54 protein-coding genes (1 of these 54 running past the window's edge) are annotated in these 57,671 nt (G+C 33.2%); 21 read left to right on the top strand and 33 right to left on the bottom strand.

What is annotated here, in order from left to right; translation table 11 throughout:
• From ACFRAE_RS08845 to ACFRAE_RS08835, 3 genes are all read right to left on the bottom strand, one after another.
• A protein-coding gene (locus ACFRAE_RS08845; RefSeq protein ID WP_422796783.1) for a hypothetical protein crosses the window boundary here: on the bottom strand, window positions 1-620 show its 5' portion. The gene continues 337 nt to the left of window position 1, outside the view; the window shows 620 of its 957 coding nt (coding positions 1-620); the start codon lies at window positions 618-620; its stop codon lies off the left edge, out of view.
• A 32-nt stretch (window positions 621-652) separates the two neighbouring features.
• Complete coding sequence (locus ACFRAE_RS08840) at window positions 653-1,870, bottom strand: OmpA family protein (protein ID WP_422796782.1); 1,218 nt, start codon at window positions 1,868-1,870, stop codon at window positions 653-655.
• Between the two features lie 158 nt (window positions 1,871-2,028).
• Window positions 2,029-2,871, bottom strand: a complete 843-nt coding sequence (locus ACFRAE_RS08835) for a helix-turn-helix domain-containing protein (protein ID WP_422796781.1) — start codon at window positions 2,869-2,871, stop codon at window positions 2,029-2,031.
• A gap of 536 nt (window positions 2,872-3,407) precedes the next feature.
• On the opposite strand from ACFRAE_RS08835, the gene ACFRAE_RS08830 reads away from it, so the two are divergent.
• The 3 genes from ACFRAE_RS08830 to mobC all read left to right on the top strand — a co-directional run bounded on the left by ACFRAE_RS08830 (window position 3,408) and on the right by mobC (window position 7,146).
• Window positions 3,408-3,797: a plasmid mobilization protein gene (locus tag ACFRAE_RS08830; protein ID WP_422796780.1), complete on the top strand. Its 390-nt coding sequence runs from the start codon at window positions 3,408-3,410 to the stop codon at window positions 3,795-3,797.
• Window positions 3,785-5,074, top strand: a complete 1,290-nt coding sequence (locus ACFRAE_RS08825; protein WP_422796779.1) for a relaxase/mobilization nuclease domain-containing protein — start codon at window positions 3,785-3,787, stop codon at window positions 5,072-5,074. The genes ACFRAE_RS08830 and ACFRAE_RS08825 overlap by 13 nt, the downstream gene beginning before the upstream one ends.
• A 68-nt stretch (window positions 5,075-5,142) precedes the next feature.
• Window positions 5,143-7,146 carry a conjugal transfer protein MobC gene (mobC, locus tag ACFRAE_RS08820; protein ID WP_422796778.1) on the top strand — a complete coding sequence of 668 codons (2,004 nt, stop codon included), beginning with the start codon at window positions 5,143-5,145 and terminating at the stop codon, window positions 7,144-7,146.
• Between the two features lie 464 nt (window positions 7,147-7,610).
• On the opposite strand, the gene ACFRAE_RS08815 is transcribed toward mobC, so the two are convergent.
• Entirely contained in the window at window positions 7,611-8,060 is a 450-nt protein-coding gene (locus ACFRAE_RS08815) for a hypothetical protein (protein WP_422796777.1), read from the bottom strand.
• A 794-nt stretch (window positions 8,061-8,854) separates the two neighbouring features.
• Here ACFRAE_RS08815 and ACFRAE_RS08810 point away from each other — a divergent pair.
• Window positions 8,855-9,745: an SDR family oxidoreductase gene (locus ACFRAE_RS08810; protein ID WP_422796776.1), complete on the top strand. Its 891-nt coding sequence runs from the start codon at window positions 8,855-8,857 to the stop codon at window positions 9,743-9,745.
• 195 nt (window positions 9,746-9,940) lie between these two features.
• Complete coding sequence (locus ACFRAE_RS08805; protein WP_422796775.1) at window positions 9,941-10,696, top strand: Ku protein; 756 nt, start codon at window positions 9,941-9,943, stop codon at window positions 10,694-10,696.
• On the opposite strand, the gene ligD is transcribed toward ACFRAE_RS08805, so the two are convergent.
• Window positions 10,693-13,167, bottom strand: coding sequence for a DNA ligase D (gene ligD / locus ACFRAE_RS08800; protein ID WP_422796774.1), 2,475 nt, complete (start codon window positions 13,165-13,167; stop codon window positions 10,693-10,695). The genes ACFRAE_RS08805 and ligD overlap by 4 nt on opposite strands.
• A 1,007-nt stretch (window positions 13,168-14,174) precedes the next feature.
• On the opposite strand from ligD, the gene ACFRAE_RS08795 reads away from it, so the two are divergent.
• The 4 genes from ACFRAE_RS08795 to ACFRAE_RS08780 all read left to right on the top strand — a co-directional run bounded on the left by ACFRAE_RS08795 (window position 14,175) and on the right by ACFRAE_RS08780 (window position 21,371).
• The gene (locus ACFRAE_RS08795) at window positions 14,175-16,388 is read left to right on the top strand and encodes a bifunctional alpha,alpha-trehalose-phosphate synthase (UDP-forming)/trehalose-phosphatase (RefSeq protein WP_422796773.1); all 2,214 of its coding nucleotides are present in this window, start codon (window positions 14,175-14,177) and stop codon (window positions 16,386-16,388) included.
• A gap of 14 nt (window positions 16,389-16,402) precedes the next feature.
• Window positions 16,403-18,244: a glycoside hydrolase family 15 protein gene (locus ACFRAE_RS08790; RefSeq protein WP_422796772.1), complete on the top strand. Its 1,842-nt coding sequence runs from the start codon at window positions 16,403-16,405 to the stop codon at window positions 18,242-18,244.
• 189 nt (window positions 18,245-18,433) lie between these two features.
• On the top strand, window positions 18,434-20,635 hold the full coding sequence (locus ACFRAE_RS08785; protein WP_422796771.1) for a hypothetical protein: 2,202 nt from the start codon (window positions 18,434-18,436) through the stop codon (window positions 20,633-20,635).
• A gap of 7 nt (window positions 20,636-20,642) precedes the next feature.
• Window positions 20,643-21,371 (top strand): SDR family oxidoreductase, encoded by a 729-nt coding sequence (locus tag ACFRAE_RS08780; protein ID WP_422796770.1) that lies wholly within the window; start codon window positions 20,643-20,645, stop codon window positions 21,369-21,371.
• A gap of 601 nt (window positions 21,372-21,972) precedes the next feature.
• Here the strand turns inward: ACFRAE_RS08780 and ACFRAE_RS08775 are convergent.
• Genes ACFRAE_RS08775 through ACFRAE_RS08765 form a run of 3 tightly spaced genes read right to left on the bottom strand, consistent with a single transcriptional unit; the run spans window position 21,973 to window position 23,892 of the window.
• Window positions 21,973-22,224 (bottom strand): hypothetical protein, encoded by a 252-nt coding sequence (locus ACFRAE_RS08775; RefSeq protein WP_422796769.1) that lies wholly within the window; start codon window positions 22,222-22,224, stop codon window positions 21,973-21,975.
• Between the two features lie 27 nt (window positions 22,225-22,251).
• A complete protein-coding gene (locus ACFRAE_RS08770; RefSeq protein WP_422796768.1) occupies window positions 22,252-22,734 on the bottom strand; it encodes a hypothetical protein in 483 nt (160 codons plus the stop codon).
• 18 nt (window positions 22,735-22,752) lie between these two features.
• The gene (locus ACFRAE_RS08765) at window positions 22,753-23,892 is read right to left on the bottom strand and encodes a zinc-dependent alcohol dehydrogenase (RefSeq protein WP_422796767.1); all 1,140 of its coding nucleotides are present in this window, start codon (window positions 23,890-23,892) and stop codon (window positions 22,753-22,755) included.
• 203 nt (window positions 23,893-24,095) lie between these two features.
• Here ACFRAE_RS08765 and ACFRAE_RS08760 point away from each other — a divergent pair, with 203 nt between their 5' ends.
• Window positions 24,096-24,689, top strand: coding sequence for a hypothetical protein (locus ACFRAE_RS08760; RefSeq protein ID WP_422796766.1), 594 nt, complete (start codon window positions 24,096-24,098; stop codon window positions 24,687-24,689).
• A 155-nt stretch (window positions 24,690-24,844) separates the two neighbouring features.
• Here the strand turns inward: ACFRAE_RS08760 and ACFRAE_RS08755 are convergent, their stop codons facing one another.
• Together ACFRAE_RS08755 and ACFRAE_RS08750 are read right to left on the bottom strand one after the other, a co-directional pair.
• Window positions 24,845-25,804, bottom strand: coding sequence for a manganese catalase family protein (locus ACFRAE_RS08755; RefSeq protein WP_422796765.1), 960 nt, complete (start codon window positions 25,802-25,804; stop codon window positions 24,845-24,847).
• An 879-nt stretch (window positions 25,805-26,683) separates the two neighbouring features.
• Entirely contained in the window at window positions 26,684-27,340 is a 657-nt protein-coding gene (locus tag ACFRAE_RS08750) for a response regulator (RefSeq protein WP_422796764.1), read from the bottom strand.
• A 500-nt stretch (window positions 27,341-27,840) separates the two neighbouring features.
• Between ACFRAE_RS08750 and ACFRAE_RS08745 the strand changes: the two genes are divergently transcribed.
• Window positions 27,841-29,982 (top strand): ATP-binding protein, encoded by a 2,142-nt coding sequence (locus tag ACFRAE_RS08745; RefSeq protein ID WP_422796763.1) that lies wholly within the window; start codon window positions 27,841-27,843, stop codon window positions 29,980-29,982.
• Here the strand turns inward: ACFRAE_RS08745 and ACFRAE_RS08740 are convergent.
• On the bottom strand, window positions 29,965-30,489 hold the full coding sequence (locus ACFRAE_RS08740) for a hypothetical protein (protein ID WP_422796762.1): 525 nt from the start codon (window positions 30,487-30,489) through the stop codon (window positions 29,965-29,967). The two genes, ACFRAE_RS08745 and ACFRAE_RS08740, sit on opposite strands and share 18 nt — an antisense overlap.
• A 273-nt stretch (window positions 30,490-30,762) precedes the next feature.
• On the opposite strand from ACFRAE_RS08740, the gene ACFRAE_RS08735 reads away from it, so the two are divergent.
• Complete coding sequence (locus ACFRAE_RS08735; RefSeq protein ID WP_422796761.1) at window positions 30,763-31,275, top strand: RNA polymerase sigma factor; 513 nt, start codon at window positions 30,763-30,765, stop codon at window positions 31,273-31,275.
• Window positions 31,276-31,368: 93 nt separating this feature from the next.
• Here the strand turns inward: ACFRAE_RS08735 and ACFRAE_RS08730 are convergent, their stop codons facing one another.
• On the bottom strand, window positions 31,369-31,956 hold the full coding sequence (locus tag ACFRAE_RS08730) for an IS3 family transposase (protein WP_422796885.1): 588 nt from the start codon (window positions 31,954-31,956) through the stop codon (window positions 31,369-31,371).
• A gap of 395 nt (window positions 31,957-32,351) precedes the next feature.
• Entirely contained in the window at window positions 32,352-32,681 is a 330-nt protein-coding gene (locus tag ACFRAE_RS08725) for a transposase (protein ID WP_422796760.1), read from the bottom strand.
• A 606-nt stretch (window positions 32,682-33,287) separates the two neighbouring features.
• On the opposite strand from ACFRAE_RS08725, the gene ACFRAE_RS08720 reads away from it, so the two are divergent.
• On the top strand, window positions 33,288-33,509 hold the full coding sequence (locus ACFRAE_RS08720; RefSeq protein WP_422796759.1) for a hypothetical protein: 222 nt from the start codon (window positions 33,288-33,290) through the stop codon (window positions 33,507-33,509).
• Window positions 33,510-34,044: 535 nt separating this feature from the next.
• On the opposite strand, the gene ACFRAE_RS08715 is transcribed toward ACFRAE_RS08720, so the two are convergent.
• Window positions 34,045-34,173, bottom strand: a complete 129-nt coding sequence (locus tag ACFRAE_RS08715) for a hypothetical protein (RefSeq protein WP_422796758.1) — start codon at window positions 34,171-34,173, stop codon at window positions 34,045-34,047.
• A 182-nt stretch (window positions 34,174-34,355) separates the two neighbouring features.
• Here ACFRAE_RS08715 and ACFRAE_RS08710 point away from each other — a divergent pair, with 182 nt between their 5' ends.
• Complete coding sequence (locus ACFRAE_RS08710; RefSeq protein ID WP_422796757.1) at window positions 34,356-34,790, top strand: hypothetical protein; 435 nt, start codon at window positions 34,356-34,358, stop codon at window positions 34,788-34,790.
• A gap of 182 nt (window positions 34,791-34,972) precedes the next feature.
• Here the strand turns inward: ACFRAE_RS08710 and ACFRAE_RS08705 are convergent, their stop codons facing one another.
• A complete protein-coding gene (locus tag ACFRAE_RS08705) occupies window positions 34,973-35,503 on the bottom strand; it encodes a ferritin-like domain-containing protein (RefSeq protein WP_422796756.1) in 531 nt (176 codons plus the stop codon).
• A gap of 151 nt (window positions 35,504-35,654) precedes the next feature.
• Here ACFRAE_RS08705 and ACFRAE_RS08700 point away from each other — a divergent pair, with 151 nt between their 5' ends.
• Together ACFRAE_RS08700 and ACFRAE_RS08695 are read left to right on the top strand one after the other, a co-directional pair.
• A complete protein-coding gene (locus tag ACFRAE_RS08700; protein ID WP_422796755.1) occupies window positions 35,655-35,849 on the top strand; it encodes a CsbD family protein in 195 nt (64 codons plus the stop codon).
• Between the two features lie 943 nt (window positions 35,850-36,792).
• A complete protein-coding gene (locus ACFRAE_RS08695) occupies window positions 36,793-37,701 on the top strand; it encodes a hypothetical protein (protein WP_422796754.1) in 909 nt (302 codons plus the stop codon).
• Window positions 37,702-37,730: 29 nt separating this feature from the next.
• On the opposite strand, the gene ACFRAE_RS08690 is transcribed toward ACFRAE_RS08695, so the two are convergent.
• From ACFRAE_RS08690 to ACFRAE_RS08660, 7 genes are all read right to left on the bottom strand, one after another.
• Window positions 37,731-38,051, bottom strand: a complete 321-nt coding sequence (locus tag ACFRAE_RS08690; RefSeq protein WP_422796753.1) for a hypothetical protein — start codon at window positions 38,049-38,051, stop codon at window positions 37,731-37,733.
• Between the two features lie 244 nt (window positions 38,052-38,295).
• Window positions 38,296-38,487, bottom strand: a complete 192-nt coding sequence (locus ACFRAE_RS08685; RefSeq protein WP_422796752.1) for a cold-shock protein — start codon at window positions 38,485-38,487, stop codon at window positions 38,296-38,298.
• A 275-nt stretch (window positions 38,488-38,762) separates the two neighbouring features.
• Window positions 38,763-39,824, bottom strand: coding sequence for a fatty acid desaturase family protein (locus ACFRAE_RS08680; RefSeq protein WP_422796751.1), 1,062 nt, complete (start codon window positions 39,822-39,824; stop codon window positions 38,763-38,765).
• A gap of 273 nt (window positions 39,825-40,097) precedes the next feature.
• Entirely contained in the window at window positions 40,098-40,334 is a 237-nt protein-coding gene (locus ACFRAE_RS08675; protein WP_422796750.1) for a hypothetical protein, read from the bottom strand.
• A gap of 770 nt (window positions 40,335-41,104) precedes the next feature.
• Window positions 41,105-41,905, bottom strand: coding sequence for an ImmA/IrrE family metallo-endopeptidase (locus ACFRAE_RS08670; RefSeq protein WP_422796749.1), 801 nt, complete (start codon window positions 41,903-41,905; stop codon window positions 41,105-41,107).
• On the bottom strand, window positions 41,877-42,221 hold the full coding sequence (locus ACFRAE_RS08665) for a hypothetical protein (protein WP_422796748.1): 345 nt from the start codon (window positions 42,219-42,221) through the stop codon (window positions 41,877-41,879). The genes ACFRAE_RS08670 and ACFRAE_RS08665 overlap by 29 nt, the downstream gene beginning before the upstream one ends.
• Complete coding sequence (locus ACFRAE_RS08660; protein ID WP_422796747.1) at window positions 42,205-42,867, bottom strand: hypothetical protein; 663 nt, start codon at window positions 42,865-42,867, stop codon at window positions 42,205-42,207. The genes ACFRAE_RS08665 and ACFRAE_RS08660 overlap by 17 nt, the downstream gene beginning before the upstream one ends.
• 113 nt (window positions 42,868-42,980) lie before the next feature.
• Here ACFRAE_RS08660 and ACFRAE_RS08655 point away from each other — a divergent pair, with 113 nt between their 5' ends.
• Genes ACFRAE_RS08655 through ACFRAE_RS08645 form a run of 3 tightly spaced genes read left to right on the top strand, consistent with a single transcriptional unit; the run spans window position 42,981 to window position 45,580 of the window.
• The gene (locus tag ACFRAE_RS08655; protein WP_422796746.1) at window positions 42,981-44,006 is read left to right on the top strand and encodes a CBASS cGAMP-activated phospholipase; all 1,026 of its coding nucleotides are present in this window, start codon (window positions 42,981-42,983) and stop codon (window positions 44,004-44,006) included.
• A 4-nt stretch (window positions 44,007-44,010) separates the two neighbouring features.
• The gene (locus ACFRAE_RS08650; protein ID WP_422796745.1) at window positions 44,011-44,952 is read left to right on the top strand and encodes a cyclic GMP-AMP synthase DncV-like nucleotidyltransferase; all 942 of its coding nucleotides are present in this window, start codon (window positions 44,011-44,013) and stop codon (window positions 44,950-44,952) included.
• Entirely contained in the window at window positions 44,945-45,580 is a 636-nt protein-coding gene (locus tag ACFRAE_RS08645) for an SEC-C metal-binding domain-containing protein (protein WP_422796744.1), read from the top strand. The genes ACFRAE_RS08650 and ACFRAE_RS08645 overlap by 8 nt, the downstream gene beginning before the upstream one ends.
• 13 nt (window positions 45,581-45,593) lie before the next feature.
• Here ACFRAE_RS08645 and ACFRAE_RS08640 read toward each other — a convergent pair whose 3' ends face one another.
• Complete coding sequence (locus ACFRAE_RS08640) at window positions 45,594-45,824, bottom strand: helix-turn-helix domain-containing protein (RefSeq protein WP_422796743.1); 231 nt, start codon at window positions 45,822-45,824, stop codon at window positions 45,594-45,596.
• Window positions 45,825-45,896: 72 nt separating this feature from the next.
• Between ACFRAE_RS08640 and ACFRAE_RS08635 the strand changes: the two genes are divergently transcribed.
• Entirely contained in the window at window positions 45,897-46,118 is a 222-nt protein-coding gene (locus ACFRAE_RS08635; protein WP_422796742.1) for a hypothetical protein, read from the top strand.
• Between the two features lie 11 nt (window positions 46,119-46,129).
• On the top strand, window positions 46,130-46,666 hold the full coding sequence (locus ACFRAE_RS08630) for a beta-barrel fold lipoprotein (protein ID WP_422796741.1): 537 nt from the start codon (window positions 46,130-46,132) through the stop codon (window positions 46,664-46,666).
• A 15-nt stretch (window positions 46,667-46,681) separates the two neighbouring features.
• On the opposite strand, the gene ACFRAE_RS08625 is transcribed toward ACFRAE_RS08630, so the two are convergent.
• From ACFRAE_RS08625 to ACFRAE_RS08580, 10 genes are all read right to left on the bottom strand, one after another.
• The gene (locus tag ACFRAE_RS08625; RefSeq protein WP_422796740.1) at window positions 46,682-47,140 is read right to left on the bottom strand and encodes a JAB domain-containing protein; all 459 of its coding nucleotides are present in this window, start codon (window positions 47,138-47,140) and stop codon (window positions 46,682-46,684) included.
• A gap of 280 nt (window positions 47,141-47,420) precedes the next feature.
• Window positions 47,421-48,086 carry a hypothetical protein gene (locus ACFRAE_RS08620; RefSeq protein ID WP_422796739.1) on the bottom strand — a complete coding sequence of 222 codons (666 nt, stop codon included), beginning with the start codon at window positions 48,084-48,086 and terminating at the stop codon, window positions 47,421-47,423.
• On the bottom strand, window positions 48,086-49,000 hold the full coding sequence (locus tag ACFRAE_RS08615) for a relaxase/mobilization nuclease domain-containing protein (RefSeq protein ID WP_422796738.1): 915 nt from the start codon (window positions 48,998-49,000) through the stop codon (window positions 48,086-48,088). Before ACFRAE_RS08615 ends, ACFRAE_RS08620 begins: the two co-directional genes overlap by 1 nt.
• Window positions 48,990-49,313: a plasmid mobilization protein gene (locus tag ACFRAE_RS08610; RefSeq protein WP_422796737.1), complete on the bottom strand. Its 324-nt coding sequence runs from the start codon at window positions 49,311-49,313 to the stop codon at window positions 48,990-48,992. The genes ACFRAE_RS08615 and ACFRAE_RS08610 overlap by 11 nt, the downstream gene beginning before the upstream one ends.
• Window positions 49,314-49,404: 91 nt before the next feature.
• Complete coding sequence (locus ACFRAE_RS08605; protein WP_422796736.1) at window positions 49,405-50,244, bottom strand: toprim domain-containing protein; 840 nt, start codon at window positions 50,242-50,244, stop codon at window positions 49,405-49,407.
• A gap of 93 nt (window positions 50,245-50,337) precedes the next feature.
• Window positions 50,338-51,249 (bottom strand): AAA family ATPase, encoded by a 912-nt coding sequence (locus ACFRAE_RS08600; RefSeq protein WP_422796735.1) that lies wholly within the window; start codon window positions 51,247-51,249, stop codon window positions 50,338-50,340.
• Window positions 51,250-51,263: 14 nt separating this feature from the next.
• Window positions 51,264-51,572, bottom strand: coding sequence for a DUF3853 family protein (locus ACFRAE_RS08595; protein WP_422796734.1), 309 nt, complete (start codon window positions 51,570-51,572; stop codon window positions 51,264-51,266).
• A 297-nt stretch (window positions 51,573-51,869) separates the two neighbouring features.
• Complete coding sequence (locus ACFRAE_RS08590) at window positions 51,870-52,571, bottom strand: M48 family metallopeptidase (protein WP_422796733.1); 702 nt, start codon at window positions 52,569-52,571, stop codon at window positions 51,870-51,872.
• Window positions 52,571-55,621 (bottom strand): type I restriction endonuclease subunit R, encoded by a 3,051-nt coding sequence (locus ACFRAE_RS08585; RefSeq protein WP_422796732.1) that lies wholly within the window; start codon window positions 55,619-55,621, stop codon window positions 52,571-52,573. Before ACFRAE_RS08585 ends, ACFRAE_RS08590 begins: the two co-directional genes overlap by 1 nt.
• Window positions 55,618-57,573, bottom strand: coding sequence for a hypothetical protein (locus tag ACFRAE_RS08580; RefSeq protein WP_422796731.1), 1,956 nt, complete (start codon window positions 57,571-57,573; stop codon window positions 55,618-55,620). The genes ACFRAE_RS08585 and ACFRAE_RS08580 overlap by 4 nt, the downstream gene beginning before the upstream one ends.
• Window positions 57,574-57,671: the final 98 nt, after the last annotated feature.

Here is a 57,671-nt window from a genome sequence, read left to right as displayed (position 1 = left end):
AACAACTGTAAATTAGCATATCCCACAGCATTTAATATGGGTGTAGGTATGCTATGAGCCATGATTTTACGCGTTTCTGAGTTCGTATTATTCCAATTATAATCAACCCAGGTACTGGCAATTACATTGGCTGCACCTTTCAGGTTAATTGCTGATCCCCATACCAAAGCTATTTTAGGGCCAAAGAAATCTCCTGACATGCGGTTTAGGTAATAATCTCCTGGTGAACCTACACTTATTTCGGGATTTGTATTTCCGCTTAAGATTTTAGATCCAGCTGCACCAGTGGGTCCAGTGGATCCAGTAGGTCCTGTTGAACCTGCTGTTCCTGCTGCTCCAGTTGATCCAGTTGATCCTTTCAAAACCAATGGTATGCCCCAACCAATATTGGTTTTAGGACCATAGAGACTAGCTGCTGTTTTATCCAGGTACATATCCCCTAAATTTCCCAAAGTCCCTGCAGGAGCACCATTGCCACTACGTATTAACGTACCGTCTTTTCCTGGGATTCCGGGATCTCCCGTGTTACCTTTGGGCCCTTCATTTCCATCTTTACTGCAACTGGTTACCAGTGCTAGTATTACAAGAATTGCTTTTATTGTATAGGTTAACGATTTCATTTTTTAAGTTTTAAATTAGCCTTCAAATGTTTTTACTGCTTAATAAATTCTACCCTACGATTACTGGCCTTTCCTTCCAAGGTATGGTTTTGAGATACCGGTTCAGAAGCACCTTTCCCTTCGATAATAAGCCGCTTAGCATCTATATTATATACTTTTTCCAAGATCGTTTTGACCGCTGCAGCCCGTTTTCTGGACAGCTCCACATTCAGCTCTTGGTTACCATCAGTATCGGTATGTCCTATGATTTTAAGTTGAAGGTCTGATTGATCAAGCAGGATATCTGCCATTTCCTTAAGGATGCCAAAAGACTGAGGTTTGATGCTTGCAGATCCAACTTCGAAAAATATACCTGTTGTGCTGTATTTTCCAGTATTGATCAATTGACTTCGTGCATCTACCCCTGCTTCTGCGATCCGCAGGTTGCTCACGTAAAATCCATCTTTGGCTTCAGGGATAATGGGAGCTGCTCGAAAATGAAAATTATTCCTTAGCCTATTGGAATCAAAGGCTTTCGGAAGATCAAAAATTTTATTTTCATCCATGTAGAGCCGTATACGGGTATTTTGTACTGCTATACTCACATGGACAATCCTTCCTGCCATTTTATTTGCTGGCCACGATTGGGTAATTTCCCGTCCGGAATAAAGACTTGTAGAATAGCCAATGTTGTTTTTGATTGTTGCAGGAATATGAAAGTAAAAGAGCTTCTTATGTTGTATACTCGACTTAGCGGGGTTAGCCAGTTCCGTAAATCCAAACGTAATGGGAGGTCTAGTTGTCCCTTGCGGATAGTATAAGTCGAATTCTATGGTAAAATTTTCTGGTAAAGCAGTCTTTAACTCAGGAAAACTAATGCTATTATCGGGTATCTTTAACCAATTCCCTATTAGATGTTGGATTGTAACTAGCTCCCCTGAGCCGTTTGTATTCCATCGTGCAAGAAAATCGCCCTTTGCCTCCTGTTCAAAAGCATCCAAAAACAAAACGTGATCCCCAGGAATAAAATCAAATATGCTGGACTTACTCCTCATGGTCGATGAGCTATCTTGATCCAGAGAAGTTCCATCGATTCCTCTTTCTACTTTGTTAAGGACATTCTCAATGACGTTATCAGTTTTCTTTTCTATGCGGTGATTAACTTTCTGCTGGATTTTTTTTTCGATTCTTTTTAAGATTTGTGCGTAGCTTTTCGGTAGGCAAATAAGCAAACACAAAAGTAGAAGTAGCGTAGTTAAATAATTTTTCATGGTTTAGAATCCTCCAAATTTTCTGTTTAAATTCCAAATTCCAGTTAGCCTTATTCCTTAGTGCTATACAGGATATTGGTAAAATTAACTGGAAGTGAAGGTTCTGGATTGTAAAAAAGCCCAAATATTGATTTTGGAATTTTTTACAATAAATAATGCTAAACAGATGGTCTGCCTGTACTGCCTGCCAAGCTCGTCACATGCCCAGAAAGATTCTCTAAACTCCTATGGACTTGAGAGGGAGTATATCCATAAAAATGCTTGAATTCATGGATAAAGTGTGCTTGGTCAAAATAACCGTAACGATAGATAATTTCTTGCCAATCGGAACTTGCTGAATCCTTAAGGTATTTATTTACTAAATTAAAGCGGATTACCCTACTGAATGTTTTGGGAGATAAACCTACTTGCTCTTTAAAATGCTGTTCCAGGGAACTTTTAGACATATTGGAAAGGCTATACAAGTTCATAATGGGTAGATTCCCTTGGTGTTTAACGATTTCGTGGCAAGCATGGGCAATTTTATCCGTATTCAGGCTTGCATTGATTCTTAGTTGATCAATAAGCCAGTGTTCAAGTAGTGTTAATACCGTATCCGGATGGAGTGCATGATCTTCCATTTTCCTGCATAGGGCATGAATGTGATTGCCCAACAAATCCGAAATCAAGGTGCATTCGTTTAGCAGTAAGTTTTGAGGAATACCCAATAATTTAAATGCTCCAAAAGGCTTGAAAAGCACATAGATCATGGAAGCCGATGAGGTAGTGAGATGATGGTGACAATCCAATTGCCCAGTAAAATTAAAACGTACATTATAATATTTTTTACGTTCAGAATTATATAAAAAATGGTCCTCATCAAGAATAAAAGTAAGAACACCATAGCCTACTGGAAACAAATCCAATTCCATCTCCTGCCGTTGGTTTCCGACATTGGAATGCATATACACTTGAATATAGGGTTGCAGCAGAGGATGAGGTAGATAGACAATTGTATTCATAACGTAAATATACTTATTAATATTCAGGTCTATGATTGAAGTGTCCAGTCGTTGGATTGCTCTTTTTTTGGAAATTTGAAGTATTAATCCCTGCTTAAATGGTGATATAAAATCAAATAATAGAGTTGTCTTCCTTAAAACAGTGAATAATTACGATCCCTTATGGATTCTTCGGTAGGAAAATCCAAAATTACGAATCAATAAAAAAGGGAACGCTCTAAAAAATATAGGTTTATTATATCAGATAAAATTATGACCATCCTCATTTTAAAAACATTGCATTGCTTAACTACCAATAAATTTTCAAGACGTGTTTTTCAAGTTGCAAATTTTTCTTTTGATTCCTACCTGATTAAAATTCAATCGGGTAATACTTTTTATTTTTATCTACGTTAAATTTATTTAAATGGATTGCTGATTCTTGTGCAATCGGCAAGATGTCCGGTTGTTTAACAACCGAATTGGAAAACCTCACTCGGAACTCGTGGTTTTGATGGTTTAAGGTTTTTTTGTTGGTATAGTGAAGATGGAATGTGATGGAAAGGAAAAGTCAAAATAGAACCAGAATTGTTGGCATTCGGTTAACTGATGCGGAATTTAATACACTGGAACAGCGTTGGCGAGAGTCAACCAATAGGAAAATCAGCGATTATCTTCGTTCGGTTTTACTGAGTAAGCCAATCATCAAATCTTTCCGAAATAAGTCCATCGATGAGAGCATGATTATGCTCATTCAGCTGCGCAATGAGCTCAATGCCATTGGGGTCAACCTCAATCAGGCCGTTAAGAAACTTCATACCTTCCCTCCTCATGCAGATTTGAAGGCCTGGATGCTCAATCAACAGCTCCAAAACAAGATACTTTCCAATAAGTTAGTGGAGATTAAAACACTCATACAGAAAATGGGGGAAGCATGGTTGCTGTGATAAAAACCGGAAGTTCCATTCGCCGGATATTTCTTTACAATGAAAACAAAGTAGAGATCGGTGCAGCAACATGCCTGGCGGCCATAAACTACCCCATGGATGCTCATGAGATGACTTCTGCAATGCGCCTAAATAGGCTCATGCAGCAAGCGGCATTAAATAGCAAGGTAACTCGAAATAGCGTTCATATTTCCTTAAACTTCGACCCTACAGATAAAGATTTATCCGATGGCAGGTTAATTGAAATGGCTAAAGTATACATGCAAGGTATTGGGTTTTCCGATCAGCCATTTCTTATTTATAGGCACCTCGATGCCGCACATCCTCATATACATCTAGTGAGCACCAAGGTGCGCTCCGATGGGAGACGCATAGATATGCACAACATTGGGCGTAATGCCTCGGAAAAGGTAAGGTGTGTTATTGAGCAGCAATTTAATTTGGTTAATGCAAAAGACCATAGGCTGAAGATAGCGCATATGCCCAAGGCTGTAGAGGTGGCTAGAGTACAATATGGCCAGATAGAGACGCGGGGAGCCATTCAGAATGTGCTTGAAGAGGTATTGAATTCCTATAATTTTACCAGCCTTTCCCAGTTGAATGCCGTGCTCAGGCAGTTCAATGTAATGGCTGATCGAGGGAGTGAGCGTTCGAGGATTTTTAGGAATAATGGTTTGCTGTTTCGCATATTGAATGAGCATGGTCAAGCGGTTGGTGTGCCCATCAAGGCAAGTGCCTTTTACAATAGACCAACACTGGCTAAATTAAATCTTCTGTTTGCGCAAAATCAAGTAGATCGAAAACAGCTCAAAGCAAGAACCATACACGCCATTGATAAAGCCTTGCAAGGAAATGTTAAGGATATGGAAGAGCTTAAAATTAGGCTTCAGCAACAGGCGATTCACTTAGTTCTGCGAGAGAATTCAGATGGTTTGATTTACGGCTTGAGCTATGTAGATCATAAGAATCGGTGTGTTTTCAATGGTAGTGAGCTCGGAAAAATGTACAGCGCCAAAGGAATACTTGCGAAGTTTCATGTGCCAACAGTCAAAGTTCAGAACCTCTCGCTAAATCATAAAGCATACAAATTGATTAAAATAGATCGCATGACAACTAAGGGGTTTACCGTGGGTGATAAAATGATTAATCACTTCAGTGTTTTATCGCTTGCTAGAAACCCGCTTGAGATACTACAGCATACTCAGTCACCAGCAGATTATATTCCTTATGGTTTTAAAAAACGTAAGAAAAAACGGAAACAAAGGATTAGCAACTGACAGGTAGGGAATGCAAAAAAATAACGCTGTAATAGAACAGTCATCCATGTATAATTAATAAATCCACAATGGCGCTACAAACAGGAGAAAACGAACAGGCACTGCGAAAGATAGTCGACCTAACCCGATGGATAGCCATAGCACTACTCCTACTTCATTTCTATGCAATAGGATACAGTATTTTTAAGAGCTTGGGATGGTATCATCATTTTATTGATCGCATCATGCTGACTTTGCAGAGGACCGGAATATTCACTAACGAACTGACATGCAAGTTTTTGATACTTTTCTTTTTAGCGATATCCTTACTTGGGGCTAAAGGAAAAAAAGATGAAAAATTGAAGCTTCAAAAACCCATTCTTTACCTTTTTTTCGGACTAATTGGATATTTCATTAGCTATTGGGTTTGGTATATGCCTGCAAGCATAGAATTTCGACTGTATAGCTACATAGCGCTAACAAGCATAGTGTTTTTGTTATTCCTAACAGGCGGAACCTTGATCTCTAGAATTATTTACACCAAAATGGATAATCAAGATATATTTAATCAGCAGAATGAAACATTTCCCCAACAGGAAGAATGCTTGCAGAATGAATATTCCATCAACCTGCCCGCAACATACCAGCTGAAGAATAAATTTCGTAAAAGCTGGATCAATATCATCAACCCTTTCCGCGGAATATTGGTATTGGGAACACCTGGGTCTGGAAAAACATATTTCATCATTAGGCACATCATAACTCAGCATATTCAAAAAGGATTTTCCATGTTCATCTATGACTTCAAATTCGATGACCTAACCACCATTGCCTACAATCATTACCTCAAATACAATACCCTTCAGGGTGGACCCCTAAAATTTTACAGCATCAACTTCGACGATCTAAGCCGCTCAAACCGCTGCAACCCCCTAGATCCTAGCTCCATGTTCGATATAACAGATGCCGCCGAAAGTGCTCGAACCATTCTTTTAGGGTTAAATAGAGAGTGGATAAAACGCCAGGGTGATTTCTTCGTCGAGTCACCCATTAACTTTTTAACGGCCATCATTTGGTACCTGCGAAATTATCGTCAGGGAGAATATTGTACGCTTCCCCATGTGATAGAACTGCTGCAGTTAGACTACGATACCCTGTTCTCCATACTTCGCATAGAAAAGGAGATTGAAGTGCTCATTAATCCCTTCATAATGGCCTACTTGAATGATGCCATGGAACAACTGGAAGGACAGATCGCCTCAGCAAAGATTGCCCTGGCAAGACTCTCCTCACCGCAGCTTTATTACATCCTGTCGGGGAATGACTTTAAACTAGACATCAATAATCCCCATGAGCCCAAGATTGTGACCATGGGAAACAACCCCCAGAAAGTCCAAATCTACGGTGCCGTATTATCCTTATACATCAATAGACTCGTCAAACTAGTCAATCAAAAGGGTAAAATAAAGTCAAGCCTAATATTCGATGAGTTTCCAACCATTTATCTCAACAACATCGATAGCCTCATCGCTACAGCACGCGATAACCTCGTTTCAACAACCTTAGCCATTCAGGACCTTAGCCAGCTGCGCAAAGATTATGGGCGAGAGCAGTCCGATGTCATCATGAACATCTCTGGAAATGTAATCGCTGGACAGGTAAATGGAGATACCGCAAAACAACTTACTGAACGCTTCGGCAAGATTATGCAAGATAGGGAAAGCTATTCCCTGAGTAGCGCCGATACTTCCATCAGTCGTTCCAAGCAGCTTGAAAGTGCCATTCCTGCTTCCAAAATTTCGTCCCTGAGTTCTGGAGAATTTGTTGGAATGGTAGCCGATAACCCGAACAATAAGATAAACCTTAAAGCGTTCCATTGCTCCATAGTAAATGATCATCATAAATTAGAACATGAAATCCAGAACTATAAAAAGATGCCCATCATTCGCCAGATAACGCCTGACCAAGTAAACATAAATTACAATCAGATAAAGAAAGATATTCAAGAATTAGCTTTCCAGGAGATACAGCGAATTTTAAATACACCTACCCTAGCGCATATATTGATTAAGAAAAAGGATATTTCAAAATGATAAGAAAGAAATATTAAGAATAAAATGTCTTTTAATAGAAAAATTAGGGAACTTTCTATACCATAAGTCTAGAATAAGAATATATTTTAATAAAAGTAGTTACTATCCTTATATCAATGAAAGTAATCTAGCAAAGGAAGTTTATTTACCACCTAGTTTGAATATTTAATTTACATTGCATTATTTTAAGTAAATTTTAGCAGGAAACTCCAGCATACAAAACAGATTATAATATAATGCGGTTATACAAAAAGCCAAAGAGTCAAAGGTAAAAGTGAGAAGAAATAATATTCTAACAATCAAATACTTAGGTAGATAAATTATTTGACCTATAGCTCCTTTCCAATCTTGAAATTAAAATAAATTGAAAGATGATACCAACAATGTATCACAAGAAGTATCAATATCCATTTCTCATATTAATGAATTAGATTATTTTTAATATTGTAGGATTTAATTTTGGATTAGTTTTGAATCCTATACTTGTCAAGGATAAAGTTTAAAAACTTCTGGTATTTTATTTCGTTTGCTTTTTTTACAGGTATCCCAAATGAAAATCGGTTCTTTTTTCCATGATATTGAATGAGAATTTCAATAATAGAATTATCATTGGTCAAAGCTTCAGATGTGTGATTTAAAGTCATTAATTCTAATGCGTCGATGAAGGTTAGAATTTGATGGAATTCATCCGCTTCAAGGGATTTGTCAACTAAATAAAGATTATTGGTAATACATTTATTCAGACTTAAATCTCTTAATAAACTATCTTTTGTGAATTTAATTTTTGACCCCCCACAATTTGAAGTAATAAGATTCGTATCCATTATAAATTCACTATGGCTAACATTTTCTTTAGAACAGGAGATTATTCCTAAAATATTTAAAAGAGCGAAAATTAATAAAAATTTTATCATAATTTATTTACTTAAGTAATATGGTTACATATTAGTACGAGTATTTATTCAGGTTTGCTACATTTACGAATTGTATTAACCACCTTAAAATAGCTATTTTAACAATGCAGCTGCAAGCATGTTTTTATAAAGTGATGTGTACATATATCATCCAGAGATATGAGTTAGAAAATGTGATAATAATTAGTATCAACAAAAAATAAAGGGGTATTAAGTGAGTTAAGTAATCTGTTCGAAGTTAAAATACAGGGTGTTATAAAGGCTTTAGAAGAAAATCGTTTAATTGTTCACCAAAACGCCTTTTGAGCTAAAATTTAACTGCTGAAGTTATTGTATTGCCAGTTTACGTTTAAGGAGATATCCTTTGCAAAATAATAAAAAACTAAAACCTTGAATTGCCAACCATCCTGATAAGAATTCTCCGTGAATTGGGGTTTGTTTCTTGGAAGATTCAAATTTATTATTTCTTTTATGGGATTTAAAATCCTGCTTAAATTATCTAGCTCACCGATAAAATAAGTAATGATTTTATGAGGTTTCAAAATACGGCTAACGCAACTTCTCCCTTAAAAACTCTACCAAATGTTGATGTTTGATTCTAAATTTTTATAGGTTTCAACTGATAAAATACTTTATTTACAATTGAATTATTACCTAAATATTGAATACACAAAATTTAACAAGATTAATCAATACTGGAATCACAATACGACACCATTTTCCAAACCATTTAATTATTTTCTTGAACGATTGTTTGGGTAAATTGTTCTTATCATACATTAATTTCTTATTGTATGAAAACAACGAAAAAAAGCAACCATCAAAATCATTATCCTACTCCGCCATTTATAAAACAAAATCAATCTCCACCCGGGCAAACCAATAAAATGGATCCTCGTCCAGACCACGGGGAAGATACGTATCAAGGATCAAATTTATTACTCGGCAAAGTAGCCATCATCACCGGAGCCGACTCTGGAATAGGTAAAGCCGTAGCCATCGCGATGGCACGAGAAGGTGCTGATATAGTCATATGCTACAAGGATGATATCGAAGATGAAGATGCGCAGGATACGGAAAGTTATGTACTTCAAGCTGGGCGCCAAGCTATACTATTTAAAGGAGATATTAGAAAAGAGGAAATCTGTAAAAAAATTATACAATTAACGGTATCCAAATTTAAAAAAATTGATATTCTAGTCAATAATGCTGCATATCAAATGAGTCATAAAAACCTACAAGAGATTTCGGCTGAAGAGTGGAACATGACGTTTGAGGTAAATTTAAGTGCAATGTTTTATTTAATCAAACATGCACAACATTATATTCGCGAAGGTGGCAGCGTAATAAACACGACGTCAGTAAACGCCTATGCCCCAAACCCTACCCTAATTCCCTATGCCGCAAGCAAAGCTGCTATCCAAAATTTAACTTCTAATTTAGCTCAGAAGTTTCTGGAAGATGGAATTGGCATTCGCGTCAATGCGGTTGCTCCCGGTCCAGTTTGGACGCCCTTAATTCCGAGCACCATTTCGGATCATGAACATTTTGGAGAAAATACCCCATTGGGCAGACCCGCTCAGCCAGCTGAATTAGCACCAGTGTATGTGTTTTTAGCTTCCGAGGCAGCCTCTTATATTGCAGGTGCTACTATTCCTGTTACGGGAGGTCGCATAACAATTTAAAAGATATATTCGTAAAGACCGCGCTTCTAAAAAATTATTGTACCACGATAACAGGATTAAGCGCGGAGATGGCAGGGAAATCCAACATCGTACAGATCAATATTTGTCATTACCATCACGGATAGATAGCGCCAAAAGTGGAAAAAAGAATAGAACCTTCAAGACAATTAGTTGTTAATTTAAAAAAGGATTTTTATGAGAGCAATTTGGACGGGAGCTATTGGATTTGGATTAGTAAATATTCCAATTAAGATTTATAGCGCAACAAAATCGAGTAGTTTAGACCTCGATATGTTAGATCGAAAAGATCATTCCAATATCAAATTTAAACGGATAAATGAGAAAACAGGTAAAGAAGTTACTTGGGAAAATATCGTTAAAGGCTACTTTCTAAAAGATAAATACATTGTTTTAGAAGAGGCCGATTTCGAAGACGCCATGCCTGAGAAAAATAAGATGATCAATTTACAAACTTTCGTCAAATTTCAGGAAGTAGATAGCATTTATTTCGACACCCCATATTACCTTGAACCACAAAAAACCGGTGAGAAAGCATACAAACTATTGTTGAAAGCCTTGGAGAAATCAAAGACCGCTGGATTGGGTACCTTTGTCATGCGCAATGTCGAACACTTGATAATTATTAAACCTTACAAAAACATATTACTGCTCAACAAGTTACGCTTCAATGAAGAAATTCGAACTGTTACGGAAATAAAAAATAGTGATATGGTGCCTTTGACTAAGCAAGAAATGGATATGGCTTTGAAACTAATCAAAGCCAATAGTAAACCTTTTGAAATATCGTCTTATAAAAACGAATATAGCAAAGAGCTCTTAAAGATAATTAAGCAAAAGAGTAAAGGAAAGCGTGCAACCATTCGCCAAATCAATGTAGAAAATACCAAAGCATCTGATTTATTAGAAAAATTGAAAGCCAGTTTGGCTTAAAATTTCGTTAAGGCAAACTTAATATCAACTTTCAATTTAAAAATATCCATCCATGGGTCTGGTAGTGTTCTAATACGGTCAGGCAATGAATTGATATTGTAATCAGCGATGTGAATATCCTCATTTAGCTCTTCCCAGAAAATAGGTGTACTGACACTCGCCTTCGGCTTAGGACGAACCGAATATGGAGCTACTATTGTCTGACCTTGCCTATTTTGTAGATAGTCAAGATAAATGAGACCTTGGCGCTGTTTAACCCCACGGAATAAACTCGTTGTATCGGGATGTTGATCATGGACAAGCTGTGCGATGAATTGTATAAAATCTCTAACTACATTATAATCATATTGTTCATTGACATGCATAAATATATGAAAACCTGTAGATCCTGAAGTTTTTATAAATGCAGGAACATTTGCCTTATCCAATACTATTTTACAGGTTTTTGCAACAGCTTTAAGCTCATCAAAATCCATTCCGTTAGGATCTAAGTCCAAAACCCCAAATTTTGGCTTTTCTGGTGATTTATAACTAGATAACCAGGTATTAATTTCGATTGACCCCAAATTTGCGATGTAAAGGAGAGTTGCTAAATCGTTACATAAAAGATAATTCACACTCTCTTTACTTATTTTGGAAATAATGGGGACAGTTTTTATCCAGGAAGGTAACTGCTGCAATTCTACATTTTTCTGAAAGAAACTTGAGCCTTTTATTCCATTAGGGTATCGATGAAGTGAAACCGGCTTATTCTTAATATATGGTAATAGATACTTACCCATATGTTCATAATAGGCTAACATTTCACCTTTGCAAATTCCTTCCTTCGGCCAATATATCTTATTTTGATTGGTTATGGTTACTTTTTTTCTACCAATAGAAACAATTCGTTCCTTTTCTAAGAGCTTTGGAGAGATAAACTCTGTAGTCGATTCTTTACTCAATTTGTCCCTCCGTAATCCTTTATAAACGGGATGCCGTAATTGTCTATTATTTGTCCATTCAGAGTAATAAATTTCACAAACTAGTATTGGTTTTACCCAAGTTGCTTGGGACTCATTGGAAACCTTCACCCGCCTATCAAAAGGCTTTGACTCTATCTGGTGAAGCAATAATAATTGCTGTAGTTCCTTCAATTCAATTTCTGTAAATCCGCTACCACAATTTCCAATATAGCTCAGTTTTCCTTGTTCATAGGCTCCCAAAATTAGTGCACCAAAACCCGAACGTAAACCCTTCCCTTGTGTAAATCCACAAATGACGGCTGGCTGACTGTTTCTTATTTTATATTTCAACCAAGAGTTCGAACGCTGACCATCTACGTAGTTGCTATTGTTTCGTTTTGCAACAATCCCCTCCCATTGATTAGCTTCTGCAGTTGCCAAAATTACAGTACTTTTGGGGTCTAATGCTTCTACAAAAGAGAGGTGCTTTAACTTCGTTTTTTTCATCAGAAGTTGAAGTACTTCTTTTCGTTCTTTTAAAGGGTAAGATCGTAAGTTAATATCGTCTATTTCAAGAATATCAAAAATATAGTACCGCAAACTGAATGCTTTTGCTATAGGTTCCCCTTTTTGTAAACCTTGAAAATAGGCTTTCCCATTCGAATCCTCTAAAACAATTTCTCCGTCTAAAATACAATTTCTTAACAGTTTATTGAGCTCACGAATCAAAGTTGGAAACTTTTTATTTAAAAGATTTGCATTGCGGGAAAATAAATTTGTTCTACCAGATTTGCAAACTGCAAACGCCCGAAAACCGTCATATTTCTTTTCATAAATCCAATCATCAGTATCAGGAAGCTTAGCAACTAGCGTTGCTAACATTGGCCTTATTGCCTGATCTAAGACTCGCCAAGTGGTGTCAGATTTCCAACCCAGAGCTAGTTTTGAATTATGATCATACACTTTAAACTGCTTCGCTTGAGGAGCAAGATTCTCACCATTCAATTTTTCCAACTCATAAGGCTCATCGGTAGCATACTGATCTTGATGTTTTATTAACAACCAATTTTTACTCTCAGAGCTATTCATGCAAACCAAAACAAACTCGCCTTTTAACTGCTGACCATGCAGGCGAAATTTTATTGAACCCTTTTCTAGATGATCAAGAAAATCTTTCTCATTTTTATTCTCCACAAAATCATAATGACCCGTATCGAATATTTGTACGATACCTGCCCCGTAATTTCCTTTGGGTATAACCCCTTCGAATTGGGCATATTCAATTGGATGATCTTCGACTCGAACAGCTAACCGCTTATCATTTGGGTTTAAAGAAGGTCCTTTGGGAACTGCCCAGCTTTTTAACACACCATTTAACTCTAATCGAAAATCATAATGCAATCGACTAGCATGATGCCGCTGTACCACGAACTTCAAGACTTTTCCAGTACGCGCTCTCGAAATTCCTTTCGGCTCCTTTGTCTTTTTGAAATCACGTTTCTGATGATACGAATCAAGATTTGCCATAAGTTACTTTAAAACAATGCTGTGATTTAAATGTTTGTCACAAAAAACCAATACATTTAGGCAAACCAATAAGTCCCAAGATAATGTCATCCATGATTAATGGATCTTCACTTAACTAAGCTGACTTTAAAAACCCTACTGATAATTTAGTAACACAATAAGTACCTTGGATTCTCTTTAATAATAACTATCGACCACGAGTGAATTATTTTTCAAAATAATTAAAGTTTTGGGGATATTGAATTGCCTCTACCCCCAGGAACAATCCATGTATATAAAACAATAGATTAAATTTCAACCTAAAATGCCTGATGGTTAATTTCGAATTTTCCTACCAATTCATCAAGCCAACACGTTCAATTTGAGATGTTTTTTAAATTTTATTTTTTTTGATTAATTCAATAAACTCATCCTCTATAGAAGAAAATAAATTTTAAATTAAAATCTTCCTCGATTTCAATTAATCTTAAATATTTTCACTCATTTATCAACGAAGTAACTAATAAACTGTTCAAATGTTAGTTTAATCATTCATTTTAAGTTTATGTTTAGAGAAAGTTCACGAAAATGTATTTGCCAACTTGAAATTAAAAAATCGGTTAATAAATTCAACAAGGAACAAGTCATCTGCAAAATGGACTGTCAAAATCCCACTGAATTGCCTAATCATTTCAAGAAGCCTATAAGTAAATCAGTACCACTAATGCTATTTGCAAATTTTTAAAAATACTTGATCTACTATACGCTGTGAAGTTCGTAAGAAGGTTACAGAATTATTTGGGGTCTTTACATGCTTCGGATTATGTTTCCTTAATAAGGATGCAATTTTAATAGGATCCGCGTCAAAGGTTTAAGCATCAAATAATGAAAATTGCTAAAACAAAATAGCATGAATCAGAATTTGATAGAATACCTAGTTGAAAACATATAAAACCATTGGATCTTTAAATTGTTCCATATATAATCCCATGTAGTCCCCCAAGGTTAGCTTAACCGATCATTTTCACATGTTTTTTCATCCTATTATGCGTACAAAAAGAACTATTATAATATCAAATAGACTGCCCATTCGAATAGAAAGACAACATGGAAAATTAAATATTATTCCAAGCGAAGGTGGTTTAGCAACAGGTCTAAATTCTATATACCAAGAAGAAGGTAGTTTATGGATTGGCTGGCCAGGCTTTGTACCTCACAATGAAGAAGAAAAATTAGTAGTTACAACACAGCTCGCCTCTTTGAATCTAATTCCAGTATTTCTTACAGAAGGCGAGTTGGAAGGATACTATGAAGGTTTCTCGAATGAAGTATTGTGGCCTATTTTTCATTATCACCCATCCTATGCGGTTTATGAACAATTCTATTGGGAAACCTATAGTACAGTTAATGAAAAATTTGCGCAGAAAATATTTGAACAAAACTTATTGGATTCCGATAAGATATGGATTCATGATTATCAACTCATGTTATTGCCCCAATTAGTTAGAAAACATAATGCAAAATTAGCCATAGGCTATTTCCAACATATACCCTTTCCGCCCGACGAATTATTTCGAGGAATACCTTGGCGGGATGAATTACTTCAAGGACTTTTAGGAGCTGATTTAATTGCTTTTCATACTTTCAACGACACTCAACATTTTTTGAATGCCTGTACGCATATCATTGGCACACCTATTCAAAATAATTACTTACGAATTGGTGGGCGAAGTGTGTATGTTGAAGTATTTCCGATGGGGATTGATTACGAAAAGTTTCATGAGCTTGCTCAATCAGTGGCCATACAAGAACGTGCCTCCGAAATTCGTTCTTCCTATAAGAACCAGAAATTCATATTAAGTGTAGATAGACTTGACTACAGTAAAGGTATTCTTGAACGTTTAAAAGCTTATGAAAGTTTATTACAACATTATCCTTCATTAATTAATCAAGTTGTACTCTATATGTTAGTAGTTCCCTCGCGAGATACAGTTCCCAAATATAAAGAACTGCATGATGAAATTAATCGAATTGTAGGACATATCAATGCTGTTTATGGTACAAATGAGTGGACACCCATATCTTATTTTTACAACTCATACAATATTATGGAATTATCCGCTTTGTATGTCTCAGCAGATATTTGTCTTGTTACCTCACTTCGAGACGGTATGAACCTCGTTTGCAAAGAGTTTATTGCTAGCAAAGTAACCAATAATGGTGTTCTCATTCTGAGTGAAATGGCAGGAGCTAGCAAAGAACTAATCGGTCCGTTATTGGTAAATCCCAATTCAATCCATCAAATAAGAGAAGCTATCCGAACAGCCATCAATATGCCTTTAAATGAACAACGGACACGGCTAGACGACAGTTTAGAAGTCGTCAAAAAGTTCAATGTTAGACATTGGGTCAAAATATTTTTTAAACGATTAATAGAAATTAAATCTATACAGAAACAAGAAATAGCGCGACGTATTAGCCCCGAAATAATTAATAATATGCTCTCCCAATACAATTCTTCAAAACGAAACTTATTCTTTTTAGATTATGATGGTACCCTAATTAGTTTTAATAAAGATGCAGAAGCTGCAATACCAACACATCAACTAAACGAAACATTAGCACAATTACAAGCTAATCCAAATAATCAAGTAGTAATTATAAGCGGACGCCCTAAACAGACATTAGCTAATTGGTTTGCTCAAAAAAAATACTTCTTGGTAGCTGAACATGGGGCATGGAGCAATTATCCGGATTATCAATGGCACACTAAAAATCATATTTCGACACGATGGAAATACCCCATCAAACATATCATGTCCAAATTCGCAAATATAACTGCTGGTGCATTTGTAGAAGAAAAAAATTATTCCTTAGCCTGGCATTACCGTAAAGTGCAAAGCGGATTAGGAAATCTTCGTTCTTTAGAATTGGTAGACAATCTGCGCTATTTATTACCTCATCATGGATTGCAATTGCTCATGGGTAATAAGGTAATTGAGGTAAAAAACAGTGAGTTGAATAAAGGAAAGGCAGCTATGGAAATTGTGAATCATTTTCAACCTGATTTTATTTTTGCAATTGGTGATGATGCCACGGATGAAGATATGTTTTTAGAGTTACCCAAAGATACATTTACGGTAAATGTTGGTGGAAGAAAATCTGCAGCTAGATATTATATTGAATCCCAATTGGATGTATTAGATCTTATCAAAAAATTTACTAATCCAACTCACAAATAGATTAAGCCTACAATATGAAAAAAGCTAATAATATGACCAACTCAAAACATGTATACAAAAGTGGAATAATTGGCAACTGTTCTTATATTGCTCATGTCAATTTAAATTCTAATATCAGTTGGCTATGCTGGCCAACATTTCAAGATTCTTTTGTCTTTGGAGGCCTTCTAGATGATAAAATAGGAGGAGAATTTTCTATACGACCAATTAGTGCTGTAACATCCAGCCAACAAGAATATATTCAAAACACAAATATCCTGTGTACAACCATTCAAAGTCTGGAAGGTACATATAAAATTACAGATTTTGCGCCAAGGTTCGAACAGTATGAACGCTATTTTAAACCTTTGATATTGATCCGAAAAATTGAACCTATTGAAGGAAGGCCTATTTTACGAGTAACCTGTAACCCTGTACTTCAGTACGGTAAAGAAAGGTTTAATAAGCATCGAGGAAGCAACCATATTCAATATGAACATGGGGAAACTAAATTACGTTTAAGTACTAATATGCCTATCAACCATTTCTTTGATTACATACCGCATGTATTAAGTAAACCTATTTATTTATTACTAACTTTTGGCAGCCCTTTTGAAGCGCCGCTTGAGCGTACTTGTGAGGAGTTCTTAGGTAGGACGATAATGTATTGGCAACAATGGGTAAAGAATGCCTCTATACCTTCCTTTTATCAAAAAGAAGTAATTCGTTCTGCACTAGCTTTAAAGCTTCATCAATATGAAGACACCGGTGCAATTATTGCCGCGAGCACGACCAGTTTACCCGAATTCCCTGAATCCGGTCGCAATTGGGATTACCGCTATTGTTGGCTTCGGGATAGCTATTATGTGCTTACCGCATTAAGCCATATGGGTCATTTTGAAGAAATGGAAAAATACGCATCTTATATTGCCAATATTACACAAACCGATACCGGAAGACTTCAACCATTATACGGGATTCTAGGGGAAAAAAAAATTGAAGAATCGCATTTAGATCATCTTGAAGGATACCTTGGCAACAAACCTATTCGAATCGGCAACCAAGCTCATGAACACATTCAGAATGATGTTTACGGACAAGCGTTAATTGCTTTATTACCGTTATTTACCGATCAACGTTTTAAAAATCAAAATAAACTTGTGACCAAGGAATGGACAACTTATATTTTAGCGAAAATTGACGCCACAATAGATGAAAAAGATGCAGGGATTTGGGAATTTAGAAATTTTCAACAAAGACATTGTTATTCTAACTTATTTCAGTGGGCAGGAGCGACTGCTGCCTTAAAAATTGCAAAACAAAATGGCTTTTTAGAGATGGAACAAATAGCTCTAAATTTACAAAAAAAAGCTGCAACATATATCGAATCATGTTTTGATCAGGAAAGAGGTGTTTATACAAATTCCATAGAATCTTCCAATCTTGATGCCTCCACGTTACAACTTATCCTGATGGGGTACCTTGATCCAAATTCCGAGCGAGCTCGTCAGCATTTAATACAACTTGAAAATGAACTAAAAGGTAATATGGGCCTTTTCTATCGCTATCTCCACAAAGATGATTTTGGAAAACCTAAATCTACCTTTTTAGTTTGTGCTTTTTGGTATGTTGAAGCGTTAGCTTGCGTGGGTAGATTAGACGAAGCTCAAGAAGTATTTCAACAATTATTAGCATTTGGTAACCATCTCATGTTGTTTAGTGAAGATGTAAATGAAAATGACGGAAGCCAATGGGGAAACTTTCCTCAAGCATATAGTCATGTTGGGTTGATGAATGCGGCCTATCGCATTGCTATTAAATTAGATAGACCTACTTTTTTTGAAAGTGAAGAGCTAACAAACAACTCAAATGAATAATGTTATATCAATCCTAAAGTACAAAAATGAATTTCCAAGAATAATTATTGAACCTCATTATTCAGCTTTAAATAATGAATTTTTTACTGACAAAATATTCCATTAATACAAATATCTAATCAACCATTTTAAAACATTCAATGTTAAATAACTACAAACCAAACCTTGAGCGACGCTAAAAATATACCTATGGAAACCAGGAATTCATTGCCAGCAGATATTGCTCAACTATTAACAAGGTTGCAGACGCATTCCTATAATATCCTAGTGGAAGACAACGCTATGAATAGTGCGTTCACAATTCTCATATGTAATAATGAACTACTAATTCGGATTAAACTCCCAAATGGGCATTATTTACTGCAAAGACCACTTTCAAACTTCTTCGTAGTAGCTAAGGATTTAGAAAAAATAGAAATAAAAAAGCATCCGTTTTCAACATACAGAATTAAAATTCAAACTCAATTCGGAGTTTTTCAGCTTTATTTCTCCTTTATTGTCGAAGACACGGGTGTTTTTCTGTTGGAGACTGAATTAAAATTAGTAGTAAAACGTGCTATTAATTGGAAGAATCCCAACAGAGATATAATAATTTGTACTTCCAATTATACTGATCCAGCATGTCCTACACTACAATTGGACCAAAATAATGCAAGAACTGGAGCATGTTTCACAGATTTTGGAAAAGGGAAAAGAGGTTGTCTTTTCTATTTACAGGATTTGGGTGCTTTGTTTCCCTATACTGAAGTGACTGAATCCTCATTAAGGGATTGCGTTAAAATAGAATGGCCACAACTTGGATTTATATTACCATCGGTTATTTCAGCATTAAAGATTCAGAAAAGCTATCTATTAAATAAAAGCTTTATTATCTATCAACCTCATAAACCAAAAAACAGCATACAAGCTAACTCATTATACATCAAATCATTACACATCCTGTATCCAAAATTAATCAAACCCAAGATAAAAGAATTTAATTTAATAGAGTACACAGAGAAATCATTGCAGGATTTGTTTGACCACAAAGGATGTTGGAAACAAGTAGAAAAATGGAGTTACTTAAATGCCTACATCAATAATTACAATACCCCGCCTGAAAGTATGGTTCAAACTGCTATTTTAAAACCATTATATCAATACCAGCAACAATTTCGTTGTAGTGAAGCTTCTAAAATCATAGAACATCTATCCAGCAATTTATCGACATTCTACGACGAATCCTTAGGAATAATTCATCGCTGGCTTCCGTCAGAATCCTATCTGCTGAATTTTGATGAAGAACATAAACAAGCTTTCATTATGGATAGTTGGTATCTCCACTATCCCCTACTTCAACTTGCCTATTTATTTGAAAATGGATTAGAAGATCCTCGGCTACGAAAACAGTTCGAAAAATCTTTGATTTATCTACGAAATATCGCAAGGAACTTCGACTATCAGTGGCCCATATTTTTCCATATTTTCACTTTAAAAGTTATTAAAGGTGAGGGCAATCCTGGTATATATGGTCAAAAAGATGTGGCAGGATTGTATATGCTGATTATGCTAAAAAGCTATAAATTGTCTTACCGAAAGAAGGATCTTAATGAAGCAATTCGTGTAGCAAATAGTGTTAAAAAAGTAGCTTTAGAAAGCTTGTATCAATCCAATAATACGGCTTACATGGCAGAAGCATTACTAGAATTGTACAGTTTGCGGTCAGATTCAACCTATCTGAGAGCTGCAGAGATTTGCTTGGGCAACATCATACGTAATTGCGCTATATGGTATATGCATTATGGTAATGCAAAGGAAAGAAGCTCCTTTTTTTCCCTTTTTCCGCTCAAGGAATCATCGTATGCAGCTGCTTTCGAAGAACATGAGACGCTCGCGAGCTTTCACCGAATAATGCATATCCTATACCAACATAAAATAAAGCTTGATCTGACTCTTGTTTTTTTTCTTAATGAATATATACAATATGCATTAGCACGATTACCTTACTATTTTCCACCGTTAATTCCTTCAGAAATTATTGCGGATCAATGTAAGAGTGGATACGTAAATCCAACGCTTTGGATTCCTCTAGAAGATCTCGGGGATGGCTGGGAAGCGGTTGGGCAAATAGGTCAAGAAATTTATGGGGCAGGATTGTTTTTCAACCTGTGTAATTATCACGTTATTAAACTGGAAAGCGATAGCCATGCAATTTGTTCACTTCCTTTTATCCTCAAAAATACTAATAAACCACAAATAAAGGTATTAGGTGCAGAAAATCAAGAAGGAATATTATGGCTCAACAATAAAAACAAAAACAAAATCCTAGTAGAAATAAACAAAAAACCTGTCCTCTTAACTTCGTCATGCGCCATCAAATCAAACGATATTATAAAATTTTTTACTAAATAATTCACTTATGAAAAACAATAAAGTATTGATCACAGGAGGCACTGCAGGAATAGGCAGAGCGATAAGTATATTATTAGCAAAACATGGATACCAAATTTTTTTGATTGGTAGAAGCCGAAAAAAAATGAATGATCTTCTTCAGGATTTAGAAGAATTAAACTTAGCTGATCAGTTTGTTTTTTCCCTAACCGATGTGACCGATTTAACCATATTCGAAAAGCAAATCATGGACTGGGAAAATCAATACGGTACATTTGATGTGCTGATTAATAATGCAGGTATCGGATACGATACGGTTCTTGGAAAATCCATAAAAGATATCCAATATTTAGTAAATACGAACCTGCTATCTTATATGTGGCTAGCAGGGCACATCGGTGAGCAGATGATAATTAATGGGATAGAAGGCTACATAATCCAAATAGGTTCCATGAGTGCCACTACTAAAGATGCTGAAAGCTCGGGCTATGTTGCAACAAAATCCGGTATTCAAGGATTTAGTGAAGCATTACGAAAAGAACTCAATCCTAAAAATATTCGTGTTGCATTAATTGAACCAGGATTATGCGGCTCCGATATGCAGTCTACATCTCCAAAGGAGGAAATTGTATTACAAGAAAAACTTGAAATGTTAAAGGCAGAAGACATAGCAGATTTAGTATTAACAATTTTGCGCTTAGACCCACGTATTGATGTATGCGAATTAAAAGTTAAGCCACTGAAACAAATTATTTAATTGTACACCTCTAATAATAAAAATTATTAAGAGATTGCCATAACCCATATAAGTTTAGTCATAAAAATTTTCCCTACCTGTGAGATCGCTCATCATTTAGCGAGCAGGCAGAAAGTTTAATTGTTTTAATGATTATAGAATCTAAGATAGCCGAAAATTCTTATTCATTATGTTAGGCATATCTCGCAATAGAATATTGAATTTACAAAATTACATACAAATTTTTCTACCTTCTGATAAATGGAGAAAAGTATTAGATTTAAAATTTCTATGCTTTGGTGTAATACTTTAAAACATTTATTTATGTGCTTGCATGGTCCTATTACTCACATGCTAATTATGAATACTTAAAGAAATCGAGGAATCAAATAAATTTGCATATAAGAGAGTTTGATTAACCTTGTAATAAGAAGATTTACTTTCCTTGATCCGCGTAAACTTAATAATATATTTTTTGAATATATATTTTAAAACAGTAATACTATTGGTTGTTTAAATTATGAAGGTTTGTTATCAGGAGGAAAATTAAAAACATCCATATTGGCACTAAATTTCGGCAAAGTGTGAAAAGTATGAAGAGCATTCCTAGATTTGGTAGTATTTAATGAGAGGTAAAGAATATTATCTCATCTCCTGAATCTAAATGTCTATAGCTAAGGGATAAATGATCGTTTAATCCATGAAGCTTTTCAAAACACAAATTCTTTTCATAGGCTTTTTGAAGCTCTTTTAGTTTTAATAATACATCTTCACTATTCGAACATAATTGATAGACACTTTCAACAACAGTACCATTAGACGTATTCTTTATACTTTTTATTATTTTTAGCTTATTTAAAATATCCAATTCCATACAATATTCATTTTAAGAAAAATAATATTAATAATTTCTTTTGAACGTTTTTCGAACAGACCAAGCAATCGCGATTGTTGCAATCACGTATCCTGCAAAAACCTTTACAAATTTTAATTTATCATATTTCCAAAGGGCACCCCCCCCTTTCTCTAAATAAATATTGGGAACTTTTCCCTCTTTAAAATCAGCTAAAATTCCTTCAATCACATTTATACGATCTGCAATCAATAAAGGAACCCAATGTCTATAGCGTGATTCACTATATTTAAAAGCATACCGACGCAAGATACCACTCACACCTTTAGGAGGTATGGTTTCCCCAAAAACTGCAGAATAAAAGGGTCTTTCATTTGAATGAAGGATCTCCATTTGGGCAATTTGCTGTTCAGGCCTTGAAGGTTTCACACCAGAATAACGATCTCGCATTGGATAGGTAGGATCATTTCGTTTATCTTCATCTATTCCCCATCCATTGAGTTTATTTAAATTTTTTACTGTTTTATTCATGACTAATATCTTTTTTAATTAGGGGATAATAACTGGTTTAATACATTCATCCAATTTCGATGAAAAGATTCGATAACCATCTGCGATTTCTGCTAGAGGAATTCGATGGGTAATTATATCTTTTGGACTTAGAATAGCATCTTGGATGTGTTGAATTAACTTAGGTAACAATCTTTTAACGGAAGTCTGATTGGCCCGAACTGTTATACCTTTATTCAAAACATTTCCTATAGGCACTAAATTATCAGTAGGACCATAAACACCTACAATAGATACAATACCTCCTTTTTTTACCGAATTTATAGCCCAATGTAAAGCTGTAGCTGAACCAGCTTGTACAAGTAATTTTTTTCCAGTTAATGTTTGTAAAGCATTACCACAAGCATCAGATCCAACAGCATCTATACATACATCTGCACCTAGCCAATTCGTAACATGTTTTAAAAACAAAACAGGGTCTTCAATTGATTTGAAATTATATACTTCACAGTTTGCGTACTTTTTAACGAAATCTAATCTATAATCTAGATGATCAATCACTATTACCCGTTCAGCTCCAAATAACCACGAACAGCGTGCTGCCATAATTCCAACAGGTCCAGCGCCAAATACTACTACGGTATCACCTTTTTGAATCCCACCCATTTCCGCAGCTTGATAGCCCGTAGGTAATACATCAGTTAATAATAAAGCATCATCATCATCCATATCCACTGGAATAATTGTAGGCCCAAAATCAGCATATGGAACGCGCACATACTCGGCTTGTCCACCTGCAAAACCTCCAGCAATATGCGAATATCCAAATATGCCCCCAGCGGCAGTAGACATCGTATTAGATTCGTGACAATTAGCATATAAACCCTGCAAACAAAAAATACATTGACCACAAGAAATATTAAATGGAACTAACACTTTATCACCTACTTTAAGATTATCCACTGCGCTGCCCAACTCTCGGACTATACCAATGAACTCATGACCAAAAGTACTTCCAACGCGAGTATCTGGGACCATGCCGTGATATAAATGCAAATCAGACCCACAAATACAAGCTCTTGTAACTTGGACAATCGCATCGCGAGGATGCCTAATTTCAGGCATTGGTTTTTCATCTACTCGCACTCTAAAAGGACCTCGATAGTTCATTGCTTTCATAAACGTTGTTTTTAAACATGAATATTAAAAGTATTTTACTTATATATAAAGAACCTATAGTTTCAAAATTAAGTTTAAAAATAAACCACGAAAACGTATAAATATTTCCATTATCCGTACTTATACTCGAATATGTAAAACATCATTATTTAAGACAACAAATTAAACCACTCATTTGTTCATACCTCAAAACGTTATGGTTTATGAATAAAATTCCAAAACAAACGGTAGGGAAATCCTTAGATTATTCGACACAATTAACTTTTGCTAATGAAACAGAGGCATATCATAAGTATCGTAGTGTTGTTAAAAAGTTATTGACTGTCAATAGTTGGAAGAAGATTGCCAATGGAATATCGGCGGATTTTAAAATAGTTAATGATAAAAATGAAATTCAATCACGAAAAGTTAAAAAAAATGACTTTATACGAATTGATATTCCTGGACTAGGCCTACCTTCAGGTGGAGGCTATGATTGGGTAAAAGTAACCGAATTGCAAATTCAAGATCATAATAATAAAAGAAAAACATTTATTTCCTTGCACCCTTCGCCTAGTCCTATAACCAATCAAGAAGATATCGCTCACTTTTTTAAGCATTTCTCTTCCTCAAATATTCTAATCAAGCAAGAGAATAATATCTTAAAATTACAATATGCTGGACGAAATGAAATCATCAATACAAACAATGATCAATTAATAGATAATATCAGAAACTTTTTAGTCGGTTTTGGAGCAAAACTAGGGGCGTCCTATCCCCAATGGAAAGCTCTAATAGATGGTTTAGCCAAAAAGTAGTTCTAGTATGGATGTATAAATATATTCAGGTAAAAATATATTAAAGATTCCTTATAAATTTTCATTAAAATCACTTCTATAAACTTCGGCTAAAATAATAACTATTGGGCTATGAGTTTTAATAGCCCAATAGTTACCCAGAAATCTACAAAGTATTAATCTTGGTTATTCCGTGGATTGGGTCCTGCTTTTTTTTCCATATTTTTTAACGTTGTTTCTTTAAATTCAAGAAATGCGTCTGCCAAATTTTTTAGTTCGGGATCTAAACCTGGAGCAAATTCTTCGGGACGCTCGACCCCAATCGAATTAGGATAACTTACTTTTGGCTCAGCCATGGTTATTAACTCTGATCCATCGTTGCTTGGGGAGGAACCTTTGAAAATTTTGTCCATTTCTGACCCATCCAAGCGGAAAGTATATTGTTCCCTATGAATACCTTGATCCATCAACTTTTTTACTTCAGGATATACGGATGAATCAAATTTTGGAATTGGCAATACTTTTCCCCAATCAACTCCTAATGATTCCAATGCTTTCGCAAAAGCCAATTGATGAGCTTCATCTCGTACGATCAGAAAAGCAATCGTAGACCTTAAGGTTTTATTGGAAGACATTTGATAAATACGCGATTTTTGTATACGTCCAGTAGATTCTAATACTAAATTATCCATGAGATCCAACACCAAGTTGCCGTGATTATGTACATAGGATCCACTCCATGGATTGCCAGCCGCATCTACTGGTAAGGCAGATTGCGCCCCAACAATAAAATGATGTGGATTTTGTGCTTCCTTGGCTTGGTTCATTGTGGCCTTCCCCCCTGCACCAGGTGTATCAATTTTATTCCCATGGTATTCAGGAGCACCATCCAACAATTTAGATATCGTCTTTGTAATTAGTTCAACATGACTAATTTCCTCTATTCCTACACCTTGAATAAGGTCTAAGTAAGGAATGCCATTACCGCGAAAATTAAAACTTTGGAACAAGTATTGCATCATGGTGCGCATTTCTCCAAATTGCCCGCCAAGTCCTTCCTGAAGAGCATTCGCCGCTGAAGGATCTGGTTGATCATCCACAATTGGATGTATAAGATTTTGAACATGGTAAAACATAATACTAAAGTTTTTATAAGTGAATATTTGTGATTTACTAAACATTGAACATCTTATATATTGCAATCGTTCAAATGGATTACTCTTTAAGTATTTATGCTGAGTTTAGGTATTTTACTCGTAAAAGGTCATGTAAGAAGAGGATTACCTGTTAAAGCCATCCTCTAATTTTAAAAACATGACATCATTCTAGGTATTTAAAAATGAAGCTAATTATTAATTAATTGAATATATTTAAACTGTTAGTTTACAGGAGTTGGAAGTATTATTGAGTCGCTAGATAAAGTATCTTGACTTATACTATCATTTAAATCTTGTCCATCTTGGGGCATCGTATTTATAGAATCAATGGAACGTTCCTTTTCTGAAGAATTATTATTGGTACAGGAAAATAAACTTAACCATATAATATTTGAGCTAATAATTATCCTAAATTTTTTCATAATGATATTGTTTAATTTATTCTTATATAATTAGGAACAATATTTCTATAAAATAGTTGAGTTTTTGTAAATATTATATTAAATTCCACTAAACATGTTCAGTTCTGGACCATTTATCTAATGGTATCTTAATTGAAACAATTAAAACCATTAAAAAGTTAAAATTCAGAAAATAACGTTTTTATTTCTTTCTAAAAATTTGAAGGAGTTAACGTAATTTTTGGGAAATTCTGAAATTCAGATGAACCAAAAATGTAATATATGAAAGAATGCAAATAAACAGCAAGAATTTTCCATATCATTATTTTGTATTAAATCAGAATAAAATCAGCAAAAACTAATTATGAATAAAGCTTATATTATACAATTCACTATTTCTAAAGTCGTTCCATCCAAAATTTTTTCTGAATCTTTTAATGAGTAACTTCAAAACACATTATTGAATTAAATTATGTTGTGCTGCAAATTTAATTAGTTCGGCAGAGTTTCTAACCTTTAATTTATTTATGAGATTTTGCCTATGACCTTCGACCGTACGTTTACTTAAAAATAAATTATCAGAAATTTCCATATTCGTATAACCATCACTTATTAATTGCAAAACTTCTAACTCTCTTTCTGTTAAATCTAAACCTAAGTGATCTATTTTCTTATTATTTCCAGTATTAGTACAAGTTGCCAAATGATTCATCATAAGCAATGACAATTCTTCACTCACATATTTACCACCTTTAGCAATATGTTTTATTGCAAAAATTAATTCTTGATAGCCTACATTTTTCACCAAATAACCTTTAGCACCTTTACTAAAAGCATCGATTACTTGATCAGCGGTATTTAGCATGGATAATAGGATAACATGAATATTGGGATATTTCTCACCTAATTCTTTGGTTAATTGTATCCCATCCATCTTAGGCATATTAATATCAGATATAACTATATCAGGTTTTGTAGAATCAGAAAGAATTGTTAATAATTCTAATCCATCTTTTGCCTCATTTATTATCTCAAATTCTCCAGAAGAATCTAATAAAAGTTTTATGCCATTTCTCACCACAACATGATCTTCAACCAAAATTATTTTAATCATATATTAATAAAAGTTTAGTATGTTTTTCCTAAATGACTCAAATAAAAAACAAAAAAAAATCAAGATTGTTTGTTGGAGATAGATTCAGAATTTTACAAATTCCTTCTAAACTAAATTACCTATCCATGTAGTTGTTAACTTCTTGTCAAGTCTATTTAATATATGAATAGTTAAGGTTCTAAATATTTGAAAACCAAGTATAAAATATTTTTCAAACTCAAGAAATTATAATTTTGCACATATTTCTACTTATTTCATCAACTATTTTCATTAGGATGAAAATAATTTCAATAACAAAGAAAATCTATCGCTCGCCACAAGCTGTAATACCTAATTAAAACAATAAGAAAAATTATTTAAAATTAAATTGTATTAAAATATTAGTGTTCAAAATAAATAAACATGAAAAATTAAATTACAAATTAACTTTTTTGAATATTTTTTTATTTAAATGAATAGTATTACATTTAGAATACATCTTCATTAAGACTCATCGTAATTTGAAAACTATAAAAGTTCAAAAGTTTGGGCAGCTCATTATTTTAGATTTAAATTTAAATATTGTAGGAATCACCCATAATTTCAGCTGTTTTATTTCTAAACCTGTTCAACCCTTATTAAATCACTCTTTTGATGAATTATTAAATATTTTATTTAAAAAAACTTACCATAAATTAAAGAAAACAGTAGTTGAATTTTCTACAGGACAACAACCACGCGCCTTATTAACTAAAAAAATAAATAACATCACCTACTATATAAAAATTAGCAAAGTTAAATCTTTAATATACCTCGAATGGGAACCTCAGTATCGGAAGAAAATTTCAACCTCAGATTTAAATGAAATAGGTTTTCTTTTCGAACATAATTATTCCAACAATTGGAACTATGTCTGTAAAGCAATAAATAAAATAATTCAATATGATCGTGTTTTTGTGCTTCAAGTACAAGAAACAGGTCATAGTAAAGTTTTGGCAGAGAACATATCTCCTTCCTGCATTTCATTCGCAAAAAAAGAATATTCACGTCATTTTTTACCCGCTGATTCCATACCCTATTTCGATAGTATACCTTACCGATATCTTCCTTGTATTAATGAGGAAACGCAAGATTTATATAATATATCCACCGATATTGATATCAATAGTACTCAATTAATTAGTCCTTCCAAAATTCATTTAAAATTTTTAGAATATCTTGGAGTTCAGTCCGCGATTTTTTTTCCACTTTTCTTGCAAGGAAAGTTTTGGGGACTTGTAGTTGCACATAATTATATCGAAAAAATGGTCGATCTTCAAAATCGAAAAATTTGTACGTTTATTGTTCAAAATGCAATGAGTAAATATGAAACACTCGTTAAGCAAGGACTTTTGGACATCAATCAACAAGTACGCGAGTTTCAGACAACGTTATTCCAAAGACTCACTCAGCACAAAACAATACACTGTGCCTTGATCGAATATATGGACAACTTACGTTTAATGCTTAAATCAGACGGAATTGCAATATACAATGAAGGAGATATATATTTCAAAGGTTTAACACCTTCCTCCAAATTATTTTATGATATCATTCATTATTTGCAAAAATCAAATGATAAAACCATTCTTTTAGATCATAATTTTAAAAAAAATCATAAACATTTTTTCGAAGAAGAATTGCCATTTGCTGGTTTAATTGCCTATAATGTTGACAAAAGCAAAGGATATTATATATTACTTTTTAAAAGAGAGTCCATCACTTCTGAAACACAACTTCAACTTTCGGAGAATCATCCACTAGGAATATTTTGTTGGGATAAAACAATCTATGATTCAGCCATCCCTTGGGATGATCAAGAAATCAACTTATTAAATTCATTACAAATTACACTTAATGATTCTCTTATGCAAAACTCTTTAGAGAGTAAGAGGTTAACAAAAAGTTTAGCAGAACTCAATAATGAATTGGAGATGTTTACCTATACTCTCTCGCATGATCTTAAAAATCCTTTATCCATCTTAAAAATGGGGATAGAATTTTTAAAAAATCAACATGACGATTTAGAGGCAGCTATTAAAACAAGGTGGTTTCATACACTGGCTTCTGGTATTGAAAATATTGAAGATATTATTGAAAATATCATTAAACTCTCCCATTCCAAAATGGAAAAAATGCAAAAAAATCCAATAGCACTTGCTTATTTAATTCGTAAAATTATGGAAGAGAATTTATTAATTTATCAATACAATTGTGAGGTGGAATATGACTCTTTACTACCGGTTTGGGGAGAAAAAATTGCAGTGTATCAGATATTCTCCAATATTTTAGGCAACTCTATAAAATACACACAGAATTCACAGCACCCTAAAATTCTTATTACCAGTACCGTTATTACCAATATGGTATGCTATACCATATCTGACAACGGTATAGGAATTCCAGCGTCTGATCTAGAACATATTTTTGAAATGCTTTCGAGAGCTAAAAATGTTCAACACTATAATGGCAGTGGTATTGGTTTAGCGTTAGTAAAAAGAATTATGGAAAGACTTGGTGGGAAAATAGAAATATCCTCAATTGAAAATGTTGGAACGACAGTAAAATTGTATTTCCCTATCGTTAGCGAATTTCCAGCTGTATTGTTAGAATCCACTTTTTAAGATATTAATCCGACTGGACAAAGGGTCTTGAATAGCACCAATAATTTTATTTATTTCAAGATACGAATTTAATACAAAACTATGTAAAGTCGATAATCTAGGATCTTGTAACACTTGAAAATAAAACATTTTTTGTTTATTAAAATTTACCAATAAATTTTCAACAAGAATATGAGGAGCGTTGATGGTATCGGCCATAGTCACCTCTATTTGTTCACTTATCATAAAATACTGGTTTAAAGAAAGATCCAATGGTTTTCGAACACATAAATCCACTAGTGGCTGTTGTGTCTCCGAATAAAATCGTTTAATTTCGCTAATCATATTCCCATTTTCTTCTTCTTGATTAGAACGCAAAGCGATATAATTTTCCAATAAAATAACTCCCTCCGTGCGTAATAAAATAATTTCCTTTAAAGTCCTTATTTCTTTTTGATTTTTTATAAAACCTTCAGAGCAACTAAGGAAAGTAATCACCGTACAAAACATTAATATAATCAACCGCATAACAATTTAATCTTTTCCTATTGAACACTGTTGAATGTCTAATTGTTGAATGCAGAAATTTATTTATTAAAAACAGGTGTAAATACTCTTTCGCTCAAATGAAAATAATTTATTTAATGTTCCAATAGTATTTTTACTGTTTCAATAACGTATAAATCGCGACTAAAACGCGGGAAGTACCACAAATGAAAGTTTAAACACCTAAAATATCCTGTAAAGAAAACTTTTGCAGAATATTTGTAGTTAATCAGCTACAAATCAAACATATTTTTCATGGAAAACAGAATATTTAACAATCAGTTATTAGAGTATCAGTGCATACTCAAAGGCTTAGCAAAACGCTTTACAAAAGATCAAGAAGCAATTAATGATTTGGTACAAGAGACCTTCTTGAGAGCTTTGAAATATATGGATCAGTTTATACAAAATCCTCAGGTTGTTTCTTGGTTATATGTGATTATGCGCAATGTATATATCAATCAATACAAGCGATTACAACATAAACAAAATTATGAAGATATTGTTTTTCATTATGAGCTTCAAAGTGCTACGATAGAGCCATTTAATGAAGATATATCGGATAAACGCATGTTGCTAAATGATATATCCAAAATAGTAGCCAAGCTTCCATCATCGCAAGGAAATATGTTTAATGATTATGTGAGTGGTTATAAATACAGGGAATTATCTGAAAGGTATGGAATTCCAGAAGGCACCATAAAATCACGTATTCACATCATAAGAAAGAACCTTCAAAAACAGTTAAATATGAACGGTGAAAAGTAGTTAATTAATTTTAAGCAGCGTCTTTTTTGAACCGCTGCTTAAAATTGTCCGTTCCTAAAAAAGGTTTACAAAAGGTCTAATACGGGGAATGCTTTACAGTTTTTGTAGAGGGTTATATTTATAAAATATATAGTTTTCTTGCATCTTTTTATGTTTTTTTCTGCAGTTTTTCCAACGCTTGATTAGTGGCTTTTCTGATGTATGTGCTACTGCAGGAGTTAGGTAGTCGCAACTCATATGTGGTCTAAGGTGATTATAAGATTCAATGCTTTTAGTTACTTCCAGCAATGCCTCACTTCTGGACGAGAAGACGCGTTTTAGCTTGAATTCTGTTTTAAGGATGCCATTGACTCTTTCTGCAATTGGGTTCTCATAGGCTTCTCCGTTCTCAGTCATACTGATTTTAATACCAGCTTTTTTTAATCGTAGAATATATTCGAAACAACAATACTGTACTCCACGGTCTGAATGATGGATTAAGGAATCTCCGACAGATCTTTCCTTAAGCGCCATTTTTAGTGCATTTACAACACCTTGTGCCGTTAAATAAGGATGAAGGCAATAGCCCATAATCTTCCTTGAGTAGGCATCCGTGATCAGTGAAAGGTAATTAAAATCATAACCCACGGAAATATAGGTAATATCAGAAACCCACAGTTGATTACTGTGCTCAGGCTTCAGTTCTTATGTTAAATCCGGATATTTTAAGTATGAATGATTGGACTGAGTAGTGCCTGGACTTTTTTTCTTTTTTCTATCAATCAACAACTTGTGTCTGCGCAAAAGCGTATATAGTTTATCTCTGCCCATAGTAATTCCATTGCTGCGAAATGGAGCGTAAAGGCATCTATAAAGTTTATGCCCACCCAATCCTGGGAGTTCTCTCCGAACCAGACGTACCATCTCCAAGGCAAGATCATCCTGGGAGTTCTTGTCGCAGAGATGCCAGATGTGATTATAATAAGCCTGCCGGGTCTTACCAAACAATTTACAAAGCGGTCCGACCCCCATCTTTGTAATGCGTTTCTCTTTGATCAGCTTTATTGTTTGGTACCACCCTTTTTTCGGATAGGGACTTAACTTTCCTTTTCAGCATGGTCAATCATCGCATTAAGACCATAAATAAGCACATTCGCTTTCTCCAATGCTTTTTCCAGATCCTTGATCCGCTTCTTCAATAAAACAGTGTCTTTGGTATTTGGCTTTTCCATAGGAACTAAAGTTACGGCTCCTTTTTCTAATTTACTCTTGTAGTTGTTAATCCAATTAATCAAAACATGAATGTTGGGCAAGTCGTATTTCTTAGCAACTTGGGCGGCTGATACATTTTTGTAAACCACCAACTCTACCAGTTTTTCTTTAAATTCCTCAGGGAACTCAAATCTTGATAATGATTGTTCTTTCATCTTACTTTAAGTTTTTCTACAAAACTGTAAAGTTATAGGCGTATAAGACCAATTGATAAATTCTACTCGTTGTTCTTTTTTCTATTGGCATATTCCTTGGTTAATTTAGTATTTCATTCGGTAGTCCTTGTTGTAAATTCACTCCACCATCAGCATCAACTCCAATAAATTTTACCAAATTCTCCATATTTCTTTTGTTAAGAACATCCATATCTATCATATGTAACACTGAATTAATCTATAATCATTATTCAAAACTATAATAGTTAAAATATAAAAAAACATCATTATTTATTGAACAACTAGATTCTACTATCGTTCAAATTTGTATTTAATAACAATGGATAACTGAACAAAAACTCATTTTTATTTCTTCTAAAAATGTTCCTGTAAAATTATAGTGCTTGCGGTTGTTTGATAAAGGCTATAATGGGCGATGATCAGTGTTTTGTAGATTGACTTGAACTGATCAAGCTTCTTGTAGTTTTCTTTCATCAGAATAAACACGGCATCGGAATCGGTTTTTACTATAGCTATTGCGATTTACTAGTATTTCAGATGCTCCTCAATTTCTGCAATCGGAAAAAGTAATCCTCTTCAAGCTACTTGAGCAGCTTATTAGTGGATTTATCTTTTCCTTTGAACTTAGCATTGATCGGTTTGATGTTTTCTTGTCACTGTGCACTAACGATGGCCTTGCTGATTTCTGGATTGCCTAATGAAGAATGGTCTTTGGTGAGCTGCACGTCTATTTCCGAAACAATCGATGCAATGTTTGACGTCAATTTTACCTTATTTTCAATCGATTTCTTCCTAAGATATGTATAACAACCAGCGGCCTTTTCGATCTAAGTAAGATCTACATATTAGTGAGCTCTCCAGCTGACCAATTCCATGCCCATCAGCATCCAAACGATACTGGCAAACAGCTCTTTTATCTATCTGTTAAGACGCTTTCCTCTGTAATAATTGATTTTAAAATAGTCAGGTGCACTGTTACCCGAAAGCCGCAGGAATTAGGCGTTCTCTTGTTAGTCGCGCTCCATCTTTTAGCAAAAATAAGTGTTGCTTGAATAAGCGTAGACTAATTTCTTGATGAGCATCCTGGGATTTAAAATAGTCGTGCCCCAACCTTTATACTAACGGATAATATGCTCCAGATGATCTGGTCAACAACCTAACTCAACAGCTGAACCTGGTGGTTCACTGGGATACGATCAAAAATATAGGGAAAAAGACTCGGAATATTGAATGGAAGCGATTTGAATTCTATGTTCCTATAGATTTTTGGGTGCATCTTAAGAACAAAAACAGAAAAAATCCGCATTTTTTAATGACAGAGTTCTTGAATTAAGAGACCTTTTTAGATAGCCTCTTCACGAAGAGATTTCACAAACCGATAATTTATATTATTTGTGAGGTAATGAATATCAAATAGGATGAGGTAGCCGTTTAGAAATATAGCAGACAAGGCACTATCTAGATTAGCCATGTATTACCGAAAAGGGGGTAAACACATACATTTTAGATTAATAGCCCATGGTTGAATGCTTATGTATAGATATGTTTTTTATAAAATAAAAATTACAATTATTTAAAATTATCGTTAAACCTTTAGTTTGTATTTTTTTCTAAACTATTAATGAACTATTTTTTCGACCAAATGATTTTTTTATGAAAAACCTTTTATTGTTATTTTTTGTCTTATATTTCACACAATTAATGGCTCAAGAAAGAGGAGAAAACAATGTAATAAAAATTAATAATACTTCTGAATTAGAAGCTTTTGAGGGAACATTAGAAAGATTGATAGTAAGTCCATATTTTATAGAATCTGTTGATAAAAACTCCAGATTAATACAATGCAAATACCTTTTAAAAGATAAAAGAATAATTTCAAGAAAAATTGGAGATATTATTCATTATAACATTCTTTTTAGAAATACAAATGATGGCAGTACATTCATTTATATTCAGGCAAATAGAACCGAAAAGTCGAGATCAGGTGGAGTCGATGTATCAGACCATTATAATGATGATTTAGGTATCACTGTAGATAAAAAATATATTGATTCTTTGGTACAATTTATTATAAAAGGATTTGAATAATAATATTATTTTATGAACTGAAAAAGAAAATTTCCTCGATTTACTAATTTATTTACAATCTATTGAACCTAAAAAAAGTATAAATACATTCCCAAATTTTCTGGAATTAAATAAGTATGAAAATTAAAATAAAAAAATACCACTTTAACTAAGTGGTATTTTCGTCCATTTTAATCAATTAATTACTCTGCTTTAGAATTTAAATTTGTATCGGCAAGTGATGTTAGTTTTTCATCGCATGCTTTTTCTTCCTTTAGAGTTTTTAATAATATTTTCAAGGCTTCTTTATGGCCTAAAACTTTAGCAAAAGCAGCTAAGGTACCATAGGTTGCTATTTCATAATGTTCAACCTTTTGTGAAGCAGCAATGATACCGGCATCTCGGACAGAACCAACCTCTGTCTCCTCCATAATGCCTTCACCTTCCTCTAATAATCCAGCCATTGCATCACATTTTTCCGCTTCCGCTTTTTCCCCTATTGATTTAAAAACATCTTCCAATCGAGAAACATGTTCTTTAGTTTCTTCCAAATGTGATTGAATTGCAGCTTTCAATTCCTTTGAAGTTGCATTCTTTTCCATTTTAGGAAGAGCTTTTACCAACTCCTTCTCTGCCCAATAAATATCCTTTAATCCATCTTCAAATAAATCTTGCAAATTTTTGGCTGCGTCTGTTTTAGCCTTTACTTTAGTTTCTGTTTTTGTGGTAGCCATAACATTTAAAAATTTAATTCAATTTTATAACAATCTAACTAGCAAATTGTTTCAATAAATAAAAGTATTTACCGGCAAGAATCTTTATATTAAAAGCTTTCAAACAAATAGGAATAAATAATGTTATACCTATACACTAATATATAATATTATGGACTCATTAGATTTAAAAGGACGCTGGAACGTGTTAAAAGGTAAAGTTAAACAACAATACGCTGATTTAACAGATGACGATTTATTATATGCTGAAGGGAAAGAGGATGAGTTATATGGAAAGCTTCAAAAAAAGACCGGAAAAACTCGTGAAGAAGTTCAATCCTGGTTGAAAGATTTAGATAAAGATTAACGTTTTTGTTTTATGCTCATTAATTAAAGCCTAACAACCTAGTTAGGCTTTTTTTATAATAGGTTTAATGAATGAAAAGGACTGAAATATGAAAGTGATGTTTAGGAATTATTTTCTTAATGTAAGCAATTATTGGGTATTTCTTAGTGTCAAACGCTCTTAATTCTTAATAATAACCACAGCCTTATTACTCTTATTTACTCCCAGTCAGTAACTTTTTGTATGTGTTGAAACATATAAACCTGTCAATTTTGATAAAATATTACCACAGCAAACATTAATTTTGCATAAACACAGTAGTAGGATATATCGACAAATCACTACATACCAAACAGTTATTACTTTTGTTTTATAATTAATTGAAATAAATTCCTGACATTTATAATATTATAAATCACCTAACAATCAAATGCACCTCGAATGTATCCAAGAGGCTATCGGAATATCCGGTAGCAAAATATTAAAATTTAGTTTAGGCAAAATATATTTTGGACATCATGATCCTGTAGATGGATTTTTTTTTATAACGGACGATGAAGGATTTATTGAAAAATTTTCATTTCCATTTATAATGTTTAAAGAGAAAATCCCTTCGTGGGTGTATGGATTATACTTAATAAATCAAAAATCCACTTAGGAACATCTTACTAAGAATGTAAATAAAACTATTGTTTTTTTAATTTTTAAAATTAAAATTATTTTGTGTTATTAATGTTACAACAATACCTGTGTAATTCTATTTTTTTGTGAATGTCTCATATATATATTTTGTCGATAATTTAAATCCCTGCACTTCATGTGTAGGGATTTAATATTTATTATCAACAATTGATCAAATCCTATATAAAATGTATCTCTTCTGAAAATAATTTTTGCAAATTTTAAATACCTATTTATTAAATCAAAATAATTAATCATTTTTGCCAAAATTACCAAATCTATTATGAAAAAAATTTTTACATTGTTATTAATTGTGTTAACACTATCCTGTTCTAAAGAAGGTGGTCCAGGTCCTCAAGGTGATCAAGGTATTCCCGGGAAAGATGGAACCAACATTTTAAGTGGAGCTAGCAACCCAACAAGCACAATAGGAAAAGAAGGAGATTTCTTTCTGAATGTACATTCAAAAATATTATTTGGACCTAAAAAAGGAAATAATTGGGGATCAGGAATTGTATTAAGCGGTTCTGCAGGATCAAGTAGTAATACAATCTTAAATGGAAAAGGTGCTCCAGCTGCAGGGAATGGTTCTATAGGAGACTTTTATATTGACACAGAAAACTTTAATATTTATGGAGCTAAAGTATCTACTGGTTGGGGTACACCTGTAAATTTAAAGAGTGATGCTAATGAAGAAATAAGAATTCTTATTAAAGAAGGCATTAGATTAAATATTATTGATAATGAAATTAATTTTAATGAATATGATCCTAGTGAAAATTTAAGCTCAATATCCACCGGTGATACTGACATTAAGATTACTGTAGGAAATATTCAAAAGTATTTAGATGAGGGGGTGGTGATCATTCAAATAAAATCTAATTTAACCCCATGGTCACTCAATGAGGTAGATATATCTAATGGTGATTTTTATTACTATGCAGATGTTGAAAATGATGTAAAATTTGATAATAATACATTTACATTCCCAAAAAATGGAGCAGGAATAGACAAGACTAATTTATCCAAACAAAATGCTTTAGCTGCATTAAAATCGGAAGTAAATAAATATACATTAACTTATAAGTTTTTATTAATTCCTGCTTCTTCAGTAGAAAAGTTAAGTAAAGCTCACCCTAATCAAAAGATTGATTCAAAACTTTTATCAACATTTTATTACAACCAATTTTAAAATTAACAACATTAAGCCTAATTATTTAGTTAGGCTTTTTTTTTGAATTCCCCTGAATACTCCTCCAGCTTCTTAAGAATCTCTTGGTTACGCTGATTAGCGATATCTAACCATCTTGCACATAACCTAACTGCATACAGTGGATTGACAATTTTAAATTCCTTGAAATTATTGTATTTATTTGCAGAATGATAAGCCCTTTCCCAATCCTTTTCAAATTCATCAGGAGTATAGAATTTTTGTGATTTCTCATGAAATATCCAGCAGCCATTTACCCTAGCATTATTAATCAAGGAGATTACATGACTAGGAGTTTTTTTTTTTCTGTTAAGCCAAGCAGGAGTATTCACGGTTCAAAATTACTAATATTTTTAGTAAAACTTGTATCTAATAAATTATATACCTTGACAAATAAATTTAACAAATTTTATAGATGACTATAAAAGAAATTTATAAACAAAATTTTTAATTAAAAAAAACCCTACTTTCAAAAAGAATGTAGGGTTTAACAAGCACAAAATTATTAATATAAAAATGTGACTGGAAACGTTTAATCTTCAGCCACATCATAATCATGCAAGATTAATGATTGTATTAGGCTACACGAACATTTGTCGCGTTAATTCCTTTTCTTCCGTTTTCAACATCAAATGTAACTTCGTCATTTTCTCTGATGTTATCTCTAAGTCCAGTAGTGTGTACGAAGATATCGTCACCACCATCATTAGGTGTAATAAATCCAAATCCTTTTGTGTCGTTGAAGAATTTTACTGTTCCTTGTTGCATTGTTTTAATGATTTAAATAAAAAAATTGTTATGGCATAAGCCGACCCATTTAAGACTTCTGTCTTAAAATAACCATTTGCTAACAATATAAAATGAGAATTAAATGAGTTGAGGGTAACAATTTCAAATAGATACTTCATCAAATAGATGATAACATGAGCTACTGATAAGCAAAAACTAAAAAAGATGAGTAAACTGATCGGTTTCAGAGAAGCATTGGCAGAGCCTGATTACAATACAAAGTTAAGATAAAATATTTAATTTGCAAATAATATTTAAACTGACATAGATTTGATTACTTTGAGGTGTGATTTAAATGCATCCACAAATGTTTTATATTCGTTATATTTGATATCATACTCTACGCAAGTTTCCTTAACAAATTCATTGATTTTGGGATAATGGATATGACTTATTTTAGGAAATAAATGATGTTCTACTTGATAATTTAAACCTCCTAATAACCAAGTCAATATTTTGCTTTTAGTTGCAAAATTTGCGGTCGATTGAAGTTGATGAATCATCCACTCATCTTCAACTTTATAATTATCTAAAGTTTTAAATTCAGTTTCATCTACAACATGTGCTAATTGGAATACTGTTGCTAGACATAATCCACATACAATACTTGTTACCAAAAGCCCAATAAAGGTAGGTCCAAAGCCAACAAAAATAATAGGGATAGTAATAAAAATATTAAAATGAATGAATTTACTTACCCAAAAAATAATTTTTTCATTTCTCGGAAAATGAAACTTTTCTGAATTAACACTCAACCTTTGCCTAAAATATTTTTCATAATCTTGAAAGAAAATCCAAGCCAAATAGGATATCGAATATAATAGAATAAAATAAAAATGCTGATACTTATGGTGTCTTTTAAGTGGCTGATCATGATGAATACGCATAAACTTAATTTCAATATCATGATCTTCTCCATTTATATTTGTGTAAGTATGATGTGCAATGTTATGTTTTAATTTCCATAAAAATATATTTCCTCCAAGCAAATTTAATGAGTAAGACAATATTGTATTTAATTTCTTATTTTCAGAAAAGGAATTATGGCCAGCATCATGCATAATATTAAATCCTATTGCCGCTAAATTTACTCCTAGGATGACACATAATATTAGATTGAAAATCCAATGAGGTTGAATAAATAATAAAATAGAATAGATTAGGGCTAAACTTGACAAAAGAATAATTGCCTTTAACATTAATCTTCTGGATCCAGTTTTGTTGATTTGATCTTTTTGAAAGTAGTTGTTAATTTTTAGTTTTAAAGCTTTGGAAAATAATGCATCAGCATTATTAAATTTTACTTGGGTATTCATTGTATTATACTATTGTTACTAATTTGATATACTAAAATTCAAGTTTATCCGAGCTAAAATAAAACATTAAATCAAATTTTGTATGATATTCTAATTTATTCCGTGTAAAAATTTTGTCAAATTCATTTCTTTTAAATTTATATCATTTTTGAAAGAAACTTGAACAAAGAATCGAATAAATGATGTTATTATAAATTTAATACCCCTCAAAAATATTTAGGGGTATTAAACACTTAAATAAAATATAGAATTAAACACTTGGTTTAAAAACTTTTAATCGTGACCTTGCGTTTTCACGATTTTATTGTAAATTCCTAATAATAAAAAAGGAGCCGCCCATTGCCCGATAAAAAGTGCATTTTTATCATCTTTTCCTTTAGAACATTTTATTGCTGCTGATATTCCCATGGATAATAATGCTGCTCCTAGAAAAATAACTGAAGGAATCTTTGCAGTTTGACTTTCAATTTCTTTACTTACTTGGTCTTCATTTGCTGTATTTAGTGCCATAATAATAATATTTATAGTTTATATTATTATTAACAGTTACTATTTATTTTTGTTCATATTTTAAGGTGTTATTTTGAGCTTCAAATATTAAAACAATAAATTCCACGAAATATTTATACTGATATTTTATTAAAATATTAATTAATACAAATATTCGATATTGCTGTTATCATAAAATGAAAATGATTTCTAATCATATAAATTTATTACCTGCTAAAAAAATAATTGGAGGAAGGATTTGAAACTATTCGTAAGAAAATTTTATTTCCTATTACTATTGAAGAAAAAACCATTTAACTACTTAGAATCTAAAATAATTAAGTAGAAGGAGGAATATGTAGTATGTACACTATAGATGGCTAATAGTGATGGTCTAGTACGAGGATTGCTTTGAAGTTCTTTGCGTTTTTGCTTGACAAACTATCGTATTAAATCCATGTTTATTCCTTTTCAGATATATATAATTTAACAATTATACTATTTCGGGTATAAAATCATAAAAACATTTAATATTATACCCATAGAGGTATAAAATTAATTTACATTACTCATCCCCATTAAATTTTCAACCCATCAAGAAAAAACAAAATTGATTTTATGATTTCATTTCTACCCTCATTATCTCCACAGAATCACTTGTAAATGAGCATTTTACAAGATTAACACCCAAAACTACACCCAGTTTTGGGTGTTTTGTTTTACATAAGAAAATATAATTTTTGCATTTTTATAATGGATTGACATTCTTCATCTGGAAATAAATTAGTTTTCTAACTAAACCAGACAAGAGTGATTAAGTATCCATTTATTTGAGAGTAATAACATTGTTCATACACAAACAATGGGTAATAAGAGTTATAAAACCACGTATCTGTATCAACTTCTTCGATATTTGTAGTAAAATCCCTATTCACAATACAAGCATATTTACAAGATATAGAATCATTTGGGAGTGAATACCCAACATTAAAACGAAATTTTAATTTTGCAAAATCAGTGCTTTTTGAAAACCATTGAACAATTCCCCTTTTTGACGCAACAATCATAAATTCCCTCGAACCTATTTCAATAAATCTTAAAATTGCAGCCATTAAACTAACATGAAACTGATCAGATAAGTTTATCATAAGGTCTATGGAAAATTGCTTCTTAGCACATGCTAACCTAAACTGTTTTTCAGGCAATAATAAGCAAGAAGCAAAATAATCTGCTTCTTGCTCAATAAGATCCTTATTAAGCAAGGAATTTTTTGACTGATGAGCGGACATAAATCCGTACTTTAAGGCTATTCGATGCTCGTCAATTAAGTAATGTCCTAATTCATGAGCCAAAGTAAATCTACCTCTTCGTGAGTTACTAGTATTCCCCTTATCTAGATTAATATGAATATGAAATTTAGAATTATAATAAACAAGCATTCCATCAAATGTATTGCTTTCGTAATGATCATAATGAACCGGTAATTCCTCATAATTGGCTATAGCATGTAAATCTACAAGGCCATTTTGACAAATCTCATCTAATACAAAATTTGCTAAGAAACTAATCTTCTTCTTCCGATGATTTTTCATCTTTATTTTGATTACCTAGCATTTTCTTAATAACATCATCAGGAAGATCTTCCATTCCTTTTCTAGCCACCATTCTAAATTGATCAATAATATCTTCCTCAATATCATCATTAAAATGCTCTATAGTTGGAAAAGTTCTAGCTTCATTTTTAAGAATACGCTCTATACAAACTGTCGAGTCTATAACTTCAAAATCAGGATATAGCTTATTAAATCTAGTAAGCTCTATTTCAGTACTTGGAAAAAGATAGCCCGTAGAACAAAGCCATTCTATTACTTTACTAGGATTATCAAAAATATTATTTTTTTGTACCATAAACTTTTAAAACTGTACTAACTGTTTCTAGGGCTTCTTTTTTATAAACACGAATAGAATTTTGTGATAATTCGAGTTGTTCTCTTAATTTTTTCAACAATTGTCGAGGTAGTTTCTTACCATTTTTTTCATAACTCTGGTATGTCAAATATATAATCTTATGCTTTATTCCTAATCTATCTAATGCTTTATCAATCACTTCGGTTTTTGCTTTTAAATCCTTAAGTTTTTCTTTAGGAAGACTTAGATTTTCCAAATCTGGAAAACTTATTATCAACTCTTCTTCTCCTGAGTAATCAATACCTTTACATTCTACTCTTCCACGATCAGCTAGTAATCTTTCTGCAATTCTGTAAATGTAAAAGAGAACGCATTTATCAAGATTCTCACTTCGACATTGTTGAGGGTTAAACAAATGTGCTTTATTCCAAAATTTCTGTAGAGCTTGCTCACATAAAATATCACCAATAGAATTATCATATCCCCATCTTACTGAAACAACTCTACATTTATGAATTAAATCTTTTTCAAATCTAAAATAAAATGCTTTGAAAGCACATTCAGCTGCCTCATAAAAATGTTCTTTACCCTGAATAAATTCTATCAGTTCAGCAGTTTGAAGATTCTCTAACTCTCTCCAATCCATAAGCAACTATTTAATACATACGCAAAACCGTTAGTAACGCTTTTCGTAGAGAATGTGACATGGTTCATAATAAATCAAGTTAATAATTATTACAAATTAATAAAAGTAAAAGAATGGAAGAAAATATTACTAAGAAAAAATTCAAAATACTCTCTATAGACGGGGGTGGGATAAGAGGACTTATCCCTGCCAAAGTCTTGTCGGAGCTAGAGGCTGAACTTCAAAAGGAAGAACCTGACAAAAAACTATATGAACATTTTGATTTGATATGCGGCACGTCTACTGGGGCAATTCTAGCGATAGGAATCTCGCTGGGTATTCCGGCTAAAGATTTAGCTAAATTTTATGAAGACAATGCGAAAATTATTTTCCCTCAATTTGTCTTTCGTTTCTTACCACGGAAAAGCAGAGCTTTTTTTAACGCTATTTATAGCAATAAAAAGCTTATAAATAAGCTAAAAGAAGTATTTGCAGATGCTAATGGAGGTCAAGATCCACTATTACTTGATCTTAAAACTAAGGTTTGCATCCCTTCTTTTAATGGGAATGACGGGGCAATAAATGTCTTAAAGACAAAACATCATCCTGAATACAGGAGAGATTACAAACTCCCTGCATATCATGTAGCGATGTCAAGCTCATCAGCTCCAGTGTACTTCCCTCCTCACAGCTTCTCGTTCAAAAACGAACATGGAGAAGGGACGAATATAAATATGATTGACGGTGGTATTTTTGCCAACAACCCTTCACTCATCGGTGTATTCGAAGCAACAGATAAGCTAAACATTCCTATCGGTGATATAGTGCTACTATCATTAGGTACAGGACAGGGAAAGCAAATCATTAAGCGTTCTTGGCGTCCGAAGAATGTATTTGACTGGCTATTCCCTAATCCAAAACTAGTTGATATCGTACTTGATACACAAGCGCAAATAACAGAACAATATTTAAACTTCTTGCAACGTGCGTTAGGCAAAATTGGAAACACGTTTCAACACCTCCGAATACAGCACGATATGAAAGGTGATAATATAGAACTCAATTCATCCAAAAAGAAACATATAGATCGAATGAAGGCTATCGGGGAGGAATTAGCAAAAAACAGATTAACAGAAATTTTAAACTTTATAAAACAATAACAATATGGCAAACTGTCACAATTTATTTCAGGATTATCATGCAGAGCTATCTATAGGTTCGAAAAAAAATGAGAGAATGAAGGACTCAAAAGAAGGACTTCGTAAAAGAGTCAGGCAATGGTTCAAAGAAAATCATCCTGAGTATGTTCCTTACTTCTACATTCAAGGATCATACAAAATGAAAAATGGAATTCGTACATCAGAAGATATCTGCGACCTTGATGATGGTATCTACTTCTTTCGTGCGCCCGATGTTACGGCATCAACATTAAAAGAATGGGTGCGACAAGCTGTCGACGGATACACAAGTTCAGATGCAGAAAATCGTAAAAAATGTGTTCGTTCCATATTTGCAAATGACTATGAAATAGATCACCCCGTATATTGTAAAGAAGACGGCAAGGAGTATCAAATCGCCGTAAAGGGAGTTGGATTTGAAGACAGTGATCCCAAAGCTATGGTCAACTGGTTTGTCAATAAAAAGGATGCAGAAGGTAGATTAGTGAGGGCTGTTAAGTATCTAAAAGGCTGGGCAGATAAACAATCTTTTAAAATGCCTAGCGGACTAGCATTGACAATTCTGGCAAGCAATGCTAAAGAACAAATTGCATTAAATCAACGCGATGATATAACACTAAAGGATATTTTAAAAGAAATTAAAAAAGAATTGAATAACTCCTTCAAATGTATTGTACCCGCAATACCAAATGACGATTTATTAGAAAACTACGTAAATAAAGATAAGTTTTTGAACGCTCTGGATATGTTCATCGAGGATGCTGATTCGGCTATTCGTAACACGAATCAAAAGGAAGCTAGCAAATTCTGGTGTAAGCATTTAGGGAATAGATTTCCACTTGGTGAAGATAAAGAAGAAAAAACATCTTATGGGACTGCAGCTGCAGCTGCAGGGGCGTTGACATCATATCCATTTGGCCATGAATAATTCATACAAAATATTTATTACGGAGGCAAAAGAAGTTACAAGTGAATTTCCCGAATTACAATTATGTATTCGGGAAGATTCTCTACCCTTTTTAGTCGGAAAAATTAAGCTTTACAGTAATGACGGAATTTTATACGATTATTACTCTGTTAGAATAGATTGTTCAAATAATTATCCATACAGCTTTCCTCATGTTTTTGAGACAGCAAACCGACTACCCTACAATATTGATTGGCATGTTTATAATGATGGACATTTTTGCATTTGCACACCTTTTGAAGAACACATATATTGTTCTAAGGGATTTACACTCATAGAGTTTATTAATGAACAAATAATGCCTTACCTACACAATCAAAGTTTTAGAGAAAGAGAAGGATATTATTTAAATGAGAGATCCCACGGAGTTACAGGTTTACATGAATCAATTATCCAACTATTGAATGTAAAAAGCATATCAGAGGCTAGAACTATATTAAATTATATTTACCTAAATAACTATCCAAGTCGTACAGCGATGTGTTTCTGTGGAAGCAAAAGAAAATATCGATATTGTCACAGAGAATCTTTTATAAGAATTAAAAGAATTGGACAAGAAAAAATAAAAGGATATATAGAAATACTATGAAGTTAATAGTTTGTTAAGGCAATAAATCCTTGTATTCACAATTGAGGATTTTTTTTAATTTGACAAGCATATTTAGGTTATACTTAGCTCTGTCCTTCGAGCTTTCCACATGACCAATAAAACCAGCTGACACATCTAAAAGATGAGCAAGTTGAGCTTGAGAAATTCCTTTTTCAGTTCTCAATTGCTTAACTCTCTCTATCAGATAAATTTCAACATCAGTTGCATGTGGCTTCTTTTCCATACATGCAATTAATGAAAGTTAAATTTCAAAAACACCGCTACATGTATCAGTAAAGTTTACTATATTTATACTATGAAATGGATATTTTGGTTTTTCGTTGTAAACATCATTAGTGTCATAGCGCTAATGAAGGGAGTTATTAGTGGCGAGAACTCGTTTATCGGAATTATTGTTGCCTTTACTGCATGGGGTCTATTTATTAGAGCAATTGTCACAAATCAAGAGAAAAAAAAGAAAGTCAAGAATAGAGAGAAAATGCTTGCTGAATATCTAAGGCAACAATTAAGAAAATAATTTATAAAAATATGATAAGAAAAATGCTAACAGGCATATTATGCCTTAGTGCCCTATTATATAGTTCTTGTAGCAAGAAGGGGGAAAATACCCCAGACTTTTCATTAACAAAGAAAATCGTTGAGGTAAAATTAACTTTTGGCGAAAGTTATAGCAATTATTCCTTGGTATTAGGTTTACAGGGAACAAGTATTAATGGCGGTTTAAACGAAAACTTCAATTTTATTGGTGCGAATACTACTAATGAAAATAGCATCACCTTACCTGAATCAGTAATAAAGACTGCAAATTACTATGTACTACCAAGTTCTCAGCTTTCTATTAAAACCTCACATCCTGTAAGCACATTTTCAATTGCAATGACAGCATTGAATATCAGTGAAGCAGATAATAGTGAACCTTTGTCTGTAATAATAGATTTCTATATTGAAGGAAAGAAGGTCAATTCAAAGACTACAAAACTTGACGCAAATGATTTTGGCAGCAAAGTATATGCAATCCATGTCGCTGATCCAGACAAAATCATTGATTCATCCGAATTTAACTAAGATGATTAAAGGGGATTAAAACTCCCCTTCATCCCTGAATGAATAGTAACTATCAGCGGTCATCACGATATGATCTAGAAGCTGAATATCTAAAACTTTTCCTGCTTCAATGATTTTATTGGTTAAGGATCTATCAGCAGCTCTAGGTCTCATCGTACCCGAAGGATGATTGTGCGCAACTGCAATCCTTGTTGCATTACACAACAGCGCAGATGACATAATCAACCGCATATCGACCATTACAGCTTCTAAACCTCCATCCGCAATCTTACGATAACCTACTACGTCTAATTTTGTGTTGAAATATAAAGCATAGAAACTTTCTCTAATTTCAAATTCGTCTAAATCCCAAATCATTCTAAAAGTACGATCAATCAATCTGGAGTTGTTGATACATTTAAAATCATCGATAGATAATTTTTGATTTCTGTGGTAGCTTAGTTTCAACTCATTAGCGATAAAGTTCTTTTTCATAACGCATTATAAATTTTAAATGAAATAAAAATTGAATTAACGCTAGATGGATTACGAGTCTAGGATTGACTAAGCAAAAGAAAATAGGAGAAAAATGACGAAGTGAAGGAGGCTCTGTTCGGCACGAACGGATACCCATTTTTTGAACTATCTTATTGGGTGTGGTAGGTCGTGATTTGGGGCGTGTCTAACCGACGAAGTAACTTTGCGAGTAATTGATTATTATGAACAAAGCCCAAAGGTTCGATACCGATGGGCTTTGAAAAACTGTGTTCTGCTACTATTGACTTTCTAGTTCGTTTATCTCTTTTTGTTTTTGTCGGATACTCCATTTAAGCCTTTGCTCCTCTTCTCGCTTAATAACTTTTGCATTGAATTTATCAGAATCACTTCTATATAATGAGTCTACAGAATTAGCCACTTGAGGTAACTCTAGTCCAATCATTCGATAGCGCATTTCATAAGACTTAGATTCATCAAGTTGATTACTCATCAACCACACTTGACCAAAACTAAATAATGCAATACAAGACAACAATGTCAGAACTACTACTATAGGTAGAGATTTGTAATCAATACTGTGCTTTGTTTTGACCAATGTCTCTTTCGGAATCATTTCTGTTGATTTTAATAAGGATTGCTCTGCCTTAATTATTTTTGCAACCGCTTCATCAATAGCATTTCTAATTATTGGTGTGAATTCTTGATATTGCTCTATAGTCAGAATATAAGGTCCCAAGGTCTTGACAAAAGAAACAAGAGATTTTTCTCTAGCATCAATCACCTGGATTAATCGTTGAATCTCTTTTGCAACCTCTGTTTTAAACAATTCATTTTTATCCAATGAACCATTGATCGCAGGAACAATACTTATCAATTCACGTTGCAAAGCATCTATAGTATTCTCAACATTAAGAATTGTTTGCTCTAATTTATTTTCTTCCATTATAATTTCAATTTTCGTTTACGTTTTTTCATTTGTTCATCATCTTGATCAGCAGATATACCAGCACTAATACTTAACAGATTTGAAAGAATATTTTCCTCTTGTTTCGTTTCTTGAACCTGAATATTGCTACCTTCTCTATTACTCGAAGTATTAGTATTATTAAAATCATTGAATGATTGTGCTTGAGCGAATTTTGTTTCAATTTTTGAATAGGATAACCCTAATTCAGAGCCTTTAAACTTGTAACTATCTTTTTCAAAAGAAACGCCCTGTATTTCATCCGACTTTCCCTTGGCTTTGAATTCGGTATGAATTCCTTTTTGAAATAAATAGTGCTGCAGCTCATCCCAGTTTTTACATGGATATTTCCCTGAAATACCTTGATGCAAATAATAGCTGACTTCTTTTTTCACTTGATAGTATTTGTTTTTTGATTCTGTAAAGGGAGTTTGATGCTGATTTTTGTTAAATCCATATTTTTGATTTATTTCTCGAACAGCTTTTAATGATTTCAAGTTTATATAATCCTCCTTAAGCTTCCTATTATGAACATAGCTAATCTTAGAATATACGATATGACAATGTGGGTGCTTTCGGTCGTCATGCCGTATTACCAATAATGAAGTATCCTTAATCCCCATTCTCAATAAGTAATCTTTCGCAATCAAGCTCATCATATTATCTGATATTTTACCATTCAAATCTTTCGAAAAACTCAAAACAATATGACCTAAAGGAGAGTTTTTCATACGATTATTAGAACTAGCTAATAATTCAAATTGCTTAGCCATAAATTCTGGGCTTCCAATCCTAACTCCATCGCTATGAATAATTGAGGCTTTCTCTCGATTTAAACAGTAATCTAACGATGCTGAAAAACTAGCATTCGTTTTAATTATTTTAGCTATCATTTCTTAGCATTTTATCAATAAAATTATCTAAGTGATCCAAAGTAATTCGAAGGCGTAACAATAGTTCGTCATTCTTTTGTTGAGCGTTCATTACTCGAGCAATTTGATTCAAATTATTCCCAATATTGAAAATTCGAGTTATGAAAACACGTTCCTCCTGCATGAATTTTGCATCGATTTTTTTATTAAAGCATGCTGTTCGAACATACCTGCTAATGCTCATATTCGCAAGTTTAGATAAGCTCTTTAGTCGCTGAAAATCCGACAAACTAAATCGGACTTCGACCTTTCTATTTAGATTTTCTTTTGTCATTGTAGTAATTTATATAGACCAACGGGATAACCTTTTCCCAAGGCAAAAAATATTTTGTCCGGGAAAAGGTACATCTTGCACTAACTAAGTATTAAACAATTTGATCTTTTACAGATTCGATCATTTTTCGAATTCCTATCAATGAATCATTCATATCTACATATCCATTATAGACCTCTGAAAAGTCCTCGGCATGACTATAATCTGAAAGTACTTTTTGTGTAGATGCTACTCCACTTCTATCCCGATCCAAAAACAGTTCAAGACTACTGTAAGAAGAAGCATAATTTTTAATTTTATTGATACTCGATAAAGAGTTTAAAACCAAAACATCACCTCTAAATAGCTCACATTTACTACTTTGAAAAGTCTGGAAATAGCTCAACATAGAAAACATGCCTTCAAATATTTTCAAATTTTGACCTAAGTAGCCATTCTGAAAATAGGAAACACCAGAACCTAAATTACCTTTAAAATAAATATTACGAAGAGCGAAATTATTCTTAAAAATTGTCGGTAAACCGACAGCAAAATAGCTTTTCTTTCCGTTGGTAAAATAGACCTCTCTACAATAAAGTTTAGCAATAGAAATATCAATACATCTAGAAGCTAAATATTGATTTAGTATTGGATTAGTTCCAATCTCTTTACTATCAATAAACCTAAACGAGCCAGATGATTTATTGTCGATTATTTTATCAGCACTTCTGTAGATATAAATATTTGGCGAATCATGCATCAATTCCTTCAACTTATTTAACCCTCCTGATAAACCAAGAGCCAAGTCTTCAAATCGTATACCACTCACCATCATTGATGGATTCTTATCTTCTCTATATGGAGCATGGTACATCGAATAATTCTTATATTTTTTAACAGGGTATATCCCTTTCGAAGACAAATAGTCCTCGATTATATTATTGTTATTCATAAAATTTTAAGATTTTTCGTAGCATTCGTAATCCTCGTAATATTTCTGAATTACGAATGTTACGAGAATTACGAGCCTACGATTTGTTTACTTTTAGTTATTTGCCTTATCTAGCCAATTACGGATTGTACCTTCGCTTCTACCTATTTGACGTGCTATTTGTACATTACTCATCCCTCCAGCTTTTAATTGAAGCACCTCTTGAATCTTATCTTCGTAATTAGATGATTCTTGAGGTTTTAGTAAATCTCGTTCACCTTGGTAGCCTATTTCTGAAAAGCCTAAATATCCACTCCGCGTGGTCAACTCACAAACCAAAACATTTTCTTCGTCATACACTAACTCTCCACTCCTAACCTTCAATTGCTTGATGTATCGAATATTTTTATCAAAAGCAGAGCGTCCAATCGTGAAAACCGAATCCGCAAAATTTGACTTCATTTTTGAACCTTGAAGATCGTTTAAGCTAATAGGTCGCCATTCCTCTACTTTTTTATTGTGTTCTAACACTAAAAACGTAATTCCCTCTTCAAATTTCAGTGCTGATAACGCATTCATGATGGGTATTGTACTTTTTGCAGAATCTGTAGAAGAACAAATCTTGGTAAGGTTATCCAATATAACAACCTCAGCACTGAATTCCCTTATACGATCTTTTAAAGAATTGATAAAGAAATCTTCGTAAGAAATTTCGTTAGGAAGTTCTTTTAACACTTCATATGTAGCTCTGTAAAAGTTGGCGGGAAAATTAAAGTGCTTACCCTCATCATTGCGATACCTCTTTTCAAATTGTTTATCCGTGAGTTCGAGATCTACATACAATAGTTTGTACTTTTTAGCTATATAAATTGCTATCATCACACTCAATGCAGTTTTTCCAATTCCTGTATCCGCAAATAATATGGTTATCTCCCCCTGAACTATAAGCGGAGCATATAAAAAAATCGGATCTGGTAATAACGCTGCATCAGCAAGTGTTTGATTTGCAGATTTTATTGCTAGCATGTTAATGCATTTTCTCATGAAAACCTCCTTCTTTTATTTCTGGAATAGGCCTGAAATAACGCTAAAGCTTTCCTTACATCGATAATAATAGTTCGCTGATCTTGATCAATGGCATCTTTGATTATACCTTCCTTCAGTCGTTGTGCTTTAGATTTTGAACAACTAAAAATTCGCATAATACCGTTCAGACCATATTCGTATTCAGGAATAGGCTCAATAATTGCTTCTTTAGGAATCTGTTTAACTGCTTCTTTTTGTAGAGCTATCAATTCCTCTCCAGTCATCGTAGCGACTGGCTTTTTTAATAATGAATTTATATCCATGTTTTATGATTTAACATTAATAAATAGCTGTGTACATCAGCCTTATCTTTGTTCTAGAACATGGTGCTAAGGTAGGTTAGGATTCAGGTGCAGAGGAGTGCAACGGTTCATGAATTAAATTTTAATTAAATAAAAATCAATATATTACAAAAAATAAGCAAGAATAAAATTGCACCTGAGGTGCAGCGATCTCTAAAAACATCAAATACTATTTTTATACTTAGAAAGTTGGAAAATAAAACACAAAAAAGCCCCAACATTCGAAATGTTGGGGCATATATCTTTTGACTATTTAAACTAATATATCAATGGCAATTCATTCAATAATTTTTTCTGAGTTCTCCAATTTGGGTAGTATTGGTCCATCAGTAGGACAAAACGCTTATTATGATGACGTTCTAATAAATGAACCAATTCATGAACCACTACATATTCAATACATTCAATCGGTTTCTTTGTTAATTCGATATTAAACCACAATCGCCCATTAGTTACAGCACAAGAACCCCATTTTGTTTTCATCGTTCTGATTTTGAATTCAGGAATTTCCAATTGCATTTTATCTGCAAAATGTGCGAGCAAACTATTCAATTTAACACGAAGTGCTTTTCTGTAAAACTTGTATAAAACCTCACGTTTCAATGCTGTATCATTTCCATCTATTACAAAAAGAACAATCTTTTTACCTTTTAAACTAATCGAATTCCGTTTAGCCACAACAACTTCTAACAAATATCGTTCACCAAACAAATAATGACTTTCTTGGTTTATCATTTGTCGTTCGGATTCTCTTGCTTGATTTTTAAACTTTAGCTGCTCTTTCTTTATCCAACCCAATTTGGTAGCCGCATAGATTTTCACCTTCTCCAAATCATAAAATGCTGGCGAAGAAATCGTCACCTTTCCTTGCGGCGGGTGGACACTAAGATGTAAATTCTTAATATCTTTAAAAGTAACCTCTATCTCTACTCCTCCAATCTTCAACTGCTCTACTTTCATTAGTATTCGTCTTTATGAGCTTCTATAATTTTATAAATCTCGTTGACTTTATCCTTGTCTTTTACAACGTCGTAAATTGCTTTTTTGACTAAGTTTTGTTTCGCTAAATTTTCTCTAAAACCTTCTTGTTTTGCGTATTGTACAGCATCTTCACAAGCTAAAGCTAAATCTTCATCTTCCAAGGTATGATACAAAGCTACTTTTCCTTTTGTATTTAGCGAATCCGGTAAGTCATCCTTTTTACCTTGATTGACTTGACGAACCAGTTCAGCCATTTCTTTCAAATATTCTTGATAGGAAATCATTTCTTGCTTGCGCTTTTCAATCAATTCTTGCAAAAGTACAGACATGTGATCAAAATATTTCGGATCCAACAAATGTTCTTCTACAATTTTGCTGCGTACGTTGTTTTCAATAATTTCTGCAACAGCTTCTTTATTACCTTTAACACCGGCAGGTAAAGTTTCAATCGCTTTATGAATATTGATCTCAAATAAATCCAACAAAGAAATATCCTCAAAAGGAGAAATGGTCTCGGATTCTTCAGCACGGATATAGGTATCAATCAAGAAACGCATATCGGCTTCGTAGGATTTCAACTCAATGGTTTCACCAGAAGCTATTCTGATAATTTCTCTGAGATTTAAATAATCATCTAATTTTTGGTGGAAACGTTTTACCTCCGAATTGCTAAAATCTGTTTGTACAAAGTCCGCTTTAATAGCCGTATAAGCGCGAACATATTCTACAATAGCTTTGTATAGTGCCATGCGTTTGAATTCGTTGGCTTTTAAATCTTCGGGATTTTCAGTATTCCCACAGAAATATCGGATATAATCTAAATCCGCTTTGGGTAAAGCGACATTTTCAATAATCGCTTCTACTGTTTCGTAAGCTGTCATCAAACGATCTATTGCTGTTTTGATGCGATCTTTTAAATTAATCTCAACTTCTTCTTTTGTAAATCCTTCACTATCCAATTCCGAAGTATAGACACTAATTGCATCTGTGACATTGCCGAACAATTCCATATAATCGACGATGTACCCGTAATCTTTATCATCTGTATCCAATCGATTCACCCGACAAATGGCTTGAAACAAGGTATGATCCTGCATTTTTTTATCGATGTAAATGTAGGTACACGTAGGCGCATCAAAACCTGTTAAAAGTTTAGAAACTACGATCAATAATTTCATACGGGCAGGTTCTTTTCGGAAACGCTCTTTGCTTTCTTGTTCGTATGTTTCTGTTTTGGATTTATTACCACTCGAACTGACAGATTTTAATAATTCCGTATAGGTATTATAGATGTATTCTTTATCAGTTTCGCTATCCGCACCTGTATCTTCCAACGAAATGTCTCTCGCATTAGGATTGTATGAAGTAATAATCGCACATTTGTTTTTCAACTCCGTATTTAGAAACAAATTATAGTACTTACACGCTTCATAAATACTCGATGCCACAAGAATTGCATTTCCTTTCTCATTAGCTAAACGTGGTTTGACCGAGAAATCCATGACAATGTCCGACACGATTTTTTCCATGCGGCTTTTAGAACTCAATACATTTTGCATAGTTCCCCATTTCTTTTTGAGTTCGTTGCGTTGGAAATCGTTCAATCCAGCAGTCTTGGCATCAAACCATTGGTCTACCTTGGTTTGAGAAGTCAAGGCTTGTTCGATTTTACGACCTTCGTACATCAAGTCTTTCACTACACCGTCTTGTACAGCCTCGTTAAATTTATAGGTATGAATGTATCTTCCGAATACATCCATCGTCGTTTTCTTATCTTCTTTAAGTAAAGGAGTGCCCGTAAATCCAACAAATACAGCATTATGCAATATGGCCTTCATGACCTGATTTAACTTACCACTTTGTGTACGGTGACATTCATCAATAAAGACAAAGATTTCTCCTTGTGTTTGTACTGGATTTTCTTGTAACTCTTTTAAGAATGCATCAAAATCGGTTTCGTTTTTATTGCCAAACTTATGAATGAGCGAACATACCAAACGTGGTCGAGAGGAAGTTAAAAAGTGTAGTAATTCTTTACCTGTTCGAGTTTTAGCAATATCTGTTTCACCCACATCATTAAACACACGTTCAATTTGATCGTCTAACTCTGTTCGGTCTGTAAGGATCACTAATCTAGAATTAGGCACATTCTCTAAAATCCATTTGCCTAACATCACCATCATCAGTGATTTGCCAGATCCTTGGGTATGCCAGATTATGCCACCTTCCTTTCTTTTTACAAAATCCTGCGCGGCTTTAAATCCAAAATATTGGTGCGGACGAGGTAATTTTTTAACGCCCGCATCGAAAACCACAGTATTGTAAATGATATCCAAAAAACGCTCTTTGAGACAAAGCTTCTTTAAATATTTATCTAATTTATGCTCCGCATTATCCTGTTCGTCTTCTTTCCACGACAAGAAATATTTTGAAGGAGTTTCTATCGTTCCGTATTTTAAACCTTGGGTATTATTCCCAGCCATCACGAACTGTACCGTCGTATAAAACCATTGATTAAACAATTCCTTTTGGTTGGAAATATTTTGGTTTACTGATTCCGCAATATCTGTAGTACCACGTTTTAACTCCAACACACCTAAAGCAATTCCATTCACGTATAACACAATATCCGGACGACGAGTATGTTGCCCTTTGGTCAAGGTAACTTCTTCGGCAATACCAAATTCATTCTTCTCCCAGTTTTTCCAATCAATCGGGAAAATGGTATCAAATTGCTCACCCAATTCCGGTCGCGCCTTTACCCCATAACGCAGCATGTTGTAAAAAGCCTTATTGCGATCGTATAAATTGCCCGAATTCGTATGCGCCAAATCGTACAATTCTTTCACCGCCTTATTAGCCAAAGTTTCCGTATATCCACGTTGCAAAAGATTCTTTTTCAAAATCTCTTGCTCAACATTGCTATTGTGTTCACGTTTTTCCCAATTGCCATAATAACTATATCCCAATTGCTCTTTGAACAACTGAATGATTCTATTTTGGGTGATGCGTTCGATTGGGTTGATCATAGGGTTTTTAATTTTGTATTAATCTGCTCCAAGAAGTCTATTATTGAATCTTTATCTATCTTTTTATAATAATGCTTATACCTATCATCATATTCAAAATCAGTTAGCAATTTCACTATATCTTCATGAACCAATCTATCATTGATGGTAGCTGCATTGTGGAAAAAACAGCATTCATAACCTGATCCATCTTTAGCAAATCTAATATCTAAATTATAACTCTCATTTTGATATTTAAATGATGAAAATTTAATTCCAGGAGCCCCGTCGGTATTTTTACTCCATAAATATTCTTTTTTTTCGAATGGATTAATGTCAAAACCTAATTTTTCCAAATGTTGAAAAAGCCATAATGATCTCAATTCTAAATGATATCCTGTTATTGCTGATGAATGTAAAATACGAATATCATTGTTACTAAATCTTCTAATTTCATTGTATTTACATTCTTTAATTGCTCTACTATTATCTACAAAGTAATACTGCCAATGATCTTTAGTGAAGCTATGTTTTGTAATAATCTTCTTTAATTTGGTCGAAAGATCAGAATCGGGGATATTCAACAAATGATCTAATAGATTTCTCAATAGACCTCTTCGTTTTTCATTATCAAATATTTGTCTCCAATTGTCATTGCGACTTCTTAACGAATCATAGGAAATACGACAAAATGAGTGATTTGTTCTTTCAATAAGATAATCCCCCTTTGTAAGTAATGCCTGCTGAAAATAAATTTCATTATCCCGAGTTGAAAATATCTCCGATAGCAACTCACTATACTTTGTAAATGAGTTTACATCATCATTTGCAAGGGCAAAGACAAATTGTATTTGTCCCATAAAATAGTTGTGTTCTTCAAGCTCATGAATTTTTTCAAGATTCCATATTGATGCATCCAATTTACTCTTATATCTTTCTTCACTGATTTGATCTTGATCGAAAAACGACAGACTAAATTTTTCAGATTTCATAGACTCCTCTAAATCTAATATGTCTGATTGTATTAAAGCATGTATACTTTTAAGTGCATCAAAAACATTTTCAGGATTCTGTATGTAAGTATTGTAAATAATATTCCTCATACTACGAATCCAAAAATCCAGATTTGTCTTGTTGGATTTTAATAACTCTAAAATAAAATAATAATATACCTGATCCCAATAGTTTGGAGTGAAAGAATTCTTTTTTAAATAAAGAGTTAACACCTTTTTATCCTTAGATATGAAGGGTTCTTTTATAATTGAATTGATTTTATCATTAGTTTCATTTTCAATCGCTATTAATGTTGAAATAGAACTATCAATATATTTCAAACAATCAATAGTAAATAACTCAAAGATTCCTTTTACTACATTATCCTCCTTTAATTCAATTACAAATTGACTTAGAGGTATATATTCAACAGATTGTTCACTGTACGTGTCACTATTTCTAATCTTTTGTAGTAAATCCTTTAAATGATTAGGTATAGTATTGTTTTTAGATGTCGAAAGGTGAAAATTAATCGCCAAGGTCTTTAAATAATTAAAGTAGAAATCATCTAATGATTTGAAATCAGCATCAATTTTTGCCCAAAAGAAATTCAACCAATCTGTATCAATTTTCTTCCAAAAGTCTTTTAAAAACTCTTGATCTTTAGTTGAAGTAGTTTGTCGCTCAGTGCTGTCTTGAAGCCATGCTTTAAAATGCTCAAAATCGGTCAATTGCTTCCCTCTTTCATTCATTTTTATATACAACTCATCTGACTGATTTAATTCATCGAGGTCTAAAAAATCAAATTCAAATGGCAAGTTATCCAATTCTACACTGCTAAAATCAAAATCTTGATATGCTGAAAATTCTTTGTGAATAGCTTGAAGCATTACTAAAGCACCACTAGTAGTGGCATCATATTTCCATTTGTCTAAATACCAAGTGTATTTTTTTATTTGTTTATCAATCTCATCTTCCAACTCTTTATGAATAACTTCGACTGTACGTCTTCAAACTAAATTAGACACATTAGGATGAAACCTTAAGGAGACTTTCGAGTTATAAATTTATTAATTTT

Source organism: Sphingobacterium sp. HJSM2_6 (assembly GCF_049316305.1).
In the GTDB taxonomy this organism is placed as follows: Bacteria; Bacteroidota; Bacteroidia; order Sphingobacteriales; family Sphingobacteriaceae; genus Sphingobacterium.
The sequence above is the reverse complement of the archived record's forward strand: the minus strand, read 5'-3'. Positions and strand labels throughout refer to the sequence as shown.

Bases quoted from the DNA above. Each gene is read 5' to 3' on its own strand.
- ACFRAE_RS08840 (WP_422796782.1), bottom strand. From the start codon at position 1,870: ATGAAAAATTATTTAACTACGCTACTTCTACTTTTGTGTTTGCTTATT.
- ACFRAE_RS08835 (WP_422796781.1), bottom strand. From the start codon at position 2,871: ATGAATACAATTGTCTATCTACCTCATCCTCTGCTGCAACCCTATATT.
- ACFRAE_RS08830 (WP_422796780.1), top strand. From the start codon at position 3,408: ATGGAAAGGAAAAGTCAAAATAGAACCAGAATTGTTGGCATTCGGTTA.
- ACFRAE_RS08825 (WP_422796779.1), top strand. From the start codon at position 3,785: ATGGTTGCTGTGATAAAAACCGGAAGTTCCATTCGCCGGATATTTCTT.
- mobC (WP_422796778.1), top strand. From the start codon at position 5,143: ATGGCGCTACAAACAGGAGAAAACGAACAGGCACTGCGAAAGATAGTC.
- ACFRAE_RS08815 (WP_422796777.1), bottom strand. From the start codon at position 8,060: ATGATAAAATTTTTATTAATTTTCGCTCTTTTAAATATTTTAGGAATA.
- ACFRAE_RS08810 (WP_422796776.1), top strand. From the start codon at position 8,855: ATGAAAACAACGAAAAAAAGCAACCATCAAAATCATTATCCTACTCCG.
- ACFRAE_RS08805 (WP_422796775.1), top strand. From the start codon at position 9,941: ATGAGAGCAATTTGGACGGGAGCTATTGGATTTGGATTAGTAAATATT.
- ligD (WP_422796774.1), bottom strand. From the start codon at position 13,167: ATGGCAAATCTTGATTCGTATCATCAGAAACGTGATTTCAAAAAGACA.
- ACFRAE_RS08795 (WP_422796773.1), top strand. From the start codon at position 14,175: ATGTTTTTTCATCCTATTATGCGTACAAAAAGAACTATTATAATATCA.
- ACFRAE_RS08790 (WP_422796772.1), top strand. From the start codon at position 16,403: ATGAAAAAAGCTAATAATATGACCAACTCAAAACATGTATACAAAAGT.
- ACFRAE_RS08785 (WP_422796771.1), top strand. From the start codon at position 18,434: ATGGAAACCAGGAATTCATTGCCAGCAGATATTGCTCAACTATTAACA.
- ACFRAE_RS08780 (WP_422796770.1), top strand. From the start codon at position 20,643: ATGAAAAACAATAAAGTATTGATCACAGGAGGCACTGCAGGAATAGGC.
- ACFRAE_RS08775 (WP_422796769.1), bottom strand. From the start codon at position 22,224: ATGGAATTGGATATTTTAAATAAGCTAAAAATAATAAAAAGTATAAAG.
- ACFRAE_RS08770 (WP_422796768.1), bottom strand. From the start codon at position 22,734: ATGAATAAAACAGTAAAAAATTTAAATAAACTCAATGGATGGGGAATA.
- ACFRAE_RS08765 (WP_422796767.1), bottom strand. From the start codon at position 23,892: ATGAAAGCAATGAACTATCGAGGTCCTTTTAGAGTGCGAGTAGATGAA.
- ACFRAE_RS08760 (WP_422796766.1), top strand. From the start codon at position 24,096: ATGAATAAAATTCCAAAACAAACGGTAGGGAAATCCTTAGATTATTCG.
- ACFRAE_RS08755 (WP_422796765.1), bottom strand. From the start codon at position 25,804: ATGTTTTACCATGTTCAAAATCTTATACATCCAATTGTGGATGATCAA.
- ACFRAE_RS08750 (WP_422796764.1), bottom strand. From the start codon at position 27,340: ATGATTAAAATAATTTTGGTTGAAGATCATGTTGTGGTGAGAAATGGC.
- ACFRAE_RS08740 (WP_422796762.1), bottom strand. From the start codon at position 30,489: ATGCGGTTGATTATATTAATGTTTTGTACGGTGATTACTTTCCTTAGT.
- ACFRAE_RS08735 (WP_422796761.1), top strand. From the start codon at position 30,763: ATGGAAAACAGAATATTTAACAATCAGTTATTAGAGTATCAGTGCATA.
- ACFRAE_RS08725 (WP_422796760.1), bottom strand. From the start codon at position 32,681: ATGAAAGAACAATCATTATCAAGATTTGAGTTCCCTGAGGAATTTAAA.
- ACFRAE_RS08715 (WP_422796758.1), bottom strand. From the start codon at position 34,173: ATGGCTAATCTAGATAGTGCCTTGTCTGCTATATTTCTAAACGGCTAC.
- ACFRAE_RS08710 (WP_422796757.1), top strand. From the start codon at position 34,356: ATGAAAAACCTTTTATTGTTATTTTTTGTCTTATATTTCACACAATTA.
- ACFRAE_RS08705 (WP_422796756.1), bottom strand. From the start codon at position 35,503: ATGGCTACCACAAAAACAGAAACTAAAGTAAAGGCTAAAACAGACGCA.
- ACFRAE_RS08700 (WP_422796755.1), top strand. From the start codon at position 35,655: ATGGACTCATTAGATTTAAAAGGACGCTGGAACGTGTTAAAAGGTAAA.
- ACFRAE_RS08695 (WP_422796754.1), top strand. From the start codon at position 36,793: ATGAAAAAAATTTTTACATTGTTATTAATTGTGTTAACACTATCCTGT.
- ACFRAE_RS08685 (WP_422796752.1), bottom strand. From the start codon at position 38,487: ATGCAACAAGGAACAGTAAAATTCTTCAACGACACAAAAGGATTTGGA.
- ACFRAE_RS08680 (WP_422796751.1), bottom strand. From the start codon at position 39,824: ATGAATACCCAAGTAAAATTTAATAATGCTGATGCATTATTTTCCAAA.
- ACFRAE_RS08675 (WP_422796750.1), bottom strand. From the start codon at position 40,334: ATGGCACTAAATACAGCAAATGAAGACCAAGTAAGTAAAGAAATTGAA.
- ACFRAE_RS08670 (WP_422796749.1), bottom strand. From the start codon at position 41,905: ATGAAAAATCATCGGAAGAAGAAGATTAGTTTCTTAGCAAATTTTGTA.
- ACFRAE_RS08665 (WP_422796748.1), bottom strand. From the start codon at position 42,221: ATGGTACAAAAAAATAATATTTTTGATAATCCTAGTAAAGTAATAGAA.
- ACFRAE_RS08660 (WP_422796747.1), bottom strand. From the start codon at position 42,867: ATGGATTGGAGAGAGTTAGAGAATCTTCAAACTGCTGAACTGATAGAA.
- ACFRAE_RS08655 (WP_422796746.1), top strand. From the start codon at position 42,981: ATGGAAGAAAATATTACTAAGAAAAAATTCAAAATACTCTCTATAGAC.
- ACFRAE_RS08650 (WP_422796745.1), top strand. From the start codon at position 44,011: ATGGCAAACTGTCACAATTTATTTCAGGATTATCATGCAGAGCTATCT.
- ACFRAE_RS08645 (WP_422796744.1), top strand. From the start codon at position 44,945: ATGAATAATTCATACAAAATATTTATTACGGAGGCAAAAGAAGTTACA.
- ACFRAE_RS08640 (WP_422796743.1), bottom strand. From the start codon at position 45,824: ATGGAAAAGAAGCCACATGCAACTGATGTTGAAATTTATCTGATAGAG.
- ACFRAE_RS08635 (WP_422796742.1), top strand. From the start codon at position 45,897: ATGAAATGGATATTTTGGTTTTTCGTTGTAAACATCATTAGTGTCATA.
- ACFRAE_RS08630 (WP_422796741.1), top strand. From the start codon at position 46,130: ATGATAAGAAAAATGCTAACAGGCATATTATGCCTTAGTGCCCTATTA.
- ACFRAE_RS08625 (WP_422796740.1), bottom strand. From the start codon at position 47,140: ATGAAAAAGAACTTTATCGCTAATGAGTTGAAACTAAGCTACCACAGA.
- ACFRAE_RS08620 (WP_422796739.1), bottom strand. From the start codon at position 48,086: ATGGAAGAAAATAAATTAGAGCAAACAATTCTTAATGTTGAGAATACT.
- ACFRAE_RS08615 (WP_422796738.1), bottom strand. From the start codon at position 49,000: ATGATAGCTAAAATAATTAAAACGAATGCTAGTTTTTCAGCATCGTTA.
- ACFRAE_RS08610 (WP_422796737.1), bottom strand. From the start codon at position 49,313: ATGACAAAAGAAAATCTAAATAGAAAGGTCGAAGTCCGATTTAGTTTG.
- ACFRAE_RS08605 (WP_422796736.1), bottom strand. From the start codon at position 50,244: ATGAATAACAATAATATAATCGAGGACTATTTGTCTTCGAAAGGGATA.
- ACFRAE_RS08600 (WP_422796735.1), bottom strand. From the start codon at position 51,249: ATGCTAGCAATAAAATCTGCAAATCAAACACTTGCTGATGCAGCGTTA.
- ACFRAE_RS08595 (WP_422796734.1), bottom strand. From the start codon at position 51,572: ATGGATATAAATTCATTATTAAAAAAGCCAGTCGCTACGATGACTGGA.
- ACFRAE_RS08590 (WP_422796733.1), bottom strand. From the start codon at position 52,571: ATGAAAGTAGAGCAGTTGAAGATTGGAGGAGTAGAGATAGAGGTTACT.
- ACFRAE_RS08585 (WP_422796732.1), bottom strand. From the start codon at position 55,621: ATGATCAACCCAATCGAACGCATCACCCAAAATAGAATCATTCAGTTG.